This is a genomic window from Novosphingobium sp. ERW19 (assembly GCF_012641315.1).
Lineage (GTDB): Bacteria > Pseudomonadota > Alphaproteobacteria > Sphingomonadales > Sphingomonadaceae > Novosphingobium.
In genome coordinates this window covers 112,417-169,944 of the sequence record NZ_JABAIC010000008.1, presented here as the reverse complement: position 1 = coordinate 169,944, position 57,528 = coordinate 112,417, and the positions used below count along the sequence as shown (strand labels likewise).

General features: G+C 61.3%; 49 protein-coding genes and 5 pseudogenes (2 of these 54 cut by a window edge). 32 read left to right on the top strand and 22 right to left on the bottom strand.

Annotated elements, in window-relative coordinates; translation table 11 throughout:
* The 6 genes from HGI46_RS15975 to HGI46_RS15945 form a co-directional block, all read left to right on the top strand.
* Positions 1–326, top strand: the 3' end of a protein-coding gene (locus HGI46_RS15975; protein ID WP_168905049.1) for a ParB/RepB/Spo0J family partition protein. The gene continues 1,702 nt to the left of window position 1, outside the view; the window shows 326 of its 2,028 coding nt (coding positions 1,703–2,028); its start codon lies off the left edge, out of view; its stop codon occupies positions 324–326.
* A 528-nt stretch (positions 327–854) separates the two neighbouring features.
* Positions 855–1,205, top strand: a complete 351-nt coding sequence (locus tag HGI46_RS15970) for an antitoxin Xre/MbcA/ParS toxin-binding domain-containing protein (RefSeq protein ID WP_118075600.1) — start codon at positions 855–857, stop codon at positions 1,203–1,205.
* 4 nt (positions 1,206–1,209) lie between these two features.
* Positions 1,210–1,704, top strand: a complete 495-nt coding sequence (locus HGI46_RS15965) for an RES family NAD+ phosphorylase (RefSeq protein WP_118075602.1) — start codon at positions 1,210–1,212, stop codon at positions 1,702–1,704.
* Between the two features lie 429 nt (positions 1,705–2,133).
* Positions 2,134–3,036, top strand: coding sequence for a zincin-like metallopeptidase domain-containing protein (locus tag HGI46_RS15960; RefSeq protein WP_118075604.1), 903 nt, complete (start codon positions 2,134–2,136; stop codon positions 3,034–3,036).
* Between the two features lie 283 nt (positions 3,037–3,319).
* Positions 3,320–3,925: a hypothetical protein gene (locus HGI46_RS22165; protein WP_240345024.1), complete on the top strand. Its 606-nt coding sequence runs from the start codon at positions 3,320–3,322 to the stop codon at positions 3,923–3,925.
* Between the two features lie 353 nt (positions 3,926–4,278).
* Positions 4,279–4,830, top strand: a complete 552-nt coding sequence (locus tag HGI46_RS15945; protein WP_206065772.1) for a thermonuclease family protein — start codon at positions 4,279–4,281, stop codon at positions 4,828–4,830.
* A gap of 473 nt (positions 4,831–5,303) precedes the next feature.
* Here the strand turns inward: HGI46_RS15945 and HGI46_RS15940 are convergent, their stop codons facing one another.
* On the bottom strand, positions 5,304–5,639 hold the full coding sequence (locus tag HGI46_RS15940; RefSeq protein WP_168905047.1) for a response regulator: 336 nt from the start codon (positions 5,637–5,639) through the stop codon (positions 5,304–5,306).
* Positions 5,617–6,771, bottom strand: coding sequence for an ATP-binding protein (locus HGI46_RS15935; RefSeq protein WP_206065771.1), 1,155 nt, complete (start codon positions 6,769–6,771; stop codon positions 5,617–5,619). Before HGI46_RS15935 ends, HGI46_RS15940 begins: the two co-directional genes overlap by 23 nt.
* A 635-nt stretch (positions 6,772–7,406) precedes the next feature.
* On the opposite strand from HGI46_RS15935, the pseudogene HGI46_RS15925 reads away from it, so the two are divergent.
* A pseudogene (locus HGI46_RS15925) lies at positions 7,407–7,640 on the top strand (IS3 family transposase); the annotation flags it as partial.
* A 211-nt stretch (positions 7,641–7,851) separates the two neighbouring features.
* On the opposite strand, the gene HGI46_RS15920 reads toward HGI46_RS15925, so the two are convergent.
* Both HGI46_RS15920 and HGI46_RS15915 read right to left on the bottom strand, forming a co-directional pair.
* Positions 7,852–10,185 (bottom strand): EAL domain-containing protein, encoded by a 2,334-nt coding sequence (locus tag HGI46_RS15920; protein WP_168905046.1) that lies wholly within the window; start codon positions 10,183–10,185, stop codon positions 7,852–7,854.
* Positions 10,186–10,193: 8 nt separating this feature from the next.
* Complete coding sequence (locus HGI46_RS15915; protein WP_206065770.1) at positions 10,194–10,775, bottom strand: methylamine utilization protein; 582 nt, start codon at positions 10,773–10,775, stop codon at positions 10,194–10,196.
* A 289-nt stretch (positions 10,776–11,064) separates the two neighbouring features.
* Between HGI46_RS15915 and HGI46_RS15910 the strand changes: the two genes are divergently transcribed.
* The 4 genes from HGI46_RS15910 (at position 11,065) to HGI46_RS21925 (ending at position 16,634) form a co-directional block, all read left to right on the top strand.
* Positions 11,065–11,901, top strand: coding sequence for a DUF3034 family protein (locus tag HGI46_RS15910; protein WP_168905089.1), 837 nt, complete (start codon positions 11,065–11,067; stop codon positions 11,899–11,901).
* Positions 11,902–11,911: 10 nt separating this feature from the next.
* Positions 11,912–12,478: a group 1 truncated hemoglobin gene (locus HGI46_RS15905; protein ID WP_118075612.1), complete on the top strand. Its 567-nt coding sequence runs from the start codon at positions 11,912–11,914 to the stop codon at positions 12,476–12,478.
* A 449-nt stretch (positions 12,479–12,927) separates the two neighbouring features.
* Positions 12,928–16,131 (top strand): type II CRISPR RNA-guided endonuclease Cas9, encoded by a 3,204-nt coding sequence (gene cas9, locus HGI46_RS15900; protein ID WP_168905045.1) that lies wholly within the window; start codon positions 12,928–12,930, stop codon positions 16,129–16,131.
* A 254-nt stretch (positions 16,132–16,385) separates the two neighbouring features.
* Entirely contained in the window at positions 16,386–16,634 is a 249-nt protein-coding gene (locus tag HGI46_RS21925; RefSeq protein ID WP_118075614.1) for a hypothetical protein, read from the top strand.
* 441 nt (positions 16,635–17,075) lie between these two features.
* Here HGI46_RS21925 and HGI46_RS21920 read toward each other — a convergent pair whose 3' ends face one another.
* Entirely contained in the window at positions 17,076–17,228 is a 153-nt protein-coding gene (locus tag HGI46_RS21920) for a hypothetical protein (protein ID WP_162896294.1), read from the bottom strand.
* A 387-nt stretch (positions 17,229–17,615) separates the two neighbouring features.
* Here HGI46_RS21920 and HGI46_RS15885 point away from each other — a divergent pair, with 387 nt between their 5' ends.
* Complete coding sequence (locus HGI46_RS15885; RefSeq protein ID WP_168905043.1) at positions 17,616–17,918, top strand: HigA family addiction module antitoxin; 303 nt, start codon at positions 17,616–17,618, stop codon at positions 17,916–17,918.
* Between the two features lie 278 nt (positions 17,919–18,196).
* On the opposite strand, the gene HGI46_RS15880 is transcribed toward HGI46_RS15885, so the two are convergent.
* Positions 18,197–19,108, bottom strand: a complete 912-nt coding sequence (locus tag HGI46_RS15880) for an alpha/beta hydrolase (protein ID WP_240946821.1) — start codon at positions 19,106–19,108, stop codon at positions 18,197–18,199.
* 383 nt (positions 19,109–19,491) lie between these two features.
* Between HGI46_RS15880 and HGI46_RS15875 the strand changes: the two genes are divergently transcribed.
* The 4 genes from HGI46_RS15875 (at position 19,492) to HGI46_RS15860 (ending at position 25,607) form a co-directional block, all read left to right on the top strand.
* Positions 19,492–20,523, top strand: a complete 1,032-nt coding sequence (locus HGI46_RS15875; RefSeq protein WP_168905088.1) for an alpha/beta hydrolase — start codon at positions 19,492–19,494, stop codon at positions 20,521–20,523.
* A 95-nt stretch (positions 20,524–20,618) separates the two neighbouring features.
* Entirely contained in the window at positions 20,619–22,784 is a 2,166-nt protein-coding gene (locus HGI46_RS15870) for a TonB-dependent receptor (RefSeq protein ID WP_168905041.1), read from the top strand.
* 68 nt (positions 22,785–22,852) lie between these two features.
* Positions 22,853–24,514, top strand: coding sequence for a carboxylesterase family protein (locus HGI46_RS15865; RefSeq protein ID WP_168905040.1), 1,662 nt, complete (start codon positions 22,853–22,855; stop codon positions 24,512–24,514).
* Positions 24,515–24,605: 91 nt separating this feature from the next.
* The gene (locus HGI46_RS15860; protein ID WP_168905039.1) at positions 24,606–25,607 is read left to right on the top strand and encodes a LacI family DNA-binding transcriptional regulator; all 1,002 of its coding nucleotides are present in this window, start codon (positions 24,606–24,608) and stop codon (positions 25,605–25,607) included.
* On the opposite strand, the gene HGI46_RS15855 is transcribed toward HGI46_RS15860, so the two are convergent.
* Positions 25,604–26,794, bottom strand: coding sequence for a glycoside hydrolase family 68 protein (locus HGI46_RS15855; RefSeq protein ID WP_168905038.1), 1,191 nt, complete (start codon positions 26,792–26,794; stop codon positions 25,604–25,606). The two genes, HGI46_RS15860 and HGI46_RS15855, sit on opposite strands and share 4 nt — an antisense overlap.
* Positions 26,795–27,121: 327 nt before the next feature.
* Between HGI46_RS15855 and HGI46_RS15850 the strand changes: the two genes are divergently transcribed.
* Together HGI46_RS15850 and HGI46_RS15845 are read left to right on the top strand one after the other, a co-directional pair.
* Positions 27,122–29,467, top strand: coding sequence for a TonB-dependent receptor (locus HGI46_RS15850; protein WP_168905037.1), 2,346 nt, complete (start codon positions 27,122–27,124; stop codon positions 29,465–29,467).
* Positions 29,468–29,533: 66 nt separating this feature from the next.
* Positions 29,534–30,517 (top strand): alpha/beta hydrolase, encoded by a 984-nt coding sequence (locus HGI46_RS15845; protein WP_118075632.1) that lies wholly within the window; start codon positions 29,534–29,536, stop codon positions 30,515–30,517.
* Between the two features lie 427 nt (positions 30,518–30,944).
* Here the strand turns inward: HGI46_RS15845 and HGI46_RS21910 are convergent, their stop codons facing one another.
* Positions 30,945–31,208 carry a hypothetical protein gene (locus HGI46_RS21910; protein ID WP_118075634.1) on the bottom strand — a complete coding sequence of 88 codons (264 nt, stop codon included), beginning with the start codon at positions 31,206–31,208 and terminating at the stop codon, positions 30,945–30,947.
* A 149-nt stretch (positions 31,209–31,357) separates the two neighbouring features.
* Complete coding sequence (locus HGI46_RS15840; RefSeq protein ID WP_168905036.1) at positions 31,358–31,861, bottom strand: hypothetical protein; 504 nt, start codon at positions 31,859–31,861, stop codon at positions 31,358–31,360.
* A gap of 165 nt (positions 31,862–32,026) precedes the next feature.
* Between HGI46_RS15840 and HGI46_RS15835 the strand changes: the two genes are divergently transcribed.
* Entirely contained in the window at positions 32,027–32,368 is a 342-nt protein-coding gene (locus tag HGI46_RS15835; RefSeq protein ID WP_118075638.1) for a hypothetical protein, read from the top strand.
* A 92-nt stretch (positions 32,369–32,460) separates the two neighbouring features.
* Here HGI46_RS15835 and HGI46_RS15830 read toward each other — a convergent pair whose 3' ends face one another.
* From HGI46_RS15830 to HGI46_RS15820, 3 genes are all read right to left on the bottom strand, one after another.
* Positions 32,461–33,093 (bottom strand): tyrosine-type recombinase/integrase, encoded by a 633-nt coding sequence (locus HGI46_RS15830; RefSeq protein ID WP_168905035.1) that lies wholly within the window; start codon positions 33,091–33,093, stop codon positions 32,461–32,463.
* A gap of 304 nt (positions 33,094–33,397) precedes the next feature.
* Positions 33,398–33,544 (bottom strand): type II toxin-antitoxin system RelE/ParE family toxin, encoded by a 147-nt coding sequence (locus HGI46_RS22160; RefSeq protein WP_240345035.1) that lies wholly within the window; start codon positions 33,542–33,544, stop codon positions 33,398–33,400.
* A gap of 160 nt (positions 33,545–33,704) precedes the next feature.
* The gene (locus tag HGI46_RS15820) at positions 33,705–34,010 is read right to left on the bottom strand and encodes a type II toxin-antitoxin system ParD family antitoxin (RefSeq protein ID WP_240946820.1); all 306 of its coding nucleotides are present in this window, start codon (positions 34,008–34,010) and stop codon (positions 33,705–33,707) included.
* A gap of 110 nt (positions 34,011–34,120) precedes the next feature.
* Here HGI46_RS15820 and HGI46_RS15815 point away from each other — a divergent pair.
* The 3 genes and pseudogenes from HGI46_RS15815 to HGI46_RS15805 all read left to right on the top strand — a co-directional run.
* Positions 34,121–34,621, top strand: a pseudogene (locus tag HGI46_RS15815) (tyrosine-type recombinase/integrase); the annotation flags it as partial.
* Positions 34,622–35,016: 395 nt separating this feature from the next.
* Positions 35,017–35,223 carry a hypothetical protein gene (locus HGI46_RS15810; RefSeq protein ID WP_118075643.1) on the top strand — a complete coding sequence of 69 codons (207 nt, stop codon included), beginning with the start codon at positions 35,017–35,019 and terminating at the stop codon, positions 35,221–35,223.
* Positions 35,224–35,251: 28 nt separating this feature from the next.
* Entirely contained in the window at positions 35,252–36,211 is a 960-nt protein-coding gene (locus HGI46_RS15805; RefSeq protein WP_346766753.1) for a sensor domain-containing diguanylate cyclase, read from the top strand.
* A gap of 269 nt (positions 36,212–36,480) precedes the next feature.
* Here the strand turns inward: HGI46_RS15805 and HGI46_RS15800 are convergent, their stop codons facing one another.
* Positions 36,481–37,668 (bottom strand): PepSY-associated TM helix domain-containing protein, encoded by a 1,188-nt coding sequence (locus HGI46_RS15800; protein WP_346766752.1) that lies wholly within the window; start codon positions 37,666–37,668, stop codon positions 36,481–36,483.
* A gap of 2 nt (positions 37,669–37,670) precedes the next feature.
* Entirely contained in the window at positions 37,671–39,806 is a 2,136-nt protein-coding gene (locus tag HGI46_RS15795; protein ID WP_240946819.1) for a TonB-dependent receptor, read from the bottom strand.
* 436 nt (positions 39,807–40,242) lie between these two features.
* On the opposite strand from HGI46_RS15795, the pseudogene HGI46_RS15790 reads away from it, so the two are divergent.
* Positions 40,243–40,895 (top strand): annotated as a pseudogene (locus HGI46_RS15790) (IS5 family transposase); the annotation flags it as partial.
* Between the two features lie 89 nt (positions 40,896–40,984).
* Positions 40,985–41,992, top strand: coding sequence for an IS110 family transposase (locus HGI46_RS15785; protein WP_168905033.1), 1,008 nt, complete (start codon positions 40,985–40,987; stop codon positions 41,990–41,992).
* A gap of 311 nt (positions 41,993–42,303) precedes the next feature.
* On the opposite strand, the gene HGI46_RS15780 is transcribed toward HGI46_RS15785, so the two are convergent.
* The 6 genes from HGI46_RS15780 to HGI46_RS15755 form a co-directional block, all read right to left on the bottom strand.
* On the bottom strand, positions 42,304–43,842 hold the full coding sequence (locus HGI46_RS15780; RefSeq protein ID WP_168905032.1) for an alkaline phosphatase D family protein: 1,539 nt from the start codon (positions 43,840–43,842) through the stop codon (positions 42,304–42,306).
* On the bottom strand, positions 43,842–45,962 hold the full coding sequence (locus HGI46_RS15775; RefSeq protein ID WP_168905031.1) for a phospholipase C, phosphocholine-specific: 2,121 nt from the start codon (positions 45,960–45,962) through the stop codon (positions 43,842–43,844). Before HGI46_RS15775 ends, HGI46_RS15780 begins: the two co-directional genes overlap by 1 nt.
* Positions 45,963–45,982: 20 nt before the next feature.
* Positions 45,983–46,930: an ABC transporter permease subunit gene (locus HGI46_RS15770; RefSeq protein ID WP_346766751.1), complete on the bottom strand. Its 948-nt coding sequence runs from the start codon at positions 46,928–46,930 to the stop codon at positions 45,983–45,985.
* Positions 46,927–47,649, bottom strand: coding sequence for an ATP-binding cassette domain-containing protein (locus tag HGI46_RS15765; RefSeq protein WP_168905030.1), 723 nt, complete (start codon positions 47,647–47,649; stop codon positions 46,927–46,929). The genes HGI46_RS15770 and HGI46_RS15765 overlap by 4 nt, the downstream gene beginning before the upstream one ends.
* Positions 47,646–48,596: a phosphate/phosphite/phosphonate ABC transporter substrate-binding protein gene (locus HGI46_RS15760; RefSeq protein WP_118075656.1), complete on the bottom strand. Its 951-nt coding sequence runs from the start codon at positions 48,594–48,596 to the stop codon at positions 47,646–47,648. The genes HGI46_RS15765 and HGI46_RS15760 overlap by 4 nt, the downstream gene beginning before the upstream one ends.
* Before the next feature lie 93 nt (positions 48,597–48,689).
* Positions 48,690–50,870, bottom strand: a complete 2,181-nt coding sequence (locus HGI46_RS15755) for a TonB-dependent receptor (protein ID WP_240946818.1) — start codon at positions 50,868–50,870, stop codon at positions 48,690–48,692.
* Positions 50,871–51,107: 237 nt separating this feature from the next.
* On the opposite strand from HGI46_RS15755, the gene HGI46_RS15750 reads away from it, so the two are divergent.
* Positions 51,108–51,998, top strand: coding sequence for a MurR/RpiR family transcriptional regulator (locus HGI46_RS15750; protein ID WP_118076033.1), 891 nt, complete (start codon positions 51,108–51,110; stop codon positions 51,996–51,998).
* Between the two features lie 422 nt (positions 51,999–52,420).
* On the opposite strand, the pseudogene HGI46_RS15745 reads toward HGI46_RS15750, so the two are convergent.
* Positions 52,421–53,327, bottom strand: a pseudogene (locus HGI46_RS15745) (IS110 family transposase).
* Positions 53,328–53,731: 404 nt separating this feature from the next.
* Between HGI46_RS15745 and HGI46_RS15740 the strand changes: the two are divergent.
* Both HGI46_RS15740 and HGI46_RS15735 read left to right on the top strand, forming a co-directional pair.
* Positions 53,732–54,250, top strand: a complete 519-nt coding sequence (locus HGI46_RS15740; protein WP_118075660.1) for a DUF736 domain-containing protein — start codon at positions 53,732–53,734, stop codon at positions 54,248–54,250.
* Positions 54,251–54,425: 175 nt separating this feature from the next.
* Entirely contained in the window at positions 54,426–54,773 is a 348-nt protein-coding gene (locus HGI46_RS15735; RefSeq protein WP_240946817.1) for a hypothetical protein, read from the top strand.
* 11 nt (positions 54,774–54,784) lie between these two features.
* Here the strand turns inward: HGI46_RS15735 and HGI46_RS15730 are convergent, their stop codons facing one another.
* Positions 54,785–54,976, bottom strand: a complete 192-nt coding sequence (locus HGI46_RS15730; RefSeq protein WP_168905029.1) for a DUF6771 family protein — start codon at positions 54,974–54,976, stop codon at positions 54,785–54,787.
* 98 nt (positions 54,977–55,074) lie between these two features.
* Here HGI46_RS15730 and HGI46_RS15725 point away from each other — a divergent pair.
* From HGI46_RS15725 to HGI46_RS15705, 5 genes and pseudogenes are all read left to right on the top strand, one after another.
* Positions 55,075–55,694, top strand: a pseudogene (locus HGI46_RS15725) (SOS response-associated peptidase family protein).
* Positions 55,695–55,746: 52 nt separating this feature from the next.
* Complete coding sequence (locus HGI46_RS15720) at positions 55,747–56,211, top strand: hypothetical protein (protein WP_168905028.1); 465 nt, start codon at positions 55,747–55,749, stop codon at positions 56,209–56,211.
* Complete coding sequence (locus HGI46_RS15715; RefSeq protein WP_118076035.1) at positions 56,198–56,539, top strand: hypothetical protein; 342 nt, start codon at positions 56,198–56,200, stop codon at positions 56,537–56,539. Before HGI46_RS15720 ends, HGI46_RS15715 begins: the two co-directional genes overlap by 14 nt.
* Entirely contained in the window at positions 56,536–57,027 is a 492-nt protein-coding gene (locus tag HGI46_RS15710) for a hypothetical protein (RefSeq protein WP_168905027.1), read from the top strand. Before HGI46_RS15715 ends, HGI46_RS15710 begins: the two co-directional genes overlap by 4 nt.
* Positions 57,028–57,073: 46 nt before the next feature.
* Positions 57,074–57,528, top strand: the 5' portion of a protein-coding gene (locus HGI46_RS15705) for a hypothetical protein (protein ID WP_240946816.1). Its footprint extends 286 nt past the window's final position; the window shows 455 of its 741 coding nt (coding positions 1–455); the start codon lies at positions 57,074–57,076; its stop codon lies off the right edge, out of view.

Below are 57,528 nucleotides of genomic sequence, written 5' to 3'. Positions count from 1 at the left end.
CCAGCCACTGGCGGCCGACCTCGGCCAACTACTTCGACCGGGTAGCCAAGCAGACCCTGCTCGGCCATGTCAGCGAAGTCGGCGGGCCGGCCATGGCTGCAAGCTTCATGGCCTCGAAGAAGAGCGACCTCTCGGCTTCCTGCGAAAAGCTGTTCGCCGGCGAATCCATTGTTGCCCCCGAGATCAGGGAAGCCGCACTCGCCTGGGTGCCCGAAGCCATGCGCTTCCGGGTGCTCGCCGCGAGCGCGCCTTGTGAGGAGGCACCGGTCGAGCACGAACCTGCCCAAGAGGAGGACGTCGCCGCCGGCGAGACCGTCGACGCCTGAAGCAGCCTTGCCGGCACGCTGCCCAGCGCCCACTGTCGCTCTAGGGCAGCGTGCCGGTCCCTCCAGGACACGACCAGATGACTTTGAACATCAGGCCAGGTGTGCGGGTCTCGCCTGAGGCGACCTCCAGGGGTACCTTGTATGCTGGGTCTGCAACCTCGCACTGCCAGGACGGGGCCGAAGTGTGGGCAGGGGCGTGGCAGTCTTCGCGCCAAGACACGGAGCTGGCGGTGGCTGGAGCAGCGGTCCAGTACGAATCCAGCGATCTATCTGCGGTCTGACGAGATACATCACTTGCGATCACGAAATATCCGACAGTCACGCATGGCTTCATGCCGACGAAATCGCAAGTGTTGCTGCAAGGCCGCGGCGAGCTTCAGCCCTTGTGCATGCCAACCTCGTAAACGCTTGCAGGCGCGACCGAGCTGCAAGCTGTCTTTCCTTGACGCACATCGCTTCCAGCCACACGTCGGCTTGAATGCCGCAAGAAATGACGCTATATAGCGTCATAATTTCCGGAGCATTGCAATGGCGATACAGAACTACGCTGACAACGGTGCGTTCGCTCCGCGCAAGATCGTCGATGTGCTGCGCACCACCAGCGACGAACTGGCACGCTCGCTGGGCCTCGGCAAGGACGCGATCCAGCGCAAGGACCGGATCGCGTCGACACGCACCCAGCGCCGCCTTCGCCAGATGGTCGAAGTGCTCAACAAGGTCGAGCCGCGCTTCGGGTCCGCGCTGCTGGCCTATGCCTGGTACCGCTCCGAGCCGCTGCCGGGCTTCTCGGGCCAGACCGCAATGCAGCTCGTGCAGAACAACCGGGCCGATGACGTGCTGGCTTATATCGACGCTGTCGACGCCGGCATTCACGCCTAGCCTCATGCACTTCACCGGGCTGCTCTACCGCGCCCACAATCCGGTCTGGTCCCGCGAACCGCTCTCGGGGGAAGGGGCTGCCCGGTTTGGCGGACGGTTCAATCGCATGAGGCGCGCGGCGCTCTATACTTCGCTTGCGCCTGAGACGGCACTGCGCGAGGCCAATCAGGTCGGCACGTTGCAGCCGACCACCCTGGTAGCCTATCGGGCCGATATCGGGCCTTTGCTGGATGGCCGCGATACAGCCGTACTCCAGCCCTTCGGCATGGCGCCGGCGGAGCTTGGCGACCCAAGCTGGCGGGACCGGATGCTCTCCGGAAAGCCCGTGCCCACGCAGGACCTCGCCGAGGCCGCGATTGCGCAAGGCTATGTCGGCATTGTCGTGCCGAGCTACGCCCGCGGCGCTCCCGCCGACGCTCTCAACCTCGTCCTGTGGGAGTGGGAGGGGCGCGTCACGCTCGTCGATGACGACGACCGGCTCGGTCTGCGCGCTCCGTGACTTCTGCCGCCGAGCCGAGATACCAAGAGGGCCCCTCGAGGCAGTCGGCCGAGCATGCTCGTACAGGTCCTTCGGGATCGCTCGCGGCTATGGGATCGACGGGCGGTCCGAGCTTATGGCCCGGGCGATGAATCTGTTCCCTGCATCGCGCAGTAAGGGACGCAGGACAACGAACAGCCATGCAAGGTCATCCAGTGCCTGGACGATGCCTTGCCTCGTCAGCGTGTCGAAGGCAGCCCTGAAAGGGCTCGCAAGCCGGCATTGGGGCTTTCGGAGCCTGATAGCATCGAACGTTTCCTTGGGACAGCTCGCACAGGGCCCGCCACAGCTCTCACTGGTGTGGCAGGCGAGGGAGGGAAAGCGGGTGTGGGGATGACGGGCTGAAAGAGGGGAGGAGAGTTCCCCTCTGCCCGCCGTGAAAGGTCCGCCATGTCCCGAACCTACCCTTCAACGCCGCGAGCCGACATCTATTCGCGCATCACCCAGGAAATTGTTTCTGCCATCGAGTCCGGCGCCGGCACTTGGCGCATGCCCTGGCATCATGATGGCGCAGCCACGACCCGACCGCAGAACGTTACCTCGCACCGCCGCTATCGCGGTGTCAACGTGCTGGCGCTCTGGATCGCCGCAAGAGCCAGGAGCTTCTCCAGCGGTCTTTGGGGGACCTATCGTCAATGGGCAGCTCTTGGTGCGCAAGTTCGCAAGGGAGAGCGCGGAACGACTGTCGTGCTCTGGAAGCAGGCGGCATCACCTGCCGGTAACGATCATGGCGACGACCAAGCCGGTCCTGCCTGCATGTTCGCCCGGGCCTTCACGGTTTTCAACCTCGCACAGGTCGAGGGATATGAGCCCCTCCCTGTCGCGGTCTTGCCCCAAAGCGAGCGGCTCGAACATGCCGAGGCGTTCGTGGCAGCCCTGAAGGTTCCGGTCACCGAAGGCGCTTACGATGCGCACTACCGGATCGATCTCGATCACATCTTCATGCCGCACTTCTCCTCTTTTCGGGATGCGTCGGCACACATGGCCACTCTTCTGCACGAGGCAGCCCACGCCACAGGAGCAAGGCACCGGCTCGACCGAAACTTCTCCGCAAGGTTCAAGCGCGACAGCCTGGCAATGGAGGAGATCTGTGCTGAACTGACCGCATCCTTCGTGCTTGCCGACCTCGGACTCGCGCACCATCCGCGCGCCGATCATGCTGCTTACGTGGCATCGTGGTTACGCGTGCTGAAAGACGATCCTCGCGCCATTTTCTCTGCTGCCAGCAAGGCGCAGGCTGCTGCAGACTGGATGCACGCCCAGCAGTCCCAGCCTGAGGAGATCGCTGCATGACCTGTGCTTTGGAGCTTTACGCGGGAAGTCACATGGCGCTGGCATGTCACGAATGTGGAAGCGCCCTGTCCGACAACCTCTGTGCCCAATAGCGCCTCCCCGATAAGCGCCACGACAACTGCGCCTGCGCCAACCAATGCTAATGCGGCCGGGCCGGGGATGAGCAACCACTCCTGCCTCGTCGTCGTCCTTGCCATGCCGACGTGTTTGCCCGCGCTTGTCGTCCGCGAGACCGAGTTTGCAAGAATCCGCGCCAACGGGCGATCGTTGAGGAGAACAGACCATGGGTTGGCTATTCATGTCACGCGATGGCATGGCTCCGTTCGCCACGCCGCAAGCCTATCTCGACAACCAGTGCACCTTTCCGCCCGACCCCGACAAGGGCCGGACGACAGGTCTGCGCGTCCTGAAGTCGACGGTTCGTTCAGGTGCCTACTACGCCGCGTGTCAGAGCTACGACGCAAATGGCCCGCGCGAGACTTTCGCGATCATCTGCCTTGTCAAATGGAAGCCCTGCGCGCGCAGCGGCGAGGCGTTCGGCTACAAGGATCTCACCGAAACGATGGGGCCGTACAGTTACGACTGCCCGGCCTCGATCCTCGACCTGCTCGGACCACCCGGCAATGAATATGCCGCGCAGTGGCGCGAACATTGTCGTCAGCGCCTTGCCTTGACCGCGCGCCGCAAGCCGGCGCCCGGCGACATGCTGGTTCTCGCCGAGCCGCTGACCTTCACCGACGGGCAGAGCGAGCGGAGCTTCCGCGTGGTCCAGTCGGGCCACAAGACGATCCTGTGCCGCGTCAGCGATGGAGTCGGGGTGAAAATCAGCAGGCTGATGAGCAGGGCCTGGACGATCGTGCCGCCGGCCATCGCCCCGTCTGCCGCCTGACCTGCCAGCAAGCGGGCGCCGCCATGACGAATCCCGCCCCGAGGCAACGCTTGTCCAGCCGCATCGCCACCCAGATCGCCGAGCTTGTCCAGAGGACCACACCGCCCGGACAGGACCGGGCACGCTGCAACCCTTCTGCGCGGTCCTGCTGCTGCCCGGTCACCGAATCGTAATTTCTTGAATTCTATCCGGGTTCTGCGAATGGATCCGGCAAAGGAATGACGATGCGCATCTGGACCGCTGCCCTTGTCCTGGTTGCAGCCTTGGCCTTTCCGGCACACGCTCAGGTTATAACGGGAAGTGCAACCGCAGCCGATGGCGATTCCCTTGTTGTCGCTGGCCAGAAGGTCCGCTTGTTCGGGATCGATGCGCCCGAACTTGCTCAGACATGCCAGCGCGATGGCGAGGCCTGGGCCTGCGGCCAAGCGGCCAAAGAGCAACTTTCCGCCCTGATTGCAGGTGCCCAGGTCCGTTGCACACGCTTGAGCACCGACAACTATGGCCGGGCTGTGTCTACCTGCACGGCCGGTTCTGAAGACCTGAACCGGGTTCTGGTCGAGAATGGCTGGGCTACAGCCTATCGCGAGTACAGTCTCGACTATGCCGATGCGGAGCTCCGGGCCAAACGCGACGGCCTTGGTATCTGGAGCAGCACCTTCCAGATGCCAGCCGATTTTCGCCATGCAGGCCAACCTCGAGATCGTGCCGCTACCGCACGAGCCTTCACGCCTCGCCCGTCACGCGTATCCGGTTGCGTGATCAAGGGAAATCGCAACAGGCGCGGACAGTGGATCTATCATCTGCCGGGGATGCCCTATTACGAAGCCACCCGCCCGGAGGAAATCTTCTGTAGCGAGGCGGAGGCGCAAGCGGCTGGATACAGGCGGGCCATCGTCCGGCCGTGAAATGCAGCGCACGCCCGAACCGTTCAACAGCCATGTTCTCCCGGCGATCGATGGGCCGGCCATTTCCGGCGATAAGGCACGCCCCGCAAAACCATTGCCGGGAAAGTCGACAGCACGCTTGCATGGACCATGAATGGCAAGCCTTGCTTTGCCAGCGGTCAGATCATTCTATTGCCGGTGCTCTATCGTTGCATTGCCGGTTGCTGGCATCCCTGTGTCACCGGATTGCCGTCAAGGTCGGCTTGGCGCAGCCAGATGCTCCGGGCCGGTTGTGCGGGTTTGGCGATCCTCGCCAACCTGACTTTCGCTTCGCGTCAGGGCCGGTGGTCGGTCGTTGGCGGGAATTGCGGGGCGACTGCCAATTCGCGCATTGCGCAGCAGCTCACCAAACGGCTCGAAACTGAACATAGGGGTTGATCCAGGACGACACACAAATATCGCCCGCAAGGTCTGGAAGGGAAGACCGGTCCTTCTCAGAGGAGCGAGAAAAGCTTGTCCATTGTGAAGGGTTTGCGCAGAAATTTCTCCCGATCGGACAACACCGCCGGCATTTCGGCATACCCTGTCATGTAGACTACGCGAGCTTCCGGATCGCCGTCGAGGGCATGACGGCCAAGCATCCAGCCATCGACTTTGCCAGGCATCCTCAAGTCCGTGACGATCACGTCGAACCTGTGATCCGAACCCAGCAGCGCCATGGCAGCATCACCGTTCGAGGCACTTTCGACCTTGTAACCGCCAAGTTCAAGCTCATCGACGAGGAGCTCGAGAAGCAAAGGCTCATCGTCAACAGCCAGCACTCGCTTCATCTGCCCCTCCAACACGTCGCGGAAAAGAAAGCTTCACGCTGGTTCCAGTTCCCGGCTCGGACTCGATCGTGACCTGCCCACCGCTTTGCACCACGAACCCGAACACCTGGCTCAAGCCCAGGCCCGTGCCAGAACCGACCGGCTTGGTCGTGAAGAACGGTTCGACCGCCCGTGAAATGGTCTCGCTATCCATCCCGACACCTTGATCTTTCACAAAGATAGCAACGGACCCACCTTCCATGGCAGTGGTGATCCGCAGAAGACCACCGTCCGGCATCGCGTCCCGGGCATTGAGCGCGAGGTTCAGGATCGCTGTGTCGAACTGGTTCTTGTCGATCTCGATATCCAGTGACTCAGGCCACAAGTCCGTCTCGACAGTCATTTTCTGGCTGGTCGTCTGTTCGATCAGCGGTACAAGATCGCAGACTGCCTGATTGACGTCGACCGGGACGATCATGAGAGGCTGCTTGCGGGCAAAGGCGAGCAACTGGCTGGTTAACCTTGCCGCCCGTTCGCTGGCTGCAAGGGCATTCTCGATGCTTCTTGCGGTCTTGTGCTCGTCATCACTTCCGCGCTTCAACCGCTCCAGGTTGCCGTTGATTATCGCCAAAAGATTATTGAAATCATGCGCGATCCCTGCAGTCAACTGGCCCACTGCCTGCATTTTCTGCGACTGCCGCAGCATCTCTTCCGCATGCTCGCGCTCGGCCATCTCGACATGCAATCGGTCAAGTGCGGATTGCAGCTGGCTCGGCGAGGGAACGGCAACCAGTTTCGGTAGCAGCGGCCACAGAACAATTGCTGTCACGATCGAGGCAATTGCGGTGATGACCTTGACGAGAGCTTCGATTCCGTAGGCTGGAACCCACAACACGAGAATGCTGATCAGGTGGGTTGTGCCGCAGGCCAGGATGAACAGGGCAAAAAGCCCCAGCAACCACCCGAACTCCAGGTCCGGACGACGCCTCAAGAACAACCAGAGCACAACCGGAATTGAGTAATATGCCGATGCAATGATCGCGTCGGCGATGACATGCGTCCAGACAAGACCCGGATCCCACAGCAGGCAAAAGCCATGGGGCGGCAAGCCCGTCTGCAGGAAAAAGCGCATCAACCTGTCGAGCATTTCCATTGATCGCTCCTAACAGGCCCCAGCATTGTCGCAAACGACATTGGAAGCAATCTGCCTGCTTGCGCGGTGTGGCTCAATCCTGTGCCGCTCGCGGAATTTCCCTGCGGACGAGATCTTGGCGATGGTTGAATGAACTGATGCGGTGGAAGCACCCTTCGTCCCGCATCGGATGATGCTCACTGCGCCGATCTGGCGCATCAAGGAGAGGCAGGTGGCACCAGCACACCTCCAGGCGATCGACCTGACGAAGCTGCAGCCGCTACTGTGCGAAGGCTTCCTGCATCGCCTGCGCTGTAAGCCCGCCCGAACAGCCATTCTAGGAGCCGCCATGCCCAATCATTTGGCCATGAGGTCCGCTTGATCAGCCACAAGCCTGTAGGGCAACGAGGAAATGGCGATAGGAAATCTGGTCTTGGACATTGTCGGAGAACCGTGCCCCAGTCAGAATGCCTGCCTACCTTCGGCAATGTTTAACAGCTCCGGAAAAACGAACGTAGCCGGCGCCCGGCCGCACGCAGGCAGGAGCTCCCGAAGCAGGCCGTTGCTGCGTAAGTCGCGGATGATTTTGCGCGCAGTTGCAGGCGGAATCTGCGCGGACTGAGGTGGTGCCGGAAGTCTGGACGGAATGCTAAGCTAATCCCGACCTGATGGTGGTAATCGACGAGACCTTCATGGAGTGCCCGTGGTATGGCAGCCGCCAGATAGTGCGGCATCTGCGGCGCAATGGTCGGGATATTGGTCGCCGTCGGGCGCGACGCCTGATGGCGAAGATGGGTCTGACGCCGATCTACCAGCGGCCACGCACCAGCGATCCGCAACCGCAACACCGGATCTATCCGTATCTACTGCGCAAGCTGGCGATCGACCGGTCACAGGTCAGGTCCTCCTCTCAGGAAAACCCGACACATAGCGGCCACCACGACCATCACAGGCACCCGGCAAAGAGTGCCTCCGGTGTGTCGGGATCGACTACGGGCTACGCTCTCCGCCGATCCCGACACACCGGATTCTCGTCCTGATTGTCGCGCGACAGGTCGCTGCAGTCTGGGAATCAAGCGGTGTCAGGCGCTTTGAACCAGGTCAGCCGGCCGCCCGCAGCCTTTGAGGCGGCTTCTGGAGTGCTAACAGACTTTGAACCTCAGCGCCTGGGACCGGGCGGCTGATCAAGTAGCCCTGGATCATGTCACACCCTTCCAGGCGTAGCGCCTCGAGCAGTTCGGGCGTCTCTACACCTTCGGCTAGCGTCACCATGCCCAGAGCATCAGCCAGGGTCGTGATCGCGCGGACGATGGCGTTGGCGCTGCCGCCTTCACTCATGGCGCGAACGAAGCTCTGATCGATCTTGATCTTGTCGAACGGGAAGGAGCGCAGATAACTGAGCGAGGAGTAGCCCGTGCCAAAATCGTCGAGTGCCACCCGCACGCCCAACGCCTGCAAGGAATGAAGAATCTTCAAGGTCTTGTCGACATCGCCGATAAACACGCTTTCGGTGATCTCAAGTTCGAGCCGCGAAGCAGGCAAGCCTGACTGGGCCAAGGCCTGGGCGACGCAGGTCACAAGCCCCTCCGAGGACAATTGCCGCGGCGAGATGTTGACGGCAACAGAAGCATCTCCAGGCCACTTGGCAGCCTGTCGGCAGGCTTCGCGAATGGCCCATTCGCCCATCTGCACGATCAATCCCGTTTCCTCGGCAATCGGGATGAACTGAACAGGACTGATCATCCCCTGTTCTGCGTGTGGCCAGCGCATCAGCGCCTCGAAACCCTTGATCCGGTTTTCGGAGATCGAGAAAAGGGGCTGGAAATGGAGCTCGAAATCACCTTGGCCAACCGCACTGCGCAGATCGACTTCCATGCGGCGCCGGCGGCTGGCCTCGGCATCAAGATCGGGTTCGAAGAAGTGGCAGGAGCCTTTGCCTTCGCTTCTGGCGCGTGACAGTGCGAGTTCAGCAGCAGTCATCAATGCATTGGCGCTGGCGCCATCCTGCGGGCCTACGGCGATACCGACGCAGGCCGATATCTCAAGGTTGCGATCGCTGGCAAAGGTACGACCGAGCACCATTTCAAGCGATCGAGCGATGGAGTTGCAGTCTTCTGCCGGCTCAAGTCCGCCAAGCAAGACCCCAAACTCGTCGCTGCCAAAGCGCGCAACCATCGCATCGGGGAAGCGGTCGCGAAGCGTGAACGCCAGCGAGCGCAGGATTTCGTCGCCAACGGGATGGCCCATCGTATCGTTAATGGCCTTGAAATCGTCGACGTCGATGAAGGCGATGAAATTCCTGTGGCGCTCGTTCTGGCGCGTGACGGCGCGATCCAGCTCTTCAATGAAGAACCGGCGGTTGGGCAGACCGGTAAGAGAGTCGTGGAGCGATGCATGAAGCACCTGCTGCTCGCGCTCCTCGACGGCGTCGACCATCGCGTTGAAACTGTCGGCCAGGGAGCGGATCTCGATAACCCCTTCAGCCTTGACCTTGGCCACTGTGCCGCGTCCATAGGCGCGGGTTGCTTCAGCCAGGGACTGGAGTGGCCGGGCAAGCCCTCGGGAAAGACGGATGGAGGCCCACGCCCCGGCCAGCACGCCAACCAGGCTGATCAATACCAGAATGAGACGCAAACGGCTGTATTGCGCCAGTGACTTGTCGAGCGAGTGCGCGAGAACCAGTCGAGGCTGCAAGGCGTTCTGCAGGCTCGCAATCGCCGAGATCTGCACCAGCAGCTGACCGCCATCTCCATCGATGGTCCTGATCTCGCCCAAGCCGACCGAGGCCAGGCTTCCTGCCAGTTGCGAGCGATCCAATATGCTGGCCTGAACCTCGGCCGCGGACAGGCGGGCAAGCTGCTTCATGTCCTCGGGCCCGAGCCGGTTGACCAGAACGAGCCATCCAGCAAGGTCGGGCATCTCGATCGGTACCGCCGCAGCAAGAGCGTGCGTCCCATCAAGGATGACAACTCCGCGATCCTGTCCTTGCTCAAGCCGGTCCAGCATGGCTGCACCATCGATTGCATTTGCGCCATCGGATGCAATCACGCTGCCATCAAGGTGTACGATGACCACTGCACTGACCCTTGCACGGTCGCGCAGGGTCTCGATCGCTGACGTCAACGTCGGGGCATCGCCTGTGGCATAGGCTTCCCTGAAGCCGAAATCACGCGCCACCACCTCGCCTGCATCGGCCATCTGCCCCTGCCGCGTTGCGATGATCTGGTCAAAAACGCGTGCGTTTGCAGAAAGTTCGCGTTCTGCAGCCTGCCTGGCGAACATGGTAATGCCCGAACTGGCGACAGCAAGGGTCGCGACCATGACACAGGCGAGAAGCAGGACGTAAAGCAGTGCGATCCTGCCGCCCAGCGTTCTTGCCCGACGCCCGGCACTGGCCATCGCGAGCCGGGTCAGACGCCTCAGGACGGCCTTCACGCTCACGATCATTTGGCCGGCCCGGGACGGACAGCAATGGCGATGTGCGCGCGATTGCCCGGCTCCATGACAAGCTTGCCGCGCCACTCGCCACCAGCCGCGCGCATGCCTGGATGCCACACGATCACGTCGTAGGAACCACGGCCGAGTCCCTCGATCGTTGCTAGTCCGTTTACATCCGTGCGCGCGGCATAAGGGGAGTCGGTTACGCGGATGTAGCCACGCATCTGGTCGTGGATGTTGCACCCCAGCGCGATCGTGCCCGCCACCTTGAACTGCTGCGTGCGCGTCTGATCCTGGCCATACAATTCGATCTTGAACGGACCCGGCCTGGAAAAGCTGTAGATCGAATGGCGCACGTTGTCCAAGTTGGGAAATGCCACCGTCGCGCCGCGAGGCACGATCAGCGTGCCCGGAGTGAAAGCGAGATTTCTCTGCGCCATGGCATTGCGCCAGCGGAAGGTCGCAATGCGCTTGTCACCCGGCGGAGGCACCACCTCGACCACCGCATCGCGCACCGGCATGCCCGCCTGATCCACGACCTGCACCTGGACAATCGGCGGCGGCGCTGCCGAAAGCAGAAGGGGCAAGATGGCTATCCACGACAAGCGGGCAGCGAACGTCGTCCGCGGGGCTTGGGGGCGGTGCTTCGGCAGGTCCTGCATGGAAGCGGCTTGCCAGAAAGTTCCTAATACAATCAGAATCTTTCGGCTTGCAGTATTCAGGATTTCCCAACGTCTCTCGGTTAACGCAGTTCGCAAGACTGGCGATGACGGTGAGATCTCCCCTATGTGCAACAAGGCATCCAAGGCATTTGCAGCACGCCCCGGCTGGCGGACAACCTGGCCGGGCGCTGCCGCCGGCATCCTGTTCTGCTCCATGCTCCTCGCAGCACCAGCAGCCCATGCCGACCCCCTGCTGGACGGCGGCAAACTGGTGCTGACCAACGGGATTTCCTCCATCGAAGGCTCGAGCGGCGGCGGCCTTGCCAGCTGGGCTACGATCGGCGGCATGGAAACTGACCGCGGTATTGGCATATCGGCTCATGTCACGGAAATCGAACTTGCCGACTATGGTTGGCAGAGCCATGGCGCCTCCATTGGCATCAAGGACAGGGTTGAACTGGCCTATGCTCGCCAGAACTTCGACACGAGAAAGGTCGGCGCGGCATTGGGGCTGGGCGAGGGTTACAAGTTCAATCAGGATATCTTCAGCGCCAAGGTCCGGCTCATCGGCGATCTCGTCTACGGTCCGCCGCTGCTGCCACAGATCAGTATCGGCTTGCAGCACAAGCGCAGCCTTGATGCCGCCATCGTCAAGGCAGTAGGCGCCTCATCGCCGAATGGCACCGACTTCACCGTAAGTGCCACCAAGCTCTTCCTGCAGCAGAGCGTGCTGGTCAACGCTACCGCGCGGCTGACCAATGCCAACCAGTTCGGCCTGCTTGGCTTCGGAGGGCCGGATCAGCGTGCGCGTTCGCTGCAGTTCGAAGGTTCGGTTGCCTATATGCTGACACCTCGCCTCGTCATCGGCGGTGAATACCGGACTCGTCCAAGCAATCTCGCGATCGCGCGGGAGGATGATGCTCATGACCTGTTTGTTGCGTGGGCCTTCGTCCGCAATGCTACCATTACTGCCGCCTATGCCAACGTCGGCTCCATCGCCACGTTCGACGGCCAGCGCGGCGGCCTCGTCTCGCTCCAGTTCGCATTCTGAAGGATATCCCATGACACTTGCTCTCGCTCTTGCGCTGCTTGCAGCACAACCTGTCAGCGCCGAGCCGCAAGGTGCAGTGATCCAGCAGGAGGATCCTGCCGCGGTCGACTGGGAAAAGGAGTTCGGGGTCGAGAAGAAAGTCCGTGATCCGGTTACAGGCGAGCTTCCAGTCGATCCCTACCCGCAATCGCCGGCCAATGCTGGTGCAACGCCCTTCTCGGGAGACACTCTGGCCAAGGCGTTTGGCGGCAAGGCCGGCATTCGCAGGTTGGTCGACAGGTTCGTGGACCTGAACACCACCGATCCACGTATCGCTCCGATCTTCAAGAACCACGATATGGTCCGTTTGCGGCGCACCCTGTTCGAGCAGTTCTGCTATCTCCTTGATGCTGGCTGCACATATACCGGCCGAGACATGAAGTCCTCGCACAAGAATCTGGGCACGACGCGCGCCGACCTCAATGCCCTGGTCGAGAACCTGCAGCGTGCAATGCGTGAAAACGATGTACCGTTCCGCGCGCAGAACCGGCTGCTTTCCAAGCTCGCGCCAATGGACAAGGACATCGTCGAACGCTGAGCGGTCGCAGGCTCTGCCCGTCAGGGTTTCGGAACATGAGCCCCCGTGGGCCGCCGATCACCCTGGGGGCAAGCCAAGGTTCTGACGCCTCTGCCCGAATGCGCTTCTCATCCGGTCTATCAGCTAGCGTATCTGCGCTTCGCTGGGCTGCGAGCTGCGCAGCCCCGTTTCCAGCGCTCGTGCAAGGGCCGCCACACCGGACGCCTCAAGACCTTGCTTGAGCTCATTCTCAGGTGCGCGGCCAGCACCACAGCATCGGGACTTTCCTCGATGCAAGTCGGGCGAACCGCGCGATAAAAAGTGGGGGCCGTAGCCCCCACCTTATTTGGTGCAATCAGGTTGCTTGTTAACAACCAGACCTGCAATTTCTGAAGGCAAATGCTATCATCGCACTTGCTGCCGTCAAGATCGCACTTAAAAGTTTGCGCGCTGCAGGTTAGGAATTCTGGATGGCAACGCGTCTTGGCCTGGACATTGGCACCAACAGCATAGGCTGGTGCCTTTTCAATATCGATGGACAGGGAAAGCCGGTCGGCTTGCGTGACATTGGTGTCCGAATATTCTCCGACGGTCGTGATCCCAGGTCAGGGGCTTCGCTTGCGGTTGACCGGCGCGATGCACGGGCGAAGCGACGGCGGCGCGATCGCTATGTTCGGCGTCGGTCCGCTCTGCTGGACGCCTTGATCAACACTGGCCTTATGCCTGCTGACGTTCAGGAAGCCAAAGCCCTGACCGGGTGCGATCCTTATGTTCTGCGCGCGCAAGCGTTGGACAGAGCGCTGGATGCCCACCTTCTCGGTCGAGTGCTCTTCCATCTGAACCAGCGGCGAGGCTTCAAATCGAACCGCAAGGCTGAGCGCAAAGCGGGGGGTGGCGAGGAGGGTGGCAAGATCGCGGAGGGTGCAAAGGCGCTCGATCTGGCGATGCATGAAGCAGGCGCGCGCACCTATGGGGAGTTTCTGGCTAACAGGGATGCAAGACGCGTGCGGTTGCGCGCCGAAGGAGATGGCTTTGATTTTTACCCCGAACGCCGCCATCTGGAAGCTGAGTTCGATGCGATCTGGGCCGCACAGGCCGCATGCAATCCCGCGTTGCTGACCGATGCTGTCCGCGACCGGTTGCGGCGCATCATCTTTTTCCAGCGACCATTGAAGGCACCCAAGGTCGGTGGCTGCGCCTTCTTCAACGAAGAGCCACGTCTGCCCAAGGCCCACCCGCTGTTCCAGGAACGGCGGGTGTATGAAGAGGTCAATCAGCTTGAAATCACCAGAGCGGGAGCACCATCCCGAAAGCTGACGCTCGACCAGCGCGACAAGATCATCCTCAAGCTCAAGTCGGCGAAGACGGTGACTTTCTCGGGCCTGGCGAAACTGCTGCAGCTCGCTGATGGTGAGAGCTTCGACAAGGCTACCGAAAACCGCACAGGTCTTGTCGGCGATGAGATCTTTACCGCATTCAGTGACAAGAAATGCTTTGGCGATCGTTGGGCACATTTCGATCCCGGCGCTCAATGGTCAATCATCGACACGGTGGCAGAGGAGGAAGACCCGGTGCGCCTGCGCGACTGGTTGATGGCAACGCACGGTGTCACTGTGGATCAGGCCGAAGCAATTGGGCGTGTGCGCCTGCCAGAAGGCCATGGGCGCCTCGGCGAAACGGCCAGCCGATTGATTCTCGCCCAACTCAAGTCGGGGTCGAAAGATGGACATCCGCTGACATACAGCGAAGCAGTGGAAGCCGCGCTCGGAAAGTCGCGCAGCGATTTGCGCACCGGGGAGATACAAGACCAGCTGCCTTACTACGGTGAAATCCTCACAAGGGAGATTCCGCCCGGCTCGCTCGATCCGAACGACGATGACGAAATACGCTGGGGCAAGATCACAAATCCCACGGTTCATATCGGCCTGAACCAGCTTCGCCGCCTGATGAATGCCATTATCAAGGCGCATGGCCGCCCCGATGAGATCGTTGTCGAACTGGCACGCGAACTTAAGCTCAATGAGAAAAAAAAGGCCGAACGCAACAGGCGCATCGGCGCGAACACTCGCGCTACTGAGGCCAGGTCGAAAAAACTGCTCGAAAGCGGACAGCCTGATACCGGGGCGAACCGGGCGCTCCTGAAATTGTGGGAAGACCTCAGTCCGAACAATCCGCTCGACCGGTGCTGCCCGTTTTGCGGACATCACATCGAGCAAATGGCATTGTTCTCAGGCGAAACCGAGATCGAACACATCATTCCGTTCTCGCGTTGCCTCGACGATAGCGCCGCAAACAAGGTTGTCGCGCATCGCAGCTGCAAGCAGGAGAAGGGCAACAAGACGCCTTGGGAAGCCTGGGGACACACTGAACGCTGGGCGATCATCGCCGAGCAAGTGTTACGGCTCCATAAGTCAAAGCAATGGCGTTTCGCGCTCGACGCGATGGAGCGCCTTGGTCAGCAGGGCGACTTTATCGCGCGCCAACTGACCGACACGCAATATCTGTCGCGGATGGTAGGGACCTATCTTTCGAGCCTTTATCCCGACACTGCCGGGGTTCATGTCATCCCCGGTCACATGACCGCGATGCTGCGACGGCTATGGGATTTGAACGAGCTGCTGCCCGATCATAATTACGTCGAGAATCCCCATAGCGGTGCACCAAAAAATCGTTTGGATCATCGTCACCATGCAATTGATGCCGCTGTTGTCGGGGTCACGACACGCAGCCTGCTCAAGGACATTTCGAAGGCGGCAGAACGCGCCGAGCGTCAGGATCTCGACCAGCTTTTCATCGATCTACCAACGCCTTGGGAAACATTCCGCGAAGACCTGCATGAGTCTCTGGCGCGCGTCGTTGTCAGTCACAAGGCTGAGCATGGCCGCAAGGGCGTTCCGGCAAAGGGCAAGGATGTCACCGCTGCACGGCTGCATAACGACACTGCCTACGGACTGACCGGCCTCGCCAGCGACAGCGGCTTGCCGATTGTCGTCCACCGCGTGCCTTTGCTCAGCCTCAAACCGGATGACCTCTCCAATCCCATCCGCATCCCCGACGCTGCTTTGCAGCGGGCACTGCGCGAGGCCACTGATGGCAAATCGGGTAAGGATTTTCAGGCGGCATTGGCCGGGTTTTCAAGATCAGATCCTGTGTTCAAGGGCATACGGCATGTAAGAGTGCGCGAAGCCTTGAAGGTCATCCCGATCCGTGACGCATCGGGCCATGCTTTCAAAGCCTACAAGGGCGATGCCAACGCGCGATATGACGTGTGGCGGATGCCGGACGGGAAATGGATATCACGCTGGAAGGACAGGGACGGTGCATCTCGTTCGAGCATTGTATCCATGTTTGAAGCGCACCAGACCGGCCAGCCTGCACAGCGCCCACACCCAGCGGCGAAGAGAGTTTTGAGTTTGCGCCAGAACGACTTGGTAGCGGTCGAGCCGCAAGGCCAGCCGCGCAAGATCATGCGGGTCGTGAAATTTTCCAGTGGGGGAGAGATTACCTTCGCCGAGCATCAGGAAGCAGGGCCATTGAAAGCGCGACACACGACTTCGCCCGATATTGATCCTTTCAAATATTTCTATTCATCTGCTGGCGGTCTGCAGAAGGCCAGCGCCCGGCAGATTCGTATCGACGAACTTGGGCGCATCTTCGATCCCGGGCCGCGTTAACCTCACTATCGATGAGACCCGCCGTGTCGTGGCCCTCGCCGAACGCGGCGCAACTATGGTCCCTTGCGCTGCCAATCAAAGTCGTCGTCATATCGCCGATTGATGGGCATCATGCCCAGGCAGCGAGGATGCGGGCGCAATGGGATGCGGCTCGCCCGCTATCCAAACAGCTTTGGCAGGGCACCATTGTCGCCAGGATGACAACGCCGGCGTCCTTGCTGGCGGCGTGAGGCAGGGCAGAAGCCAATGCACTCATGCTGATGGCGCGGCGCGTCCGCTCCGGCGACCCTGACAATCTGCAGGCGCAGGCCGCGCAAGAATATCGGCCCGCTCAGATGGGCGCTGACTTCCGCCGCGAATCGCACGCCGACAGTGCCAATGCCCTGGTGAACTGTGGCGACACCGTCATGCTATCCGGCGCATCCAGGCCGATCATCGGGGCCGGGCTGCTACCTGCACTTGGCGCCCACCATCAATCTGCTTCACGGGCTGATCGGGCATGATTTGCGTCTGGGCGGGACGATCTCACCTGTGTCTGTGGCGACCCAACGTCTCGCTCAAGCGCCTGCCAGGCGTTTCGAAGATCGCAAATCGGTACTGGCTATGTTCGATCCGCCTGATGCCCATGACTGGGCGTCGCTTGCGCAGTGGGTCGGGCAACGAAAAAATCCGAAGCAGTTCGCCACGATCTGGATTCTTTGCATTTCAGCTATGACAGATGGGGCTGTTTCCAGTCACTAGTCAACTGGTCAGCCACCCATCTGTCATGGCATTTCAGAAATCGCGGCCCAGCTGCAACAACAGCCTAAGCGTCATGCGAGTGACGGTAGTATAGCATTCCAGCAATCCCGGTCCAGCGGCAACGCGATCCTTGACCCGAATACGAGGAGTGGGGGCGGCGGGTATCCAACCCGTCCCAAAGCTTGGCTCTCGGGGCAATGAGCTCACTTGGGCTGGATGTAACAATTCACCCGAAGCGGGGACAGCTGGGCGCTCAAATCGAAGCCGGGCGTTGCGCAGCCGACCAGAGCCAGCGTCTTTGTCTCGATGAGCGGGGCTGTTCGGAAGGCGCTGTCGCCCTTGGCCGAAGCCGCCATCGCACGCCGCCATCCATCGCCTGGCCTCGTTCATCAATCGGACCGCGGATCGCAATATGCAGCTTCCGCCTAGCGAGAGATCCTCGCCGCAACCAGCATCGTCGGCTCGATGAGCCGGCGGGGAAATCCGTACGACACTGCAAAGGCCGAGAGCTTCATGAAGACGTTCAAAGTCGAGGCGGTATGCCCGATAGCCTTCGAGACCTATGCTGACGGAGCAACTCTGCTTCCGCCATTCATCGAAGACGTCTACAATCGCCGCCGGCTACATTTGGCGCTGGGATATCTCAGCCAGTTCCTGGTCGATGACTGTGACCAGGAACTGGCGAATGACCTTTGGCGTGAATGCCGAGGGTGCGTTGATCGATCTGGATTTGGAGGACTATCATGGCGCTTGGGATGCACCCGTCTCCGACTGTCCGTGTTGGCAATTGGCTAAAGACGGAAATCGTGGAGCGTGCCGGGGTGAACGTGATGACCTTGGCACAGCACTTTGGCGTCTCGCGGCAGGCATTGAGTACGCTGCTCAATGGCAACGCAAGCCTTTCTGCCGATATGGCGATCCGGTTTGAAAAGGCCTTTGGCGTCAGGGCTGATACGTTGCTGCGGATGCAGACTGCCTACGAACTCGCGCAAGCCCGCGAGCATGAAGGCGACATCAAGGTTCGCAGATTCGCGAACGCGGCCTGACGCCGCCAATGGCGACATTCGCGGGTGCTGATCATTCTTCCTGAACCTGCCGTTCGTTCATGCCAAAGATTTCCGGCTCACCGTGCAAAGCGATGGGCCGGAAACCTGATCAAACTTCGGTTCGCTCCGATAGCGTCAAAGCATCATCGACATCACGTCAGGAACGGGATGCTGTCACCCGTCGAGTTCGAACGGCAGCAGATTTTGAAAGCGCAAGGCGTCCAGAAAGCCAGGGGCTATTCAATCCTCTTCATCGAAACCTACGATCCGCGTAATGATCACCTGCCCAGATTGCGATCGAAAAAGCGGAGCATTACATCGTAGGCCTCATGTGATTCCGGGATGTCGGGATTGTAGAAAAAGCCGTGGAATAGCCCCTCCCAGATGTGAAGATCTGCCTTGACGCCAAGAGCAGTGAGCCGCGAGTGCGTTTTTACGGCCGAGCTGAGTTCGAAGCCTCGCGTGCCGGAGATGATCAGAGTTGGCGGAAAGCGGCGTAGGGTTTCGTCTGATGAGCCCGGGGAAACCAGAGGGTCGTTGGGATCGCTTCCCTTGAAGTATGGCAATGCCGTCCACGGTAATTCGTCATTGATGGGCCACGATGGAGCAGCCCTTGCATCGCCGATTGCGGCGGTCATGAAATCAGCATCGCCGCCGAAGCCAAAAGCAGACGTTGTGAGACCTGCACAGAATACGCCGACTGCCCCTGGACGAGGAAGACCATGCTTCTGGAACCAGGCCGTTGCCATTCCTGTCAACATGCCACCCGCCGAGCAGCCATAGATGCCGATGTTGCGCGCCGGATAGGACTTCAGCAACTCGCGATAGACCGCGGCCACGTCTTCGCTTGCTGCCGGAAACACGTGCTCTGGGCCCTGTCGGTAATCGACCGATACGACGCGGACCTTGCCAAGCGCGGCAATTGGAATGGATTCGAGCTCCGCGCAGCCGGGGAAGCACCCCATGAAGCCACCTCCATGCAGATTGATGAGCACGCGCCTGCGATTCTGGCGGGCAATCCCGTCACTTGGGACATAATCAAGAACGTGGACGCCAGCGATCTGACGTTCGGTCATGGTATGGCCGAAAGTCTCTTTCGCCTTTGTCAGATAACCCTTCATGAACACGGGCACGCCCGCAATCTGCTTGACCTTTTCGGGATCCTGCATGTCCTTGAGGTGCTCGGCCATGTAGGCCTTGGCCTCGGGGCTCAGCATCGAGGAAACGGGGACTGCCATCGCCGGAACGTGGACGGTGCCATCGCTTTCGACCTTGATGGCAGGCGGCGGCGTGGGTTGTGCGCTTGCTGTTGTGCCAAGGCCGGAAAGCACTGCCAAAGTCAGGTAAAACGCCACCAATCGCTTGAGTGCAGCCATCGTCGTATCCTCTTTCGGCCGTCGGGTGCAGGCCGATTTTTCATTATGGCTTGCGTAATCGATTGCATTATCATCTGCAAGGTGTAAGAAATCGATTACGCAACTGCCAAGACTCCATCAGAGAGCATGGCTGGGAGACATGACACGTGAGCTTGACCCGCCGGACATTCGCAACGTCAGCCTTGGCATCTGCAGCCATGCCAGTCCTGTTGCAGGCGCGTTCCGGCCCGAGACCTCCTGCGATCGCCAAGGCAAGCGTCGACCCGATGGCGCTGCTCGATCCCGAATTGCGCGAAGGGGCAAGGTTGATACTGTCACGCCCGCTGCCTGATCCCCTTGATCACGCAGCGATCGTGGGAATGCGCAAGGCTGCGCCGCCAGCACCTGATGTGCTGCCAGCGCCTGCGCCCGCGGTCGAACTTCGCTTGATTGAGGGCGCGCCAGGCCACCCGCCCGTCAAAGTGGCGGTAATCGGCGCGGGCAGAAAAGCAGCTTTGCGCCCGGCCGTCCTTCACATTCACGGCGGCGGCTTCATCGTCGGCCGGATGGAGGATACTATCCCGGCATCGCAGCAACTCGCCAAGGAGTTCGACTGCGTGGTGGTCGAGGTTGACTATCGCCTGTCCCCCGAGACCCGCTTTCCCGGACCGCTCGAGGATTGTTGCGCCGCATTGACCTGGCTTCATGCCAATGCCGATGTTTTGGGCGTCGATCGCACGCGAATTGCGGTTAAAGGCGAAAGCGCTGGAGGTGGGCTCGCCGCCATGGTGGCGCTGGCGGCGCGGGACCGCCGCAGCGTGCCACTGTGCTGCCAGATCCTGATCTATCCGATGCTCGACGACCGGACCGGATCGACGCGGCGGGTGCCGCCGTTCATCGGCACCATCGGCTGGAACGAGGCTGGCAACGTGGTCGGCTGGAGCAGCCTGCTTGGCCAGCCTGCCGGCCAACCAACCATTCCTGCCGGAAGTGTTCCAGCGCGGGCCCCCGATCTTGCAGGATTGCCGCGCACCTTTATCGGTGTGGGGTCGATTGATCTCTTCGTGGACGAAGACATCGCCTATGCTGGCCGTCTGGTGCAGGCCGGGATTCCGACCGAACTCCTGGTTATGCCCGGCGCTTTCCACGGCTTCGATTTCGTGGTGCCCGAATCTGGCGCTTCGCAAGCATTCACCGCTGCGTGGAAGCGCACCCTGCGCGCAGCTTTCGCCATCCGGCCGCCTGTCTGACAGCTACGAACCATGAGGCAGGTAGTCCCGCCACCGTTTTACCGACAATTGCGTAATCGATTGCTCACGCAAAAACCAACAATGGGAGGATTAGCATGAAAATCTATCGAAAGACGGCAGTTCTGCTCAACGCCCTGATTGCCTCAGCGGCGCTTGGTCTGGTGATGTCGGCCCCGGCCCTTGCCCAGAACGCGCCGCAGGATGCATCAGGCGAGGCAACCAGCGAACCTGCCAATCCGGGCGAGATCGTGGTCACTGCCCTCAAGTCCGGCTCGGTCCGCCTCGACAAGGTGCCGCTGGCAATCCAGGCCTTCAACGGTGACGTGCTGAAGCAGCGCAACGTGCGCGACGGGGCTGATCTGATCCAGCTGATCCCCGGCGCATCGCAGGCGCAGGAGATCGGCGCGGGCTATCGCATCTTCTCGTTCCGCGGATCAGGCGCGGGCGGGCCAATCGGCGATGGCCTGATCGGCTACTACCTTGACGATACGCCCTTCGGCGTGCCCAACAACCAGGCCGCGCCGCCAGTGCAGTACTTCGATATTGACCGGGTGGAAGTCCTGCGCGGACCGCAGGGCACGCTCTACGGCCTCGGTTCGTCCGCAGGCACGATCATCTACCATACCAAGAACCCGGATCTCGATCGCGCGACTTACGCCGGCGAACTCGAGCTTTCCAAGACGGCCGAGGCCAGCGATCCCAACTATCGTGGTGCGGCGGCAATCTCCCTGCCCTTGGTACCAGGCAAGCTCGGTCTGCGCGTGAGCGGCGGGTACGATCGCCGCGCGGGCGTAGCCGACATCTATTCGGGCGCACCCACCGGCACCCCGCGCGAGAAGGACGCCAACCACGTAACCTCGAAGGACATTCAGGCCGTGCTGCTGTGGAAGCCGGATGAACTGACTTCGGTGCGTACGCGCTTCTGGTATTTCGCCACCGACCAGAAGTACCTCAATGTCATCAACTCGCTCGATCCGCCGTTCGCGGCATTCCAGGGCGATGTTGTGGGCTTCGACAAGCGCCGTGCGTGGTACGCATCCAACACCATCGAGCGCGAGTTCGGCGGGGTGACGCTGACCAATGCAACGTCCTACCAGAAGTCCCTGCCGGGTGGTTTTCAGGTCGGCCTCAACCTTGGCGCACCGCTGGGAACGGGCGTTCTGATAAACGGCGGCGACGCCCGCAATTTCGTGAACGAACTACGTCTTGCCACCAACGACGGCGGGCCGTTCAAGGGGGTAGCCGGCGTGTTCTACCAGAACGCCCGCAGCCTCTACACCTTCAGCCTGACCTTCCCGGCGTTCGGCCTCAACGGGCAGACTATTACCAAGACCGAGAACGCAGCTGTCTTCTCCGAGGCGAGCTACGAGCTGTTCGACGGCAAGGTCGTCCCGCTGGTGGGCCTGCGCTACTTCAAGGACCGGCGCGAGGCGGATTCCATCTCGAACGGCGTCCGTGTGCAGAGCAAGGCCCGGCCCGACGCGCTGACCTGGCGCGCCAACCTTGCGATCAACCCCAGCCCTGACTGGATGCTGTTCTTCAATGCCGGGACGGGCTTCCGCAGCGGCATCCTGCAATCGCAGGCGCAGGCCGATGCGGTGATTGCCGATGGCGTGCCGAGTGATATCTCGCTGACGCCGGACAAACTGCGCAACCTTGAAGTGGGGATGAAGGGCTCGCTTTTCAGCGGTGACCTGCGCGTCGCTGTCAGCCTCTACGACATCAAGTACACGAACATCCAGAGCGCCTTCAACACCTCGATCGGCCTTGCTGCCTTTGCCAATCTGGGCGACGGCAAGGCGCAGGGGATCGACATGGAGCTAACCTGGCGCACCCCGCTCAAGGGCTTCACCCTCAACGCCATCGGCAACGTCAACAATTCCAAGTTCACCCGCGTCCGCCCGGCCTTTGCCGGCGCAGATCCGCGTATTTCGAACGGTCTGCGCCTGCTCAACACGCCGACGCACAACTTCCGTCTGGATGCGAGCTATGAGCAGCCGATCGGCAATGCCACGCTCTTCGCCACCAGCTCGGCCACGTTCATCGGTCGCTCGCGGCTTGGCGATGCTACGGTAAACGAGATCAATCCTTACGAGCTTTATCAGGCGAGCATCGGCGTGCGGTTCGATCGCTACGAAGTGCGCCTGTTCGGCGATAACCTGTCCGATCTTCGCGGCCCGACTTCTGCCAATGGCCCGACCCTGCTGGCAGGGCCTCGCCCGCGCACGATCGGGGTGACTTTCCGCCTCAACACCAATTGACGCGGCGCCCGGCGATGCCTGTTCCCCTCCACCCACAGGTATCGCCTGGAAACCCAAGGAGCTGAGCCATGCAGAGGCGGGATCTCATCCGTGCTGCATCCATGGCCGGTGCGGTTGGTCTGGCACCATCGATGACATTGTCTGCGCAGGAGAATGTCGTGCTGCCCGCCGACGCTGATATTGATACCGGTCTGGACATTACCACGGCAATGACCACTGCCGGTCCGGTCCGAGGCTACCGGCAGGGCGGGGTGAAGATGTTCAAGGGTGTGCCCTATGGCGCGCCCACGGGCGGGGCCGGTCGTTTCCGCCCGCCGCGCCCACCCCGGGCGTGGGCAGAGGTTCGCTCGTGCCTGCACTATGGCCCGATCGCGCCCCAGGACAAGGGCACCGGCCGCTTCCAAGACGAGGAAGCCTTCATCTTCCGCTGGAACGATGCAGTGGAGGACGAGGACTGCCTGCGGCTCAACGTCTGGACCCCGGCGCTCGACGACGCGCCCCGTCCGGTCCTCGTCTGGCTGCATGGCGGCGGCTTCGCGGCGGGATCTGGTCACGACATCCCCGCCTTCGACGGCGCGAACCTTGCCGCGACCGGCGAGGCCGTGGTGGTCACGCTGAACCACCGGCTCAACCTGCTCGGCTTTCTCGACCTGTCGGAATGGGGGGAGGAGCATGCCGCATCAGCCAATCTCGGAATGCTCGACATCGTCGCGGCCTTGCGCTGGGTGCGCGACAATATCGCCCGGTTCGGCGGTGACCCAACGCGCGTAACCATCTTCGGCCAGTCAGGCGGTGGCGCGAAAGTAACGGCATTGATGGCGATGCCGGAGGCGAAGGGGCTTTATCATCGCGCTATGGTGTTGAGCGGCTCTTTCGCGATGTTCAACACCCCTGATAAAGCGCGCAGGCTCTCGGTCCTGGTGCTCGAGGAACTCGGCATTGCCCGGGGCGACATGCCATCCTTGCAGGCGCTGCCCTATGTGCGGCTGCGCGCTGCGGCAGAGCGGGTGTTGGCGCGGATCAATCCGACATTCGACGGTTTCGTCGACGTGCGTCAGATACCGGACATGCTGAACTTCGCGCCCACGCTCGACGGGAAGATTCTGCTGCCAGATCCCCGCCATCCAAACCATGCCGCCAGCGACCCGCAGGTTCCGCTGATCATCGGCTCCACGCTCAACGAGTTCGTTACCGGGATCAACGATCCTGCCGCATTCGCCATGACTGACGACGAATTGCGGCGCAAGGTGGCGCGGTTCGTGCCCGCAAATGCAGAAGCTGCAATCGCTGCCCTTCGCGCAACAGGACCGCAGGACAAGCCATTTGCACTGTGGTCGCGGATGGCCACGGCGCCGATCCGCCAGGCCGTGATCGATCAGGCGCGGCGCAGGCTGCAAACCGGCTCTGCGCCGACGTGGCTGTTCTGGTTCACGTGGCAGTGTCCGGTGTTGGATGGGCGGCCGATGGCCTTTCATTGCCTCGACATCCCGTTCTGGTTCGGTAACGCCCGGACTTGTGCCTCGATGACCGGCGGCGGCAGGGAAGCAGTGGCGCTTTCGGGCAGTATGGTCAGGGCTCTGCTGGCATTTGCCGCCAATGGTGTGCCAAAGGCCCCGGACCTCCCGGCGTGGCGCGCGGTTTCGGGTGTTGACATGGCCTCGCTGCAGTTGGCCAGCAGCCCGGTCATGGTCGGTGAGGTCGATGCTGCTGAACGAGCGGTCCTTGCATGAATGCGCGCTTGCTGTTTGCCTCACGCGGCACTGTGTGTAGGTGTTTGCAACCGCGTGCAAAGCGCGTCAGGCAGCGATAATCGAAGAGAGTATGGTCAGCGTCAAGAACCTCAAGGAATTTGCCGAATTGGCGGGCGTATCGACTGCCACTGCATCGCGGGCGCTGACAGGTTCCGGGCGCGTAAGCGACGATACGCGCAGGCGCATCGCCGCCTTGGCCGAGAAGCTCGGCTATCAACCCAACATCGCCGCGCGCAACCTGCGCACGCAACGGACGATGACGATTGGCGTGCTGGTTCCTCTGGGGCACGAGGCGCTGCAGCACCTTTCGGACCCGTTCTTCAACACGATGACCGGCTTTCTGGCCGATGCCTTTGCCGAACACGGCTACGATATGCTGCTGTCGCGCGTGCTGCCGGGCAACGAACGCTGGATGGATCGGTTCATCGGCAGCGGGCGGGTCGACGGCATTGTCGTTGTCGGCCAGTCAGACCAGTTTCACGTCATCGAGACGGTTTCGCGACGCTATGAACCTATGGTGGTCTGGGGCGGCTATTCGCCAGGGCAGCACCACTGCTCGATCGGTTCCGACAATCGCCTCGGTGGCAGGCTGGCGGCGACGCACCTGATCGAGCGGGGCTGCCAACGGATTGCCTATGCCGGCCCGGTCGAAGGATCGGAATTCGGGGAACGCGTGGATGGTGCCCGGCGGGCGCTGCTCGAAGCCGGCATGGCGCCCCTGCTCGAACTGCCGACCCACTTCGAACCCGATGCCGCTTATGCAGACGTTCGGGAGAAACTGGGCGAACTGGCCGACATGCCCGACGGGATCGTCGCCGGGTCGGACGTGACGGCAATCAGCGTGATCCGCGCCCTGCGCGATCTCGGCCAGCGGGTGCCGGACGATGTCCGCGTGATCGGCTATGACGGACTGCCCATCGGCGAGCATATGAGCCCGCCGCTGACCACGATAGACCAGCAGCTTCGCCACGGCGCAGAGCTGTTGACGCAGACGCTGCTGCGCCGGATCGGCGGCGAGGAAACCCAATCCAGCCAGATCGAACCGCACGTCATCGTGCGCGGATCGACCTAGAGCCCGGCCCGGACCACGCGAGATGTCGCGCCATCGAGCGCGATGCGAAAGAATGGCGCCGGGTGTCCGGCAAACCCTGTACGGCGCTGTACAGCCGTCGTGATCGCCGCCGGGGCCGCGACGCCTGGAAAATCGGCGAAACCGATGACCTGCAGGTCGTTCATCACCCACCAGCTGTATTCCTGCGCGGGGGCCTGCTCGGGGTTCCCGGCAACCAGTCCGCTGCCGTTGAGCAGGGTGTACGGCCCCAGCGGCCCCTCTGCGACCGCGCCGTAGAGCCCGGTCGGCCCGGAAGGCCCGCCAGCGGCAAAGACCTTCCGCTGGGTCGACCAGAACAGGTAATAGCGGCCATCGACAACCCGCATGTGCGGGCGCTCAAGCTCGTTGTTGAGGCCTGCCGCGCTCAGCACCGGCGGCAACAGGCGCCACCCCGAAGCGGCGGCACCGTCGGCCTCGGCTACGCCGATAACGCCGGTCCACCGCGATGACGAGCGGGCACATGAGCCGGTCAGGAACAGGAATGTCCGGCCGCTTGCCGGATCACGAAAAAAGCCCGGATCGCGAAAGCCGATGATCTCGCCACCGGTACCGGTGATCTGGTTGGCGACCATGTAGTCGCCGCCGTCTGCCACCACCGATTCAACCGGGGCGGACCAGTCCGACAGAATGAAGCTGCCTTCGGACGCTTGGAACCGGCAGCGCGCCTCGAACAGACGCTGCTCGAGCGTGACCGCCACCGAACCGCGTCGACCGGCCGCCGTGAAGTAGACCGTCAGGCGTTCGCGCGCGTCGTCAAGAACGGCTGAGCCGGACCATTCGCGATCCCCGGGCGTGAAGCCATCGGGAAACACCGGTTGATGCAACGTCCATTGTCCGTTGCGCTCGCTGGCCAGATGAATACGGGCGATGGCATGGCGGGCATCGGGATCCGGTTGGGCGGGAGCCGTCAGCACCATCCACAAGGCCGCGCCATCGAAGCGCGGCAGGCTGCCGTCCGCCTGTTCGACCGGCCACATGTCCCACAGATCGAAGCCGGCTATGTGGGCATCCGGCATCGGCAGGAAGGCGGGGATGGTGTTCGCCTCGGACATGATCAGTCCGGCAAGGTCGGCACGAGACCACGTCGTCTGCGCAGCGCCGGGGACCGGGGCAACACGTTTGCCAGTCTCGGAAACGGTGATTGCCATCCTGCGCTCATCCTCCTGCCGGATCACACGTCCGAGTACGGCGCGTAATCGATAACACATCTGTCCAATTGCCCGTTCCAGCTGCAGGGATCCTTTGCAGAGGAAACGACGGATACGTGCCAGCAAGCTTGGCCATGATCACGAGCGAACCGCTCCCGCCATTGCCAGCACTCGATTGCACTCACCTCTCCTAAGCTAGAGCAATCGATTGCGCAATTCTATCTTTTGTGATGAAAGGTGCAGCGAATCGGACGGCGCCGGAACAGTCGCCTCTGACCAGGCAGGTGGCACTTTCATTCGGAAGGCCACGGAAGAGAGGGAACACCAATGCATATTCGTTCGGTCCTGCTGGCATCAGCAGCCTTTGCCGCATCCGCCGTTTCCGCGCAGGCGCAGGATGGCTCCGCCATGCCGGAGGATGAAGCGGCTACCGCACCCGCCGAGATCGTCGTCACCGCGCAGAAGAGCAGCGAGCGGCTGTCCAAGGCGCCGGTTGCGGTCAGCGTCGTGGCGCAGTCTCTGCTTGATCGCCAGGGCCTTACCACCAGCGAGCAGATCGCGACCACGGTGCCCACGCTCAAGCTTTCGCAGAACGGGTTTGCCATTCGCGGGATCGGTTCGAACAACGGCTTCAGCGGCTATTCCACGGTCGCCACGCAGTTCGACGGGATCTACAATCCCTCGCCCGTCGCCCTTTCGCTGGCGCTGTTCGATCTGAGCGCCATCGAAGTGCTGCGCGGGCCGCAGGGTACGGTCTATGGCCGCAATGCAACGGCGGGCGTGGTCAACATCAACACGGCCGATCCGGGTCGCGATTTCGGCGGCAGCGCCAGCCTGCAATACGGCCGCTTCAACGATATTCGCGCGCAGGCCGCCGTCGATCTGCCAATAAGCGACCTGCTGCGCGTGCGCGTGGCCGCGTTCCATCAGGTCAACGATGGCTACGGGCCAAAATTCGCCGCACGCCGCTTTGACAAGGCCGATCTGTCCGCCGTGCGCGTGACGACGATCTTCGATCCGGCTCCCACCCTCAGCTGGCGCCTGTCGGGCTCCTACGCCCGCAATACTGGTACGGTATCTTCAGTATTCCTGCGCAATTACAACGTCTATCCGCAGGCGGACCTCGTTGCCGGTACGTTCGGCCCGGTCACAATCGTGCCGTCGGACGCGATCAATCCCGGCCTCGACACGGTGACCAGCAACAAGCAGGACATCACCAGCTACGACTTGCGTTCGAAGCTGACGTGGAGCGCTACCGAAAACCTCAGCCTGACCTATCTGGCCGGTTATTCGCTGCTCAAGAATGATGGCGTGACCGCATCGACCGGTGTCTTCTCGCAGGAATATATCGATCACCGCACGAAGACCTGGTCGCACGAAATCGACGTGAACTACCAGAATGGCCCGCTCAAGCTCGTCGGCGGCGCGTTCCTCTATGAAGACCGCCAGCCTTCGGGCACGCGCCTGCTCCATGCGGGCAACACTGCGCCAGCGCCGTTCAATCTGGTCTTCAACATCTTCGGCGCGAAGGTCGTCGGGGCCGGCAACCAGATCTCGACGATCGACGCGGTCGACGTCGTCAACACGTATGCCGGCGTCGGCAGCAAGTCGCGCGCGCTGTTCGGGCAGGCGACTTTCGCGGTAGTGCCATCCGTCCGCCTGGTGGCGGGCATCCGTTCCACTTGGGACACGGTGACCAGCCATGAACAACAACTGGTCTGCCCCGGTCAGTCGTTCACCCGCACCACTATCGATCCTGACACCTGCCCCACCTTCACCATCGCCTATACCGACGATCGCAACCGCCCGAGCGCGAAGTACAGCAAGGTCAGCTGGAAGCTGGGCATAGACGCCGATGTGACCGAGAACCTGCTCGCCTACGCCACGGTTTCGACCGGCTATCGCGGCGGCGGCCTGCAGCCCAGCTCCAACCCGGCAGGCTTCCGCGGCTATGCCCCGGAGACTGTCGACAACTTCGAGGCAGGCCTGCGCGCCAACCTGATGGGCGGCCGCCTGTTCCTTGGCGCCACCGCGTTCCAGATGAACTACAAGGACCTGCAGGTATCCTCAATCATCGTCGATCCGGTGCAGGGCCCGATCCCGGTGACGACCAACGCCGCACGCGCGCGCATTCGCGGGCTGGAGCTGGAAACGACGTTCCGGCCGACCCGGGCCGACCGCTTCACCGCTTATGTCTCGTGGCTGGATACGAAGTTCCTGCGCTTTGCCAACGCGCCCGACAATCTGCGTTCTGCCGATACGCTCTACAACATCTTCGCACCGATCCTCGGCTTTGTCCCCATCGCACCGGCGGTGGCCGATTACTCGGGCAACCGCCTGCCTTTTGCACCGCGTTTCAGCGGACGGTTCAGCTATGCACACGAATTCGAGACAGCGTCGGGCTGGAAGATCACTCCGGCGGTGGATTTCTTCGCGCAAACGGCAACTATCGCCAGTGTTGACAATGCCGTGCAGGGCCGGATCGGTGGCTACACCAAGACCGACCTCAACCTGCAGTTCGATGAACCGTCGGGCCATGCCTACCTCAACCTGTTCATGAACAATGTCGAGGATCGCCGTATCCCCACCACCATCGTACCGGTGTGGAGTTCGACCACGGCGAGCTATGCCCTGCCGCAAGCTTATGGCGTGCGTGTGGGTTTCAAGTACTGATCCCACCAACGGTGACAAGTGATGCGCCGGGGCCGATGGCCCCGGCAACACGGGCGGGAGTAGGTGATGTCGATGCCGATGGACCGCAGGCAGATGGTGCTGGGGAGTGGATTGCTGTTGATGAGTTTACCGGCCAACGCCGCACGTGAGCCGCTGAAGATTCCGCAAGGAGCAGGGCCTCTGCCCGCGGAGTGGATTGCCGCGCCATCGATTGCCTTGTGGGATGGCCCACCGCCCGGAAGTCCGCATGTTGCTCCCAAAGTGGCGACAACGCTCGATCCGACATTCATCACCGGGGTAGTGCGGCCGGAAATGCGCGTGTTTCGCCCCGCCCGGAGCAATGGGCGGGCTATCCTGGCGATCCCTGGCGGGGCCTACACGTTCGTGTCGATCAGGAACGAGGGCACCGATGTCGCGCGCGTTTTCACCGAGATGGGCTACACCGTCTTCGTGCTGGTCTACCGCCTGCCGGGTGAAGGATGGGCCGAGCGGGCAAACGTGCCACTGCAGGATGCGCAACGAGCGATGCGCCTCATCAAGAGCAAGGCGGCAGGTTTCAGCTTTGCCCTTGAGAGCGTTTCGGTCATCGGCTTTTCGGCGGGCGGACACCTTGCCGCATCTCTAATCACCGGTGGCATGGAAAAGACCTATGAGCCCCGTGATATGGCGGACAAGCTTGATCCGATGCCCAGCTGTGCAGCTTTGATCTACCCGGTCATCAGCGCCGAGCCGCCATTCACGCACCAGCAGTCAGCGCAGATGCTGCTGGGCGCTTCGCCTTCCCTTGAGGCAATCGCGCATCGCTCACCCGCGCGTCATGTCGGCCAGCAGACGCCGCCGACCTTCATCGTTCACGCAATTGATGACGAGCCGGTGCCGTACCAGAACTCGCTGCTGTTCCTCGAAGCAATGCGTGAGGCGAATCGCCCGGTCGAAATTCACCTGTTCGAGGAGGGCGGTCACGGCTTCGGCATCGGCCCGTCTAATTCCCCAGCGGGGCAGTGGACGAAGCTTTTTGATGCATTCATCAAGAGACATTGCACGGTCTGAATCTTGCAGCGCAACGCTGATCTTGCCGCTCCAGGGCGCGATCTGATCGGCAAGCGTCCCTTCTGCTACCTGCGAATTCGCAGCGAGTGTCGCCTGGCACCCAGCCATTCGATCACCAGTTTGTCGGGATCGATTCTGCCCTTCGTTCAGCACGCTGTAGCAATGGCGGAAAGACTTGGGCTGGGACTTTACCGTCATTCCCACGCATCGATCTCAGCGGGAGGTCCATCGCCAAAACCCGACATCCTACGAAAAGTCCACGAGCTAAGAATTACGCCCGGAAGTGGGCCGTTTGCTGAACGGCAGGTTCTGGCAAAAACAAGGCTGAAGCCGCCATGCCGGTTTCGGGAACGTGCCGTAAAGCTGCCAATGACGCAAAGTGGGGTGGAAACCCGACACTACCAACGACCCGAACTCCGCTTGGTGCCTAGCCCAGCTCTAGCCAAGCGATGCGCAGTAGCGCTGCCAAGAGCAGTGCCGTGATAAAGAAGTATGGACCCGCCATTGAAGCCCAAACTACCCAGAAACGGATGGGGCTTTCTGATCTGATCGGCGGCCAAATCCTTCCGTTAGCCTTGCGGCTCCAGAACCAGAACCGACCGCGAACAGCGGTGCGGCCTAACTCAAAGGTCAGGTAAATCCATCCGCCGAAGAAAAGCGCGGACCAGAGATAACCGAGAGCATCCACCATAGTCGTACTCTACGGACGCCCCCCAATGTCCGCAACGGCGTCGCTCTGAGAAATTCCGCTTCTGGCGAAAAATCCGTTGGAGCTGCCCGGCAGGTTTCAAGATCGCGGTGGGTGCCTGCTCATGGCCGGGAATGGGTGGCTTTCTGCCATCAATTCGCGCCCGTGTCCGGCTCCGATTTAATGAGGTAGCCATCTTCGTCCCTATCAGCGGGAGTGGGATCGTTCGGATAGTTTTCAATCTCACCATTGGGAAGAATCTTGAACCAGCCAGATCCGTATGCTCCGTCGCCTGAAGTCCCCACTTGATAAACGACGCCCTGCTTCAGCGGCTTGGCCTTAACGTACCCGGTGCCGTCAGCACGAGGTCCAATCAGCGCATCCCCATAGATAATGGGGAACTCGTTTTTACACGACCTAACGTCCCTGAAATCCCACCAGTACACGCTTCCGTTTTCCACCAAGCCTTTGTCATCGCCGGGCTCTGACTTGGCCTTCGGTTCTCCATCATCAGCGGATACGTCAATGCTGTGGACGCAGTCAGGTTGAAAGCCAGAAGCAGGATCAACCGCAAACGCAACTTGCCCGTTGATTGTGATTGCAAGGAGTTCGTAGACGTAACTGCAACTGCCCAGAAGTGGCAGAAAGAGCAGCACGAGAAGGCTTCGACAGCGTGGCATTTCGCCTAATGTATCTGGGATTGCTTAAGTCGGCAAAGGCGTCGCTTTCTGAATGGCAGAAAACTGCCGCGATTGCGAAAAATCTGCCTTTCGGGTTCCGACGCCATAGCGGGCACTCGAGATTTGTCGCATGTTGGCGGGATGAAGATCAAGATTTTCGAGGCCAGCACGCAGATCGCTGAAGCGGAGATTTACGCGCTCGATCCACCCATGTGTGTCGCCATAGCTAAGTTTTTTCCGGTCGACGCATACGATCAGGCCCGCCATGCCAACGTGATCGACGGAGATTACGTTGGAGATCGTAGCGAAAATCTGCGGATGGAGATGCAGGATGGGTCAACTTTAAAGAGCCAAGCAATCTCCATTCAGGATTTTCCAATGCTGGACGAGCGAGAGGTTCACATACTTGGCATCTATGAGCCAAGCTTCGACGAGCTTTTCCGTGATCACCCAGACTTTAAAGCTTACTGGGGCGCCAGATAGCGTCCGCTCCCCACCCAGTTGCTGTCGAATTCTGCAGTTTTCATTGCCGCCAAAAGCGGCCATCGGAAGATGCCCGACGGCCGCATCAGTAGTCAGATTTCGGTGCGCTCGGCGAGGATCAGCGCATCCTCAACGTCAACGCCCAAGTAACGTACAGTATTCTCAATCTTGGTGTGTCCCAACAAAATCTGCACCGCGCGCAAGTTGCCAGTCGCTCTGTAGATCATGGCAGCCTTTGTCCGCCGCATCGAATGAGTGCCGTAATCCTCGCGGCGTAAGCCGATCGCAGTCACCCATTCGTCGACAAGCCGCGCATATTGCCGAGTGCTCATGGGTCGACCATGATCGAACCGACTTGGAAACAAATAATCGGCAGCTGTGCCACCACGTCGCTGCAGCCATGCTGCCAGACTACTGCTAGCGTCAGCTGTGATCTCGAACTGCACTGGCCGACCGGTCTTTTGCTGGATCACCATCGCGCGGTTTCGGATATCTGATCCGGCAACGAGATCACCCGTCTTCAACTTCACGAGATCACAGCCGCGGAGCTTGCTGTCGATTGCAAGGTCGAACAAGGCCCGATCCCGTAGTCGCGCTTCGCGATCAAGGAAGAAACGGATCGCCCAAATTTGCTTCTGGGTCAGGGGCCGTTTGGTGCCGACCGTCTTACCGGCATTCCAGGCCACCCGATTTTGCATGGCGGGATCAAGGTGAGAGTAGGTCATCGTTTTTCTCCGTGGCCGAGATTGGCCATAGAGAAGAACGGTCGCGAACTGGCCCGCAATCAGCGTAAGCTGCTAGCTTTCGTCGTCCCGCTATGACCGCTTTTGGGCAATGCGATGATCGCTGCCAATGACCGGGATTGGGGCGCTTTGCCGACCTTCTGCTTTCCCATTCAGGATCGGCAGGTTCTGGTTATATGCGACACTCACTGCTGCAAGCCTGAGCAACCGGGTCTGGTCGGCAGGAGAAACGCTAAGTGTGGAGAGTATCTCTGCGGATTGGCCGCCAGCGCGGACCTCTTCACGGCTAACCGTCGTAATTCGATGATGTCCAATCTTCCCGACCATGTCGGACACGCAGAATGATGACCTCTCCCTCATCTCCCACATCATAAATCACCAGGTGGGCCTTGTAGGGATGCACGCGAACTGGCGGCGAGATTTCCTCTCGCAAGCGCGCAGCCTGGGGATAGTCTGCGAGAAACGCGAAAATCGCGCACTCAGCCCTTCGGGATAAGCGTCAGCCTGCGGCAAGCCAAACTGCTCGCTGCCTTCCAGAAAAATGGCTGTCAGATCGTTGGCTGCAGCGCGTGTTAAGTGAAAACGTGGCACAGTCAGGCTTGCAGGCCTGACTGGTTGATCGCTCGCGCCCGGATATCCGCCATTGTCTCATCGCTCAGACCGCCAGCTCGGGCGTCGTCGACAAGGCGCTGCATGGCGGCAATCTTGTCGGCGCGTTCCTGGTCACGGCGGATAAGATCGCGCACATAGTCGCTGGCATTGCTATACCGACCAGTATCAGCTTGCGCTTCCACCCATCGCTTCATCGGATCGGGCAGCGAGATGTTCATCGTAGCCATGCAACCTCCATCTCTGAAATAGCAAAGATTGGCAAAGCTTGTCAATTTCTGTTCAGCCATGACCTACCCCCACGATTAGGGACCATTATGCAGTCGACACCTCGCAGCACCTTCCCCTGCGGCTGCCAGACGTTCTTCCGTTGGCCAATTCTGGCTATCGGAGAATGAACATGGAAATGCCTGAAATCCAACCGACATCCCCCAAGCGTCAGGTCTGGAACGCTGGGCGCCGTCGGTGCGAAGCGGGCGCTGAAGCCGAAGCAAATGTGGGAGATCCGCTCTTACCTCAATCAGCGCCGCCGCTTGCGGGATCGAGCCTTGTTCGACTTGGCGATCGACAGCAAAACGCGTGGCTGCGGCCTCGTGCAAATGCAAATCGGCGACATTGTCAGCGGCGGGCAGATCCGCTCACGCGCCATCGTGATGCAGCAGAAAACCGGTCGCCCCGTGGAGCTTGAATTGCTGCCCGAAGCCCGCGCCAGTCCGCTGGCTTGGCTTGAACGCCGTGGCAGCACGGTGGACGATGATGTCTTTCCAAGTCGGGTCGATCGCAACGGCCATCTCAGCACCCGCCAATATGCCCGGCTTGTCGATGAATGGGTGAGCGTGGTGGGCCTGATGCGAAGCGAAATGGCACCCACTCGCTGCGCCGGGCGAGGGCCTCGATCATCAAACTTGTCATGCTCGGGGCGCGTGTCAAAAACCTCTCCGATTGGATCAGCTAGTCAGTCTGGCATCGAGCTAGTCCAACTGGCACACACTGACAATCTGCAACCTTACATAGCAAAATAAGTGCGTGAACGCCTTCAAGGGCGACGTTCAGCATTGCAGAACCAACCGTAATGACGTGGCTTGGGACCTGTACGAACCCGCTGGCCGACCAGGGCAGTCACACATCCGATGCCATCGCGATGGCAGATTGCCCGCACCCTTGAAACGGGTCGCCAAAGTCGCGCGGAGATGCATCCGCTCCCCATTCTATCCACAGACGTTCGGATCGTTTCAGATATCCTTAAGTATTTCTGCTGAAAGAAATTTCCGAAGGTACACGATCGGGGGCCACCCAATGGCAGAACTTGAAGGCTTGGATTTGCCCCAAAGCGTCAGAGATCTGGTTTTGCGCCATCAACAGAACATTGCCGACCTGGTTGGACGCCTGCACGAGCTCGGGTTGGATGACATCAGTATCGAGGCCGCTGTGGATCCACTGATAGCCAGCTACCGCAGTCAGCTCGTCGAGGCCATGAAAGCACTGGGGTTTTCAAATGCTTGAGGCAAAACTTACAGACGAACAGGGTCGCATGGCAGCGCTCGAGCGCTATGCCGTTCTCGACACACCTCCTGCAGAACCGTTCGACCGGATTACCTCGCTCGTAAAGAGCATATTCAAGGTGCCAATCGCAGCGGTCTCGCTCGTCGACCGTGAGCGACAGTGGTTCAAGGCCATGGACGGACTGGCAGTCAGGGAGACGCCGCGCTCGGCCTCCTTTTGCGCGCATACGATTATGGATCGCACTGTTCTTGCGATCCCGGATGCGACCGCAGACCATCGCTTTACGGGCAATCCCCTTGTCGTCGGCGAGCCGTTCATCCGCAGTTATGCAGGCGCGCCTCTGTCCACGCCGGATGGGTACAATGTCGGAGCCTTGTGCGCGATCGACACCGTGCCGCGCAACTTCGACGAAAGCCAACTCGGCATCCTGTCCAGTCTTGCATCGCTTGTTGTCGACGAACTTGAACTTCGCCGAATTGCCGAAAAGGATCATCTGACTGGCGCTATGAGCCGACGCGGCTTTGTCACGGCCGTTGAAACGGAGATCGAGCGCCATCGCCGCGGAAATCGCGGAAGTGTGCTGGTCCTGCTCGACATCGATCATTTCAAGTCAATCAACGACGAGTACGGGCATCCTGCAGGTGACAAAGTGATTCGCGTGGTGTCCTCCGTTTGTATGGGTCACTTACGTTCGAACGACGCGTTCGGACGCCTTGGCGGAGAGGAGTTCGGCATTCTTCTGACCGAAACCGATGAAGCCGGCGGCAGGGCAGCAGCCGAGAGGATGCGGGAAAGAATTGCCGAGATTGTCATGCCGGTCGCCGATGGTCGGCGTGTCACAGCAAGCTTTGGCATATCTGCAGTCCGCGCCGACATCGGCAACGCGGCTGCATGGATAGCCGAGGTTGACAAGGCATTGTACCTTGCAAAACGCAGTGGACGGAATCGATGTGTCATTGCCGACAAGGCTCTCAAGTCGCTGCTCTAGTCGGATCTTATGCGAGGCCTTTTTTGCCTCCCGTCTGGAGTCCTCCAGTCTGCCGCAGCGTAGTACCGATGGGTGAGGCCCGCATCAATGTTCAAGACGTGGAGCAAATGGCCGCTTGCGCCGAAGTCGGGCGCAACCAAAAACATCCCCATCTTGATGGCTGGAAGATCAAGGAGAGGGCTTCGGGCGTTTACCGCCCCACATTGCTCGCGCAGGATCGCTCGTCTCGTATCGGGGGATGTCGAGCGAGCTTTGTAAGCTACCAAGCTTCAACTCGCCCCGCCAATTGCTCCGGGTGTCAGTGCGAGCGCGAGGATTACCAGCCCGGTGCAGATATATGCCCATGCACCCATTCCCGCCCAGGCGAGCCGGCCTGCGCTTCGCTGATCTTGATCGGCTTTCTCGAGACGCTTGGCATGGATGATCACGCCGGTCACCGACATTCCGGTCAAGACCATGCCAAACAGGAACCAGACCATCTTGGTGGAGAGCCCGCCCAATGTACCGAAGTGGAGGGGATCAGCCATTTCCGAAATGCGCTGATGAACGTCGAGATCCATGCCGTCGAGCACGGTGAGCACATGGCCGTCAGAAGGGTCTATCGCCAAGCCATTGGCGCGATCCCGGACCAGCCAGGCGCGATCCTGCCCCAGCAGAACGACGCCGTTGTCCGGCGTGAAGCGGATCTCGCGAATGTCCAGCCCCGGCCGCATGCGCTGCGCCTTGACGATCAGGCGGTCGAGCGCAGCGCCGGTGGGCGCGGGGACCACCGTTTCGACTTCGGTCAGCTTCGGCACCGCTGCTTTGCCGCCTAGTGTCTCGACAAGGTACCACACGCCTGTCAGCCCAATGAGGGCGACGAACCAAAGGCTCCAGAGTCCGCCAAGCCGGTGCAGATCGCCACTCAGCCGCCGCACATCGCCGCGTCGGGGCAGGCGGAAGAAGCCGCGCCACCACTTCTTGTAGGTAACGATGCCGGTCACGAGCGAGGCAAGCAGCAGCAGGGCCAGCGAACTCACCAGCGGAATGCCGATCGTGGTAGGCAGCATCAGATGGCGGTGCACCTGCCGCAGGAACCGATGGACGTTGGCCCAGCCATGTGTCCCGGTCACTGCCCCGGTCCAGGGGTCGACATAGACGCGTAGCGGAGCATCCCTCCCGGTATCAATCCAGGCCTCAGCGGCGAACCAGGGGTCGATCGGCGCATAAAGGGTCTGAAGGCGCCCCTGCGGCACGGCCTGTGCCGCAGCAGCGGCCAACGTGCCCCAACTTGCACGCGGGCCGTCCTGCGGCGAGACGCGCATTGCGGGCGTCACCAGCCAGTCAATCTCGTGCGCAAAAACAGAAAGCGTACCGGTCGCCAGGGCGAAGGTCATGAAGATCGCCAGTTTCAGACCAGCCCAGCTGTGGATACGCCACCAAAGCGAGCGCCCTTTCTCCTCGCGCGTTTTCGCCACGATCAGAACCTGAAGCGCAGCTCTGCAAGGAACGTGCGCGGTTCACCCGGGAAGTGCCCGCTTTGCGCAGAAAAGCCCGAAGCCGCATAGATCTTGTCAAGAATGTTATCCACCCGCAGCAATAATTCCGCAAAGCCAAGACCCTTGGTGATAGAAGCATCGAAGACGGTGTATGGCTTCACTGTCTGCCCCGAAAGGCTGATGCGTCTTGAGACGTGCTCGCCACCGAAGGCGAAGGCCGTGTCGATCGCCGCCACCTGGTAGCGTGTCCAGAAACCGACCTTGTGCTTCGGAGCGTTGGCAAAGCGATCCCCAACGGCATTGGTGATCGCCTGTCCCTCAGCGGTCCCGGTGATCCTTGTATCGTTGTAGCCGTAATTCAGCAGGAGCACCCAATCCGGCGTGATGTCCGTCGTCAGATCGATCTCGAAACCCTTGCTCGTCACTTCGCCGATAGGCGCAAGCTGGTCCACGCCGTTCACTGGATTCTGCGCAGGATCGACCTGAAGAATGTTTCTGCGCACGATGCGATAGACAGCGGCATTTGCTTGAAGGCGCCCGCCGAACAACTGGGTCTTAACGCCGCCTTCCAACTGGTTTCCAGTGACCGGCGCGAACGGGCCGCCGGCATCGCTGCTCTGGTCCGCAGCAGCCTGAGGCTCAAAGCTTTGCGACCAACTGGCGTAAAGCGACACGTCCGGGCGCGGCTTGAAGATCGCGCCGCCCCGCAGCGTCACGTCGCTGTCGGAATAGAAGGAGCGACCGGATAAGGTGCCGCCGGTGCTCGTCGTTACGCCATCGTCGAACTTGTCCTGGCGCACACCTGCTACCAACAGCAGCGCGTCCGATATGCTGATCTGATCCTGCAGATAGGCGCCCTGGCGCCTTGTCCGGGTGTCGGTGGTGTTGAAGGGCAGCAGCGCTGCGCGCGCTGCATCGCCAGTCCCGTTGCCATAGATGGGATTGCCAAGACTGAGCGAGGTCACCCCGCTGCGCAAGATGCGCGAATGCAGCACGCTCTTCTCATCATACCAGTCTGCGCCGGTCTGCAGCTTGTGCTCCATGCCCAGCACATCGACCCGTGCCGTCAGGTTGGTCATGAATGACAGGCCATGGACCGGTCGGATCTGGTCGCGGAATTCCCGGCGGACAAGATCGGGATTGGCCGGATCAAGCCCGCGCGGCTCATGATATTGCTGTTTCTCGGTCGCCTTGAAGTAACGCGCGCCCGCATCTAGCGTGACCCTGTCTCCGATTGCCGAGACATAGCGTGCCTGGTAGGCTTGTGAACGCAAGTTGAGGAAATCGGTCTTCTCGTTGGCGTTCCAGCGGATGTCGGTCAGGAAATTGCCGTCATTGTCGGCCAGCACTCCGCGCAGGCGGTTGGCTTGGAAATCGCTGTCGTAAATTGTCGCCTGGAGGGTCAGCTTCCCGCCCTGGTGGGTCGTTATGGCGAGCCCCGCGTCGCCAATCCGCGACTTGTTCCGGGTGTTGCGACGATAGGGATCCATAGCTTCATAGAAGCCGCCAAGCCGATATGTCATCACGCCGGCGCTGTCGACCGGGCCGGTCGCTTCCGTCGACAGACCCACGCGCTCGTAAGTGCCGCCAGTGACAACCGCGCGCAGGCCCGTCTGGTCGGAGGGTATCTTCGAGACATAGTTGATGATGCCGCCCGGCGATCCTGGTCCGAAAAACAGGCCCGCAGGTCCCTTGAGGACTTCGACGCGCTCGACATTGAAAAGCTGTGGGACGGAGAAACCGATGAACGGATTACCGCGCTGCCCGTCGTAGAACGACTGATCCTGTCGGAATCCGCGGAATGTGACGCCTGCATAGCTGAAGAAGCTGACCCCTGAAATGTTGCGATAGATGTCGGTTGCATCGCGTGCGCCCTGATCTGCGAAGAGGTCGGTGTTGATTACCTGGAGCGCCTGCGGGATGTTCATCGGGTCCTCGGCGACCTTGCCAACCGTGGTTTGCTCACTCCGATAGAGCCGCTGCGCCCGCCCGGTGACGATGATCTCATTAGCCGGTGCATCGTCCGCGGCGGGCCCAGCATTGACCGACGCGGTCTGGGCAAAGGCAGGGCAGGAGACCGCAAGGAGCGGCATGACAAGAGCTATTCTACGCGACAACGTGTTTTCCCTGTTGCAAGATGCGAATGAATCGCAACTCAGGCCAATAGGCACCTCAGTCGCATTCAATCAATTGCTAATGCGACTGATTAGCAATTTTTAATGTGGCATTTGGAGGCGTCGCCGCGTGACGGGGTGGCTTATTCCGAAGTCAAGCTCCGAACCTTTGCGAGCGTGCTGAACGAAAGGCAGAAGGCCGATCACCTCAGGAATGAGAGGCGGACGATCCGACGCAAGGCGAGACTTGCCAGTCCGATGGCTGACGAGCCGAATGTCTCACCCGTAAAGTTTCGGTGGAGCTGCACAAACTGCCATCTGCATCTGGTCTCGTTGACGCGCCGTCGTGTCCTCGATGCGGCTTGATAAGCTCACTGCTGTCTGCTCGGCGAGAGACTTCGCAAAGGCAACGCTCATCTGGAACCGGTCAACCACCGCAAACGGCATTCTCTGGCGGTTTCGGACCGGCTCGACATGGGCCGAAGTGCCCGAGCGCTACGGCCCCTCGACGACCTGTTACAACCGGTTCGTCCGCTGGCGCAAAGCCGGGGTGTGGGACCGGCTTCTTGCGGCTGTTTCCGCCGCTTTCGAAGGCGAGATCGTGATGATCGATTCTACTTGTGTCCGCGTCCACCAGCACGGTGCGACGGGCAAAAAGGGGGCCCCGGAGATCGCGGCATGGGACGTTCCCGAGGCGGCCTCACGAGCAAGATCCATGCCCTCGTTGACGCTGACGGTCGTCCCGTCGCACTGCGCCTGACCGGCGGGCAGGTCCACGACAGCCAGGAAGCCGAGGCCCTGCTCGATGCGATGCCCGAAAGCGCCACGCTGCTGGCCGACAAGGGCTACGACAGCAACGCCATCCGTGAAGCTGCCGCGCGCAAGAATGTCTGGGCCAACATCCCGTCGCGTTCCAATCGCAAGCAGCGCTTCCCGTTCTCCGGCTGGCTCTACCGCAAACGCAACTTGGTCGAGCGCTTCTTCAATCGCATCAAGCATTTCCGCGGTATCGCAACTCGCTACGACAAGTGTCCCGAGAACTACCTCGCCGCCGTCAAACTCATCTGTGCCCGCATCTGGTGCGCCGCGTAATGAGTCATCGTGTAATTGCGGCTGCTTCCCTCGGGCCTTGGTTGAGGCGCACACTTCTGGTTGTCGAATCCTGAAGGAAGGAAGCAGCCATGAAGCACTATGCCGGATTGGACTTGTCGATGGAATCCACGCAGGTCTGCATCGTTGATGACAATGGTCGGAAGGTCGTGTCGGAGAAAGTGGAAAGCTCTCCGGAGGCGATCGCCATGATGCTGGAGCGATACGGTCCAATCGAGCGGGCGGCGATCGAAACGGGCCGCATGTCGCCGGCGATTTGCCTTGGTCTGCGTGAACTGGGTGTCCCGGTGGTGTGCATCGATGCCCGCCAGGCGCACCAGAGCCTCAAAGCAATGAAGGCGAACAAGACCGACCCTCACGATGCCGCCGGCCTCGCACAGTTGGCCCGCACCGGCTTCTACAAGGAGGTGCACGTCAAATCTCCGGCAGCGCATGGCGTTCGCAGCGTGATCACTGCACGCAGCCATCTGGTGGAAGCGCGTGTCCGGCTCGACAACACGATCCGCGGTCTCTGCGCCACGTTCGGCTATCGGCCCGGCGCAGGTCAAGGGAAGGCCTTCCTCGAACGGATCATGCAAGCGGCACACATCCCAGGCCTTGGCGACGCCATCGCATCCTTGCTCTCCGTTCGCGCAGAACTGGTCGAGCAAATCAAGGAAATGGACCGCCGCCTGCGTGTCATCGCCAGCCAGTCACAGGCTTGCGAGATCCTGATGACCATCCCAGGCGTCGGCGTGCAGACATCGGCCGCCTTCGCCGCTGCAGTCGATGAAGCCGGACGCTTCCGACAATCACGCAATGCCAGCGCCTACTTTGGCCTTGTGCCCCGACGCCATCAGTCGGGCGAACTAGACTGGACAGGCAGGATCACCAAACAGGGCGATGGGACCGTGCGCAAGCTGCTCTACGAAGCTGCCAACTCGATCCTCACCCGGAGCCGTGAGACCTTCGCCCTGAAAACTTGGGCCATGAAGATCGCCAAGCGTCGCGGCTTGAAGAAAGCCCGTGTCGCACTCGCCCGTCGGCTCGCGGTCATCATGCATGCCATGCTGCGCGATGGCACTTTGTTCCAGGCGTGAGGTAGGGTAGAACCTGTTTGCCAGCGGTGAAGCGTCAAAGCTGATCCGAGGGCGGTGTCCCGAGAGGGAACGCAGGGACGAACGATCTGCGAAGGTAGTCAGATGGGCTGCAAAGCCCGCTTCGAGTCAATGCAACGTTCGCCTCTGTGAGACCCGATATAGCACGACCAGGCTTCGGCCGGGCCAGTGCGGACAGATCCATGAAACCCTCAAGGGATCGGCACCGCCAAGCTCTGCAATTACAGATCTTCGGCCTAGAGCATGGAGCGTGTGCGCTCGACGTTATCCTACCCATGCGGCAGAACGGCATCTTAGAGATCTGCTAATCGCATCTCGACGTCATTACTTAGAGGAGAATCAGCAACATATGGGTCGGCCACTACGCGATACGTCGTGACCCACTGCTTGGTGCCGACCTCGAACCGGCAATAACCGCGCTTGCGCGCATTGAGGTAGTGGGCGTGCGGATTTGATGTCTTACTGTCTTCCATCTCACGCATCCAGCCGCAATCGGAACTGATCGACGTTCCCGCAAATTCATGCGCAACAGGCCGCGATGATGGATCGAACGGCCTTTCATGAAGTGTCATCGCTGCGGCACAGTGCCAGTCGCCGCTCATGATTACCGGGTTGGCAATGCCATCGGCCAGCGTTTCGGTAAGGCGCTCTCGAGCAGCAGGGTAGCCATCCCACGCGTCCATGTTCACTTCTGGCGCATCACCGCCTGCATCGAAACGCCAAGGCGACAGCCAAATCTGGGAAGCCAGCACGTTGTAGCGCGCGCTAGAGGCGCGTAATTCTCGCTTCAACCACTGTTCCTGCACAGCGCCAAGCAAGGTGCGGTTGGCATTCCCATATTGCTTGCAGGGCGCTTGACCTGGAAACCCTTCTCCGCAAACCTGGTCACTCCGGTACTGCCGGGTGTCAAGCAGGTGGACTTGGGCGGAGCCAAAGCGGAACACGTCGTTCATGGCAAGCGAAGCGGAAATGTCGTCGATCAGCGGTGGCCGCTCCACCGGCATATGCTCATACCATGCCTTGAACGCGGCTAGCTTCCTGACGCTGAATTCAAGCGCTGTCTGAGCCCGCGGGTCTTGCGGCACGTCTCCCGCCCAGTTGTTGTCGACCTCGTGGTCGTCCATCGCGACAATCCATGGAGCGGCGGCATGGGCTGCTTGCAGCGCACGGTCGGACTTGTACAGGGCGTAGCGGTTGCGATAGTCCCAAAGGGTGACGATCTCGGCGCTATTGTGCAGGCGAACGGTGCGAAAGCTGAGCGTTTCGCCCGTCTTTGCAACCGTGCGGGAGCCGATTGTGCCGATGCCACCTTCGTAGATGTAATCGCCAACGTGAATCACGCAATCGGGCGCCCATGCGGCAATATCGGTATAAGCCGCGTAGAAGCCGCTTTGCCAGGATTGGCAACTGGCTAGGGCGAGGCGGACATTCTCGGCATCGGGTGACGTGGTTCGTGTCCTGCCAAGCGGACTCTCGAAATCGCCCAGCGTGAAGGCGTACCAGTATTCCCGGCCCGGACGGAGGCCTTCGAGCTTCAGGTGTACTGAATGGGCATCGGCTTCGGGCGCTATGACGGTGCCTTCCCGGAGAAGCTTGCGCCGCTCGGCATCTTCCCAAACGCGGAAGCCAACCACCACGTCGCCTGCAGGCATTGCGCCACCTTGCAGCGGATCAACTGCCAACCGTGTCCACAAGATCACGCTGTCAGATCTGGGGGAACCTGATGCGACACCGAGCGTGAATGGATTGGTCTTTACAGCAGCGCGCGCCAGCGAGGCGGGCAGCAGGATTCCGGCTGCTGCCGAGCCGATGAACCATCGACGATTGATCATTACGCTTCCTTCGCAAAAGTGGCCGCCATGAGCGGATCGCTCACGCCGTTTGCGCCGTGCTCAATGCGACCTGCCGAGCGAAGGGAGAGACCTTCTGCGAGGATCGTGAAGTCGTACCAGTCGTAACTCGCGGAGGCGTCCCACCCTACGGTTTGCTCTGCTAAGGCGCCTATCATCAGGCGACGGGCGGCAGCGGTGCCATAGGCATCGTGATCGAAGCGAACTTCTACCGGCGCAGGTGCCGGGTTGTGCAGTTCCACCGCCAGCTTCGGACGCCTTGGTATCTGTCGCAGGCGCACACGGGGCAAGGCGGATGGCTGGTCGGACTGGACTATAACGTGACGAACGAATCCGTTCGGCCCCAGAACCCATAGGTCACAGGCAGTGCCGCCTTCAAGCGACCAGACGTCATCAAGCCGCTTGCCCGGTTCGACAGTAAAACGTCTCGGGATCTTGTCGAGGTGAAGACGGTCGTAGACGTGGTAGACCACGCCGACGGTGCCATCGTTCAGAAAGTCCAGCCTAATTTCCCTGTCTGTGAAGATGGCATCCACCGCGAGCCGGTAGGGCAAGGCGCGCGAACGACGCAGGCCTTCCTCCTGGAACAAGCCCTGCGGCTCACGGGGGGGAAGGATGCGCGGCTGCTGTTGATGCCGGGCGATAATGGCAATCGAGCCGGACACATCCGGAAGTTCGGGAAACCGTGCATCCGCGATGTTCGCAAAATCGAAGCAGGACGTGAGATCACCGCACACGGCACGATGCCAAGGGCTGATCCCCGGGATTTTCAAGTCGAAGCGCTTCTCCAGAAACTGACCGACAGAGGTGTGATCGAACACTTCGCTGTTGACCCAGCCGCCCTTGCTCCATGGCGAGACAACGTACATCGGCACGCGAGGCCCCAGCCCGAATGGGCGGGTGCGACCTGAAATCACGTCGTCGCGTGAGGTATGACGATCTTCGTGGTCATCGAAGTAATGACCATCAAGACGCAGGGTCGCCTTTCCTGCGACGGTACCGTCGGCGTTGTACGATGGGGGAGCTGCCGGTGGCAGATGATCGAACAGGCCATCATTCTCGTCGAAGGTCTGGAAGAACACCGTGCTGCCCCAGACGTCCGGGTTGGCCGTTAGCGCGTCGAGCACGCGGGCAGTGAACTCAGCGCCCTCGATCGGGGATGACGAAGAGGGATGTTCGGACCACGGCTTGGACGGAAGGACCCACGAAACAGCAGGTAGGGTGCCGTCCTTCACGTCCTGCGCCAGCCTTTCGAGTGAGTGATGCCGCATACCCTTTTCGTAGAGCGGGTCGCCCGCCTTGCAGTTGCGGAAGCCTTTGAAGGCCAGACCGCCGTGCATCGCTCCGGTCCAGTTGTCGTTCGGATCCTGATAAATGCGCCAGTCAACCCCGGCATCCTCAAGCACTTCGGGGATAGTCTTCCATGTCAGGGCATTGGATGCGTAGGTGTAGCCAGGCTCGGGGAATGCCCCCTTGACCCAGCAGCGCAAATTGTCCGGCTCGCTACGGTCCGCCCGTGAATTGACGCCTTCTGCGCACAGCTCTGGATCGAAACCCGCGCCGGACCAGAACACGATACGGTTGGGATCTGTTCCGCTGGTGACCGAGCAGTGGTAAGCGTCGCAGATTGTAAAGGCTTCAGCCAACGCGAACTGGAAGGGGATGTCCTCGCGACGATAGTAGCCCATCGCGTAATCGGTCTTGTATTTGGGCCACAGTCCAAATTTGCCCTGGTTCCAGGCAGCCTGGGCATCGGCAAAGCTGTGCGGAGTACCCGGCACTTTCAACGCATCGGTGGTTTTCGTATCTAGATGGAACGGCAGCAAATGTCGCGCACCGTTGTGCTGCCACCATACTGGCTTTCCGCTTTCGAGGGGAACCGGATGACGATCGCCGAAGCCGCGTACGCCCTTCATCGTGCCGAAATAATGATCGAAGGAACGGTTTTCCTGCATCAGGATCACAACGTGCCTGACGTCCTTGATCGTTCCGGTGCGCCGATGTGCGGGCAAGGCAAGCGCCCGGGCGATGCTGGCGGGCAGTCCAGCTGCAGTGCCGGCGACGGCGGCCGCTTTCAGGAAATCGCGTCTGGTGTTCGACATGGGGTTGCTCCCGCTGGATTTCAGGATGATTGGCGCTTGCGCAGGTAAGTGGCGAATTCGTCGAGTATGGCCACGACAATGAAGATGGCGAACACGATGGTCGTGGCATGGCCGAAGTCGTAAAGGTCGATGCGGCCCTTCAATTCCTGCCCGATGCCGCCTGCTCCGACGATGCCGATGACGGTCGCCATGCGCACGTTGCGGTCCAGGATATAGAGTGTTGCTGAAGCGAGGCTGGTGCGCACCTGCGGAAGCACCGCCAGCGCGAAGACCGTCATTCGGCCTGCACCGGTCGACCGCAGGGCCTCGATTGGACGCTGGTCTGCGTCGTCGAAGGCATCGGCGTAGAAGCGCCCGATGAAGCCAGCTGCGTGGATGCCGAGAGCAAGCACTCCAGCTGCAGGTCCAAAGCCGATCGTGCCAACGAGCAGCAACGCCACCAGCAATTCGGGCAGGGCCCGCAAGGCCGAGCAGGACATTCGCGCGGCACTCTGCATGGGGCGAGGCATTGCGATTGCAAGGGACCGTGCAAAGGCAAGCGGAAAGCCCCACAATACTGCCAGGATGGTGCCCCACAACCCGATCTCGATCGTCTCGACCATGCGCAAGGCTACCTCGCCAAGGTAGCCGAGTGGCGATACGAGCCATGTCCGCTGCGCGAGCAGGGTCCTCGGTCGCAGCGTTTCAGGATCAAGCTCTTGTACGGGCGCGGTCGAGGTTTCGAGCCGAGCAAGCGGTGGCAGGTTTTCGGGATCAAGACCCGGCAGACCGGCTACATCGGTCCGTGTCTCGATCTGGGGTGGCCAGAACCGTGATAAACCTGCCTTGGTGGTCGGACCTGCTGCTGCGGAAAGTGCCACGGCCACTCGGCCGAACTCCATGCGCGGCGCGCTTACCATGGCGAGCGTAACGAGGGCGAGCAGCCAGATGCGCGGCTTCGGGAATGCGCGAGATCCGGCCAGCGTCACGCAGCACTCCTGCGTGGTTTCGGCAGCTCGTCCATCACTGCCCCCCCATCCAGCCTGAGCACCCGGTCGGCGAAGGCCGCTGCCAGATCGGGCTGGTGAAGGGCGCAGACGACAGTCGCACCGTTCTTGCTGGTTTCCTCGACAATGAGCGACAGTACATCCCTTGCGGTTTGCGGATCGAGGTTGGCGACCGGCTCGTCGGCAAGCAGCAGCTGCGGGCGGGCAATGAGCGCGCGCGCCACCCCCACTCGCTGCGCCTGCCCGCCGGACAGATTGTCGGTACGACGGTGGTGCAATTGCGCATCGAGGCCCAAACGTTCGAGCAGCTCTGCAGCTCTTGCCAACAGCTCTTCGGGGATGCGGCCCGTTGCCAGTCGCCACCACGGCAGGTGCGGCGCAAGCCCGGCAACCACGTTGTCGAGCACGGTCGCCTGCAAGACCAGCCGGTGATCCTGATATGACATGCCGATAAGCGGCTGCAGACGCCGTCGCGACGCCCTGTCAAGCAGCGTCCCACCCAACAGAATCCGACCTGCCGTTGGAGCAAGCCTTCCGCCAAGCGCTGCAAGCAAGGTGGACTTGCCGGTTCCGGATTTGCCGAGAACCGCGCAAATGCTCCCCGAAGTCACCGCGAGAGTTGCGTGCTGCAGTACGGGCTCCCCCATGGCGTGGCGCAGCGTCAGGCCTTGAACCGCGATCGAGAGACCGGTGCCGGTCATCGCTTCGCTCGGTTCAGGATTGCTTCGACCCGTTCCGCAGTAAGTCGCGCTAACCTTGCACGCAGCGCGTCGAATGCCTTTTGATCAACCTTCGTGCTATAGGCATCGAGTGGCCTGCCAGCGTAGCCTGGCAAAGCAAGCCGCCGCTGCTCGATCTCGGCAAAGCCTTTGCGCAATTGTTCGCGCCGCTCGGCCGGAAGGCGGGTGCTGACCACGAATGGCGGATAGGGCATGGCCTCGCTTCGGGCGAGCACGCAAAGGTCGTCTAGGCCGGGCAGGCCCGACTGCAATGCACGATCAAACGAATCAAAGGAGATTGCGGCCGCATCCACACGACCTGCAACCACTGCTGCAAGACTTGCCGGATGGCTGCCGGTAAGCCTGACTTCGCCAAGATCGGATGCAGGATCCACCCCGGCATCCAGCAGCATGGCAACCGGCATCAGGAACGAAGACGTGGAATTGATGTCGCCAAAAGCAACCCGCTTGCCGTGCAGGTCCGACAGTGACTGAAAAGCCGCATCCTTGCGAACGAAGATGCCGGTAAAATAGCTTTGCCGACCCTTACGGATGCCTGTGGCGATTAACTGGGCACAATCCCGTTCGCGTGCCTGCAGGTAGGTGGCGGGCCCCACGAAGGCCAAGTCGGCACTGCCATTGCACAATGCTGCGACGGCGGCACTGTATGATTGGGTCACTGCGAACTCGAAGTGCATCCCGCTCGTCTCCGTAAGGGCGGCAAACAACGGCCTGAAGTCAGCGATTGTCCCGGTTGCGGTACCACCATCGGCTGGGATGAAGACGACCCGGACGGGATCCTCATTCCTTGGAAAGAGGCGATCATTATCCGCCGTGCGCTGAAATCCCGCGATGGACAGGATCAGCGCCAGGCCCAAGCCGAGCGCCAGTCCAGCCATGTGTTTTTGCGCAACTGCGATTTTGCCCATCACACCACCTGCCGCCCGCCGCTACGCCTTGGCTGTGACAGTGAAGTGACCGGGCAGCAGGGTGTCGGCCGTGATGGCCGACGCCCCCTTCGTTCAGAACGTCGTAGTGTAACTCACATAGACCGCGCGCGGCTTGCCCTCGAAGGGGTAGCCATAGAAGTAGTTCGGACTGGATGTGGTGATCTCGCCGCGCACGAAGGCTGAACTGAAGCGCTGGTTGCCATAGCCGTAGCGCTCAGCATACTTCTCGTTGAGGATGTTGACGAGGCGGACCTGGAAGCGGTGCTGGCGTTCCTCGCCGGCCCACCAACCCAGCGAGCCGTTGACCACCAGATAGTTGCCGAAGTTTTTGCGAAGGCTGTTGTTGAGACCGCCTGAAGCATATTCTGGCCCTTGATAGCGGGGGAACAGGTTGATGTGCCAGCGCTGGTCGGGCGAGTTCCAGGTCAGCGTGCCCTGGATCATGTATTCCGGCGTCTCGTTGATCTGGAGCGTCGATCCCTTGAGCCGTGCCTGTTGGCGGGTGAACCCCAGGTTGAGCGCCCACTCGTCGCCGACCGCCAGATTGAAGTCCGCCATCAGACCGCGGATCTGGGTCAGCGCGGTATTGTTGAAGAAGGTATTCGGCGTCAGGCCCGAGGTGCCTTGGATGCGGTTGGTGATATCGGTGCGGAAATAACCCAGTTCGGCGCTGATGTTGAGGGCCCCCGACGTCTTCTGGAAGCCGATTGCGCCATTGTATGTTTCGGTCGATTCCGGCTTGAGATCGGGATTGCCGACCGTCGTCGGGCTGTCGGCGAACAGTTCGTTGGTCTTGGGCAGGCTGTAGGACGTACCGCCGTTGCCGCGGATGTAGAATGCGCCAATTGGCTGACGCACGCCGAACTTCCAGATGAACTTGCTGTCGAAAGCGTTCGAAAAATCGAGGCGACCAGCAAGGCTGATGTTCGTCGAGGGGCTGAACGGCAGGCGGGGGCGCAAGTCGAGATAGATACCGGTGGTTCGCGTCCATTCGTTGGAAATGGGGAAGACCGGATCGGAATCGTTACGGTAGGACACCATCTGGACGCCGGCCACCGCTTCGCCCACGTCAGGCAGGTTCAGGGTGTTACGGAAGTTGAAGCCCCACTCCATGAAGCCAGAGACCTTCGAATCCGCGCCGAAGCCCTTGTTCGCATAGGCGATCGAACGTCCCGTGGCCGTACCGAAGGATATCTCCTTGCCGGTCTGTGTATCGACGCAGCCCGTCTTTACGCGACAGATTTCAGCGAAAGTTTCGGTATTGTTGAGTTTCGGGTTGCTCCAATAGGCATCGAACTGCGAGCCGAAGGTGTCGGACCACCTGTGGAGCACGCTGGCATCGATGATCGGATAGCGTACGCGGTTCGGCGAGTATGTTTCATTGTCAGGGAAAGCGTCGAAGAACTCGATCTGCGTGTACTGCCCGTTGATGTTGATCTCGGTCGCATCGCTTGGCTTGAAACGATATTTCAGGCCAACATTGTTGCGGTTCAACGGGTACTTTTGCACGCCACCTGCCCGGCGGACGTTGTCCACGAAATCGGCTGGATTGAAGATGCGCGGGCCATCGGTGTTCTGGCTGCTGCCGTAGACCATCACGCTATGAGCACCGCCTTCACCATCGAGCGCCATACGCGCATTGCCCCACAATTCGCGGGAGTTAAAGCTGCCGTAGCTTGCGCCAAGTTCCACACGGTTGGTGCCGTCCGGCCTCTTGGTGCGGATGCTGACAACGCCAATCCCGCCGTTCGATCCGAAAAACAGGCTGTTGCCACCGCGGAAGACTTCGACGGCCTCGATCATGTGCGGATCGATCGTGGTCGTACCCCAGATTTCTTCAAGCGCTGGACCGCGGTCGTAGAGAGGCACGCCGTCGAGCACGACAAGGGTATCACGGTCGCCGCCGCCATCGAGGCGGATGGTATATTCGCCCTCGTCCGGGGAGTAACCTACGTTGGCGCCTTTGATCAGGAACTGTGCGAGTTCGGCAAAGTTCGACGCACCGCTTGCGGCAATTTGCTCTGCGCCGACCACCTGAACGTAGTTGCCGTATACGATCGCTTGTTCCGCCTGCGGCGTCGCGCGTTCACGATGGCCAGTCACCACGATGTTGCCCGGGCGTTCAGCTTCAGCCTCGGCTTCGGCGCTTGCCGGAGCAGTCTGATCCTCGTTCGCGCAGGCGATTGTCGGTAAAAGGCTGGCGGTCAGGTAAAGCGTTGCCGAAGCCATTCGCCCTCTGGAAATCGTGGTCATGCGGGTTCCCCGTTTGCTGTGCTGCTGTGCTGCATTCGACCCAGCACGCGGGCATCTGGTGTGCCCGGTTTGCTGCGACTGCGAAGGGGGGCTAAACTTGGCTCATGACACTCTTGTGAAAAGAGTTCATTTTTTAAGTATGCTAAAATGAGACAAGGTCAGAAACATTTTCATATCACTGCAACTATGATACGAAATCAGCTAAAGACTCTCTGCTCGACAAAGGCCGCCCTGCCGATGCCCACCACTGCTTCTCCCTCCAGCCCGGAGGGACAAAACCGTCTGGTTGACAACGCCCTCACACGAATCCGCTCCTCGCTGGGCCAGATGTCTCGGACGGCAGCGCGGATTGGCGCATACGTCATCGAGCATCCAAGCGAAGTTGTCGGCATGTCGATCACTGATCTGGCTGCACTGGTCGATGCCAGCGAAGGGAGCGTGATAAACTTTTGCCGCAGCATCGGCCTGAGCGGTTTTCAGCATTTGAAATTGAGTTTGGCTCAAGAGACTGTCCAGCCCGTGCAATTCATTCACGAGGATCTGGACAAGGACGATACAACCGAGTCTGTTTGCCGAAAGGTTTTTCACTCCGGCATCCAGGCCTTGCGCGACTCTCTGTCCGTGCTGGATCCGAAAGCACTCGCCGTTGCAGTCGAGAAAATTCGTACGGCAAAGCGAGTGGAGATTTACGGGATCGGGTCTTCGGCTCCAATTGCTGAGGATGCGCATTATCGCCTGCTGCGGATCGGCCTGGACGCCCGCGTCGTCACCGACAGCCATGTACAGGCCATCTCTGCCTCGCGCTGCGACAAGGACGTGGCAGTGCTCACCATTTCCCACAGCGGCTCGACGAACGAGACCGTAGCATCGACCCGGCTTGCCCACGAGGCTGGCGCACGCACTGTTGTCATCACCAATTTCGGGCGGTCTCCGATCCAGGCCTATGCTGATGTCGTCCTGTTCACGATGGCTCGGGAAACACGCTTCCGAACTGAGGCGATGACCAGCCGGATCGCACAGTTGTGCGTTATCGATGCCCTGATCGCCGCACTCGCTCTAGCCGACTACGATCGATCCACAGAAGTTCTGCGCCAGACCTTCGACGTCCTTTCCATCAAACGCTTTTGAGCTGTCTCTCTGCCATTGGCGACGGTGCCTTGAACTGACGGCTTGGTAATGAACAGCGATTATGTCGACCTTCATGTGAGCGGCGGGCACGTCACGGTCATTGATTTGAAGCGCTTTGCTGACTGTCTGCGTTCCGCGCCGCGATTGACCTCGGTGGATGGCTCCCGCGTTGCAAGCACAAAATTGAGACGCTGGCAGTTGGTCGGGTGCAGTCGTCAGAAAGACTGCTGGCCCTGATGGTATCCGCGAACTGGGTCCCACACTGCTTTGCAGGCTAGAGCGCCTTCGTCATTCGCTGGGTTGTCCCGGTTCCCGGTCTGACCGGTTCGCCATCATCTCGCTTTGCTCTCACAACTCCTTGAGCTGATCTCCTCAGCCAAATCATCATTCCATGCAGCTAGCGCTGGCACGTGACGCTCCTTTTAGACCTCACCACGCACCAAGACTGCCCGGACGATCCGGGCAGTCTTGTTCGCCATTGCGACGGGCACCACTCGCATCGGCTTTCGTGCCAGCAGCGCGAGGAGACGTGGATCTACCGCTTGGGGCTTATTTTTCGCACGTCGCACCATCGATGTCAGGCCTAGCCAGCTGGCGAACTGGCGACCAGAGCGAAACTGGCGCGGATCGGTAATCGATGCTGCTATCGCCGTTGCTCCGATAGGGCCGATGCCCGGTATTGTCAGTAGACAAGTTGCGAGGTCACTCCTGCGTTGCCACGTGAGTAAGTCGCGTTCGATTTCTCGAAGCTGGGCACGAGCGTCCAGCGCTTGCTGCGAAAGTCGAGCGACGACCTTTACGGCTTCGGACGGTGCGTCTGGTGCCTCTCCTCCGACGATCGCGCGTGCCATCTCAAGTGCGCGATGAAAGCCCTGTGGGATCTCGATGCCGAACTCGGCTAGAATGCCGCGCATCATGTTGACCAACTGCGTGCGCTGCTTGACGAGCAAATCTCGACTGCGGTGCATCGACAACGCCGCCTGCTGCTCTGGCGATTTGATCGGTACGGGCCGCATTGTCGGCCGCGTCACCACCTCGCAAATCGCCTCCGCATCGGCCGCGTCTGTCTTGCCGCGCTTTAGATATGGTTTGACGCAAGTCGGCGACATAAGGCGAACATCATGCCCGAGCTTTATCAGTTCACGTGCCCCAGTGATGGAACGTGCCGCACGCCTCAATACACACGAGACAGGGCAGCAGCTTCTAGAAAAATGTCAGCACCTGTGCTCGACGCAACGCCTTGCGAACGACGGTCTTGCCCGCCGCATCAACACCGTGAACTTGGAAAACGCTCTTGGCCAAATCGAGGCCGATCGTCATAATCTCCATCTGGGTGGCTCCCATATGCTCGTGATTGCCTGATAGCTTTCACATATTGGCACCTAGATGCCGTGAGCGGGAGCCATCCAACCCATCTGCTTCTGGCTTTCTGCGACGCTCAAGGCTGCTGATCTGAACGACTCGGCCTGGTCGGTAGCCGTCGTGACCGAACGCAGCGACTTGAAGCAGCTTACCGCAAATCGGGCCCTCGGGCCTGCCGTTCCGCACCGTCCGACAGTCTTGTCGTTGGTCGTTCGTCGACCCCGTGGTTAGAAAACACCGCTCGTGCGGTCCGGGGTACCTCTGCGGGCAACGCCCGCAGCTTCGGCCTGACGGCCGGGAGGGAAGGGGGGTGGGAAAAGAGTGATCGAACAAGGGGTTCGGTCGCAATCGATCCACCCAGGAGAACGTCCATGAACATCGGTGAAATCCGCAAGAACGCCAACGGCCAGCTGATCGGCTCTGTCGAAACGCTCACCATCACCCGCACCATCGGCCTGCGGCCGGTGACCTCGAGCAACCCGCGCGCTCCCCGCTACGAGATCGTCGCGCTCAACGATCAGCGCCGCTGGGTGATCGTCGGCGCACTCTTCGAGCTCTCCTCGAACTCCACCGGCGAGAGCTTCTACCAAGGCAAGATCGACGATCCGTCGATGGCGCAGCCGCTCTACATCGCCGCTTTCCCGCGCGAGGACGGCACGATGGCAATCGCCTGGCAGCGTCCGCGCCGCCGTGACAACCGTCTCGGCACCGCCGAATACGGCGAGAGCGACATGTTCCCGGCTGACGATGCCGGCGGCGACCGCAGCGCTGAGCAGGCCGGCGACGGTCTGGGTGACAGCACCGCGACCCCGCCCGCCAAGCGCGGCCGGGCGAATGCCAAGGACGGCGCCGAACACGATGGCGCGCTGCCGCCGCTCGTCGCCGCCTGATCGGCTTGTCCCAACTCCAACCGGCGGGGACCCCAAGCGGGTCCCCGTTTCCCAAGCAAAGGCCGCGGAAGACCCCCCCCCCGCGCTGCCTGAGGCGGAACGCCGGCATTGCCCCCCGCCCGGCGTTCCGCCTCTTCATTCGCATGAGGACATTCGGAGAATCACAATGCTGACGATGAGCGAACGCTTCGTCTTCACCACCCGGCGCCATCACGCCTTTGCCAGCACCGGCAATGCCTATGATGCGGTCCAGTGCGACGAGGCCATCCGCACCGGAGACACGCTGGTCGTTCTTGCCGAGGAGGTGGTCGTGGTCGCCAGCCCCAAGCCGTTTGCGGTGACGCTCGCGCACGGAAATCTCCATGCCCTATCCGCGCCTCGCGAGGGTGAGGCGCTCGCGGACCTCGCCCGCTCGCTCCACGTCAGCGCGGCCGACTTCGAACACGCCGCCGAGATCGCCCGTCGTTTCGGATTTCCGCTCGATCCGCAGATCGAGGCGCTACTGGCTAGTCCGGCGGGTTGAACTGGCGTCCTTCAGAGCGGTAGGGTCGACTGTTCTGGGGGAGGTGCGCTGACCGGCGCATCGACCGCATCGGCAATCACGCGCGCGAGTTCGAGCGCGGCATCCTCGCGCCGGAATGAGCTTGAGGCCGTGATGCCGACCCCCGCCCAGCCTGGGGCGTCTAGGATCGCATGAGCGACAGCAGACGTATCGATTAGTTCCATGCCGTCAAAAAAAACATAGAGGGAACATATTCGCAAGGTGCTTGGTGCCGCCACGCGTCCCGATTGACAGGGGAGGGCGGTCCGCAGAGCATCCGGGCATGTGCAATCTGTACCGCATGACCAAGGCCCCTGCGCAAATCGCCCGGCTGTTCGGCGCGTGCAGCGGTGAGGGCGCAAACTTCGCCGCCGAAGTCTACCCGGGCGATCCCGGCCTCGTCGTTGCCGAGGATGAGGCGCGGGTAGCCCCAAGGGCTTCCCGCTCGTACTCGAAGGCAAGCAGGGTCAGCCGCTGAAGCCCAAGCTCGTCAACAATACGCGCGAGGACAAACTCGGCACTGCATTCTGGCGCCCAAGCTTCGAGCGCCGCCGCTGCCTGAATCCGCTCACTGCCTGGGCCGAAGCCGAAGGCATCAAGGGGCAGATGACCCGGACCTGGTACTCGCTGGCGAGCGAAGAAGTCTTTGCCGTTGCCGGACTGTGGCGCCCGATCGGCGAGTGGGGCGCGGCCTATTCGATGGTCATGGTGGATGGCTGCGCGTAGATGGCCGAGGTACACGACCGCATGCCCGTCGTCCTCGCCCGAGAAGACTGGGAGCAGTGGCTCGCGGGCACACCTGCTGAAGCCTTCGCGCTGTGCCAGACCTGCTCCAGTGAACTCGCCATCGATCGCACAGCCGAGCGCTGGGGCGCAGGGAGGCCCGCAGCGACGTCAGGCTGAGGGGAGGGGGGCTTCGCCGGTCGGATCAGACCCAAGCGAAAGGACCTAAACCATGGGCGACCGAGCCCCCGTTCACATCACCATCGGCGGCGCTCTGCCGCGCGAACATCTCGCAGCCTTTGCCGCGCACGCGGCCAACTATGACCTGCGCACCGAGTGGGACGGCGAACCCTTTGATCCGGCGGTGCTCCCCCTCGGCGAGCCGCTCCAGCTTTACGGGACCGAACTCAACGGCGGGCAGATCCCCGAGATCGACGCGTTCTGCGCCGAGCACGGCCTGCCGTTCCGCCGCTGGTCCGGCGGCTGCCTCGGCGCCTATCTCCCCGAAATCATCCTGTTCGATGGGCAAGGCCCGATGCGCGACTACACGGCAAGCGAGGACGAGTATGTCCTCTTCCCCCCGTCGTGGATCAACAGCTTCACGCGGCTGCGCGATCTCAAGCGCGAGATGGCCCGCGCAGAGCTGGCGATCCCGGCCTTCGTGACGACCGGAGGTGCGAGCGATGGCCGTAACTGATGGGGCCCTGCTGGCCGCCTCGCGCGAGGCAGTGCTTGCCCGCTTCCCGCTATCGCGGGTGAGCGAGACCTTCTTCGACGACATGCTTGGCGTCCTGCCCCCGGCGCACATCGCGGACGTGCCGGGCTTCTTCGTCACCGAGGCAGTGAGCGAAGACGTCCACGCCCAGTTCGTTGCTGTGGGCGGTCGGTTCTACGGCGCCTATGTCGGGCTCAAGGATCGTGCGGGCCTGATCACCCATGCGCGCATCGCCGAGTTCGAGGCCGGCCATTCGGACGCGGTGGAACTCGCCTGGTATCCCGACGAACCGGAGGAGGCCGTGCCATGAGTCGGCACCGGATCCTCGAACTCGGCGCCGGCCCCGCCGATGAGCCCTGCGCGCAGCTCGGGCAATGCGCGGACTTTGCCGCCGCCAACACGCTCGAACTGCTCGCCTTCAAGGCGGCGGTCATCGCCATCAACGGCGAGCCCCCCCTGCCGCTCGGCTTCGCTATCGTCGCCAATGCCCATGAATTCGGAACATACCGGACGCTGTGGCTGGTCGTAGCGGAATTGCCTTTGCCCGAAGCCGCGCAGGCCTGGCTCGACGACCTCGTGGAACCGGCCACCTGGATCGCGGCGGGATTTCCGCAGCCGGTGACCTACGAAGGCTCGCGCGCGGTCATGCGACCGTTTCGCGAGGTTATCGCCGCCGCGCTCCAGATCACCCGGGCGAACGCCGACGGCAGCTTCTTTCCCGCTAAGAACGCGGTGCTCCACCGCAACCTGCTCGCCGCCTACGGTCCTGCCACGGTCGCCGCTGCCGACAGCGGGTAAGGGGAGGGGACTTGGGGCTGGGCGTTCTTGACTGGAGTCCAATCCCATGCCTCGCTTGTACGCCGGGATCGGCGCGCGCGCGACGCCGCCCGAAGTGCTCAGCCTGATGACCCGCGCCGCCTTCGCGCTCACCAAGCACGGCTATGTTCTGCGTTCGGGCCACGCCATCGGCGCCGATAGCGCGTTCGAACGCGGGGCGGGCCGCAACCCGCAGATCTTCCTGCCGGCGGCGGGCTGGCGCGGTTCGGCAAGCGAGTTCCATCCGGGCACGCTGAGGCCCGAGGTCTGGGACAGGGCGCGCACGATCGCCGCGGCGCACCATCCGGCCTTTGCCGGACTTTCGGCCTTCGTCCAGGCGCTCCACACCCGGAACGTGTTCCAGGTGCTGGGGACCTCGCTCGATAGCCCCGCGGAATTCGTGCTGTGCTGGACCGCCGACGGCGAGGCCTCGGGCGGCACCGGCGAGGCGCTACCCATCGCCGCCAGCCACGGCGTCCCCGT

What these genes read in the sequence shown, in the direction of transcription:
- HGI46_RS15805 (WP_346766753.1), top strand. Translation starts at nt 35,252, where the DNA reads ATGGCAGCGCTCGAGCGCTATGCCGTTCTCGACACACCTCCTGCAGAA.
- HGI46_RS21910 (WP_118075634.1), bottom strand. Translation starts at nt 31,208, where the DNA reads ATGGTGGATGCTCTCGGTTATCTCTGGTCCGCGCTTTTCTTCGGCGGA.
- HGI46_RS15860 (WP_168905039.1), top strand. Translation starts at nt 24,606, where the DNA reads ATGGTCAGCGTCAAGAACCTCAAGGAATTTGCCGAATTGGCGGGCGTA.
- HGI46_RS15845 (WP_118075632.1), top strand. Translation starts at nt 29,534, where the DNA reads ATGTCGATGCCGATGGACCGCAGGCAGATGGTGCTGGGGAGTGGATTG.
- HGI46_RS15810 (WP_118075643.1), top strand. Translation starts at nt 35,017, where the DNA reads ATGGCAGAACTTGAAGGCTTGGATTTGCCCCAAAGCGTCAGAGATCTG.
- HGI46_RS15970 (WP_118075600.1), top strand. Translation starts at nt 855, where the DNA reads ATGGCGATACAGAACTACGCTGACAACGGTGCGTTCGCTCCGCGCAAG.
- HGI46_RS15760 (WP_118075656.1), bottom strand. Translation starts at nt 48,596, where the DNA reads ATGGGCAAAATCGCAGTTGCGCAAAAACACATGGCTGGACTGGCGCTC.
- HGI46_RS21920 (WP_162896294.1), bottom strand. Translation starts at nt 17,228, where the DNA reads ATGGCGGCTTCGGCCAAGGGCGACAGCGCCTTCCGAACAGCCCCGCTC.
- HGI46_RS15965 (WP_118075602.1), top strand. Translation starts at nt 1,210, where the DNA reads ATGCACTTCACCGGGCTGCTCTACCGCGCCCACAATCCGGTCTGGTCC.
- HGI46_RS15875 (WP_168905088.1), top strand. Translation starts at nt 19,492, where the DNA reads ATGCCAGTCCTGTTGCAGGCGCGTTCCGGCCCGAGACCTCCTGCGATC.
- HGI46_RS15855 (WP_168905038.1), bottom strand. Translation starts at nt 26,794, where the DNA reads ATGGCAATCACCGTTTCCGAGACTGGCAAACGTGTTGCCCCGGTCCCC.
- HGI46_RS15755 (WP_240946818.1), bottom strand. Translation starts at nt 50,870, where the DNA reads ATGACCACGATTTCCAGAGGGCGAATGGCTTCGGCAACGCTTTACCTG.
- HGI46_RS21925 (WP_118075614.1), top strand. Translation starts at nt 16,386, where the DNA reads ATGCTGATGGCGCGGCGCGTCCGCTCCGGCGACCCTGACAATCTGCAG.
- HGI46_RS15775 (WP_168905031.1), bottom strand. Translation starts at nt 45,962, where the DNA reads ATGTCGAACACCAGACGCGATTTCCTGAAAGCGGCCGCCGTCGCCGGC.
- HGI46_RS15935 (WP_206065771.1), bottom strand. Translation starts at nt 6,771, where the DNA reads ATGGAAATGCTCGACAGGTTGATGCGCTTTTTCCTGCAGACGGGCTTG.
- HGI46_RS15720 (WP_168905028.1), top strand. Translation starts at nt 55,747, where the DNA reads ATGGGCGACCGAGCCCCCGTTCACATCACCATCGGCGGCGCTCTGCCG.
- HGI46_RS15710 (WP_168905027.1), top strand. Translation starts at nt 56,536, where the DNA reads ATGAGTCGGCACCGGATCCTCGAACTCGGCGCCGGCCCCGCCGATGAG.
- HGI46_RS15850 (WP_168905037.1), top strand. Translation starts at nt 27,122, where the DNA reads ATGCATATTCGTTCGGTCCTGCTGGCATCAGCAGCCTTTGCCGCATCC.
- HGI46_RS15870 (WP_168905041.1), top strand. Translation starts at nt 20,619, where the DNA reads ATGAAAATCTATCGAAAGACGGCAGTTCTGCTCAACGCCCTGATTGCC.
- HGI46_RS15730 (WP_168905029.1), bottom strand. Translation starts at nt 54,976, where the DNA reads ATGGAACTAATCGATACGTCTGCTGTCGCTCATGCGATCCTAGACGCC.
- HGI46_RS15765 (WP_168905030.1), bottom strand. Translation starts at nt 47,649, where the DNA reads ATGACCGGCACCGGTCTCTCGATCGCGGTTCAAGGCCTGACGCTGCGC.
- HGI46_RS15735 (WP_240946817.1), top strand. Translation starts at nt 54,426, where the DNA reads ATGAGCGAACGCTTCGTCTTCACCACCCGGCGCCATCACGCCTTTGCC.
- HGI46_RS15715 (WP_118076035.1), top strand. Translation starts at nt 56,198, where the DNA reads ATGGCCGTAACTGATGGGGCCCTGCTGGCCGCCTCGCGCGAGGCAGTG.
- HGI46_RS15910 (WP_168905089.1), top strand. Translation starts at nt 11,065, where the DNA reads ATGCTCCTCGCAGCACCAGCAGCCCATGCCGACCCCCTGCTGGACGGC.
- HGI46_RS15780 (WP_168905032.1), bottom strand. Translation starts at nt 43,842, where the DNA reads ATGATCAATCGTCGATGGTTCATCGGCTCGGCAGCAGCCGGAATCCTG.
- HGI46_RS15960 (WP_118075604.1), top strand. Translation starts at nt 2,134, where the DNA reads ATGTCCCGAACCTACCCTTCAACGCCGCGAGCCGACATCTATTCGCGC.
- HGI46_RS15835 (WP_118075638.1), top strand. Translation starts at nt 32,027, where the DNA reads ATGAAGATCAAGATTTTCGAGGCCAGCACGCAGATCGCTGAAGCGGAG.
- HGI46_RS15820 (WP_240946820.1), bottom strand. Translation starts at nt 34,010, where the DNA reads ATGGCTGAACAGAAATTGACAAGCTTTGCCAATCTTTGCTATTTCAGA.
- cas9 (WP_168905045.1), top strand. Translation starts at nt 12,928, where the DNA reads ATGGCAACGCGTCTTGGCCTGGACATTGGCACCAACAGCATAGGCTGG.
- HGI46_RS15940 (WP_168905047.1), bottom strand. Translation starts at nt 5,639, where the DNA reads ATGAAGCGAGTGCTGGCTGTTGACGATGAGCCTTTGCTTCTCGAGCTC.
- HGI46_RS15785 (WP_168905033.1), top strand. Translation starts at nt 40,985, where the DNA reads ATGAAGCACTATGCCGGATTGGACTTGTCGATGGAATCCACGCAGGTC.
- HGI46_RS15740 (WP_118075660.1), top strand. Translation starts at nt 53,732, where the DNA reads ATGAACATCGGTGAAATCCGCAAGAACGCCAACGGCCAGCTGATCGGC.
- HGI46_RS15880 (WP_240946821.1), bottom strand. Translation starts at nt 19,108, where the DNA reads ATGGCCGAGCACCTCAAGGACATGCAGGATCCCGAAAAGGTCAAGCAG.
- HGI46_RS22165 (WP_240345024.1), top strand. Translation starts at nt 3,320, where the DNA reads ATGGGTTGGCTATTCATGTCACGCGATGGCATGGCTCCGTTCGCCACG.
- HGI46_RS15830 (WP_168905035.1), bottom strand. Translation starts at nt 33,093, where the DNA reads ATGACCTACTCTCACCTTGATCCCGCCATGCAAAATCGGGTGGCCTGG.
- HGI46_RS15885 (WP_168905043.1), top strand. Translation starts at nt 17,616, where the DNA reads ATGGCGCTTGGGATGCACCCGTCTCCGACTGTCCGTGTTGGCAATTGG.
- HGI46_RS15865 (WP_168905040.1), top strand. Translation starts at nt 22,853, where the DNA reads ATGCAGAGGCGGGATCTCATCCGTGCTGCATCCATGGCCGGTGCGGTT.
- HGI46_RS15750 (WP_118076033.1), top strand. Translation starts at nt 51,108, where the DNA reads ATGCCCACCACTGCTTCTCCCTCCAGCCCGGAGGGACAAAACCGTCTG.
- HGI46_RS15905 (WP_118075612.1), top strand. Translation starts at nt 11,912, where the DNA reads ATGACACTTGCTCTCGCTCTTGCGCTGCTTGCAGCACAACCTGTCAGC.